The 56578-nt window shown below is 72.1% G+C and carries 50 protein-coding genes and 2 pseudogenes (2 of these 52 only partly in view); 23 read left to right on the plus strand and 29 right to left on the minus strand.

The annotated features are described in order from the left end of the window. Positions 1–2409 carry the 3' portion of a hypothetical protein gene (locus K9S39_RS36840; RefSeq protein ID WP_406708076.1) on the plus strand. 30 nt of this gene lie to the left of the window's left edge, so 2409 of the gene's 2439 nt are visible here — the last part of the coding sequence; its start codon lies beyond the left edge, outside the window; its stop codon occupies positions 2407–2409. Here the strand turns inward: K9S39_RS36840 and K9S39_RS36845 are convergent. From K9S39_RS36845 to K9S39_RS36870, 6 genes are all read right to left on the minus strand, one after another. Further along, positions 2379–4814 (minus strand): right-handed parallel beta-helix repeat-containing protein, encoded by a 2436-nt coding sequence (locus K9S39_RS36845; protein ID WP_248867650.1) that lies wholly within the window; start codon positions 4812–4814, stop codon positions 2379–2381. The two genes, K9S39_RS36840 and K9S39_RS36845, sit on opposite strands and share 31 nt — an antisense overlap. A 169-nt stretch (positions 4815–4983) precedes the next feature. Then, a complete protein-coding gene (locus K9S39_RS36850) occupies positions 4984–5586 on the minus strand; it encodes an Rv1733c family protein (protein WP_248867651.1) in 603 nt (200 codons plus the stop codon). Between the two features lie 297 nt (positions 5587–5883). After that, on the minus strand, positions 5884–6375 hold the full coding sequence (locus K9S39_RS36855) for an ATP-binding protein (protein ID WP_248867652.1): 492 nt from the start codon (positions 6373–6375) through the stop codon (positions 5884–5886). Then, the gene (locus tag K9S39_RS36860) at positions 6369–7262 is read right to left on the minus strand and encodes an MEDS domain-containing protein (protein WP_248867653.1); all 894 of its coding nucleotides are present in this window, start codon (positions 7260–7262) and stop codon (positions 6369–6371) included. Before K9S39_RS36860 ends, K9S39_RS36855 begins: the two co-directional genes overlap by 7 nt. 151 nt (positions 7263–7413) lie before the next feature. Further along, positions 7414–8238, minus strand: a complete 825-nt coding sequence (locus K9S39_RS36865) for an MOSC domain-containing protein (RefSeq protein WP_248867654.1) — start codon at positions 8236–8238, stop codon at positions 7414–7416. 88 nt (positions 8239–8326) lie between these two features. Further along, complete coding sequence (locus tag K9S39_RS36870) at positions 8327–8797, minus strand: DUF6643 family protein (protein WP_248867655.1); 471 nt, start codon at positions 8795–8797, stop codon at positions 8327–8329. Between the two features lie 243 nt (positions 8798–9040). On the opposite strand from K9S39_RS36870, the gene K9S39_RS36875 reads away from it, so the two are divergent. Next, positions 9041–10387, plus strand: a complete 1347-nt coding sequence (locus tag K9S39_RS36875; RefSeq protein ID WP_248867656.1) for a TerD family protein — start codon at positions 9041–9043, stop codon at positions 10385–10387. 18 nt (positions 10388–10405) lie between these two features. On the opposite strand, the gene K9S39_RS36880 is transcribed toward K9S39_RS36875, so the two are convergent. After that, positions 10406–11554 (minus strand): glycosyltransferase, encoded by a 1149-nt coding sequence (locus tag K9S39_RS36880; protein ID WP_248869122.1) that lies wholly within the window; start codon positions 11552–11554, stop codon positions 10406–10408. 162 nt (positions 11555–11716) lie between these two features. On the opposite strand from K9S39_RS36880, the gene K9S39_RS36885 reads away from it, so the two are divergent. From K9S39_RS36885 to K9S39_RS36895, 3 genes are all read left to right on the plus strand, one after another. Beyond that, positions 11717–12547 (plus strand): glutamate racemase, encoded by an 831-nt coding sequence (locus tag K9S39_RS36885; RefSeq protein WP_248867657.1) that lies wholly within the window; start codon positions 11717–11719, stop codon positions 12545–12547. 117 nt (positions 12548–12664) lie between these two features. Beyond that, positions 12665–13282, plus strand: coding sequence for a hypothetical protein (locus K9S39_RS36890; RefSeq protein WP_248867658.1), 618 nt, complete (start codon positions 12665–12667; stop codon positions 13280–13282). A gap of 115 nt (positions 13283–13397) precedes the next feature. Next, entirely contained in the window at positions 13398–13886 is a 489-nt protein-coding gene (locus K9S39_RS36895; protein WP_248867659.1) for an NUDIX hydrolase, read from the plus strand. A gap of 37 nt (positions 13887–13923) precedes the next feature. On the opposite strand, the gene K9S39_RS36900 is transcribed toward K9S39_RS36895, so the two are convergent. Beyond that, positions 13924–14499: a hypothetical protein gene (locus K9S39_RS36900; RefSeq protein WP_248867660.1), complete on the minus strand. Its 576-nt coding sequence runs from the start codon at positions 14497–14499 to the stop codon at positions 13924–13926. Positions 14500–14653: 154 nt separating this feature from the next. Here K9S39_RS36900 and K9S39_RS36905 point away from each other — a divergent pair, with 154 nt between their 5' ends. From K9S39_RS36905 to K9S39_RS42545, 3 genes and pseudogenes are all read left to right on the plus strand, one after another. After that, positions 14654–14791 carry a hypothetical protein gene (locus tag K9S39_RS36905; protein WP_248867661.1) on the plus strand — a complete coding sequence of 46 codons (138 nt, stop codon included), beginning with the start codon at positions 14654–14656 and terminating at the stop codon, positions 14789–14791. A gap of 69 nt (positions 14792–14860) precedes the next feature. Beyond that, positions 14861–15394 (plus strand): annotated as a pseudogene (locus K9S39_RS42540) (FAD-dependent monooxygenase); the annotation flags it as partial. 140 nt (positions 15395–15534) lie between these two features. After that, complete coding sequence (locus K9S39_RS42545; protein WP_319949608.1) at positions 15535–17781, plus strand: FAD-dependent monooxygenase; 2247 nt, start codon at positions 15535–15537, stop codon at positions 17779–17781. Positions 17782–17872: 91 nt separating this feature from the next. Here K9S39_RS42545 and K9S39_RS36920 read toward each other — a convergent pair whose 3' ends face one another. Both K9S39_RS36920 and K9S39_RS36925 read right to left on the minus strand, forming a co-directional pair. Continuing rightward, a complete protein-coding gene (locus K9S39_RS36920; protein ID WP_248867663.1) occupies positions 17873–19381 on the minus strand; it encodes a DEAD/DEAH box helicase in 1509 nt (502 codons plus the stop codon). Between the two features lie 302 nt (positions 19382–19683). Then, a complete protein-coding gene (locus K9S39_RS36925) occupies positions 19684–19887 on the minus strand; it encodes a cold-shock protein (RefSeq protein ID WP_248867664.1) in 204 nt (67 codons plus the stop codon). A 171-nt stretch (positions 19888–20058) separates the two neighbouring features. Between K9S39_RS36925 and K9S39_RS36930 the strand changes: the two genes are divergently transcribed. The 3 genes from K9S39_RS36930 to K9S39_RS36940 all read left to right on the plus strand — a co-directional run bounded on the left by K9S39_RS36930 (position 20059) and on the right by K9S39_RS36940 (position 23413). Then, positions 20059–21633: an ATP-dependent DNA ligase gene (locus K9S39_RS36930; RefSeq protein WP_248867665.1), complete on the plus strand. Its 1575-nt coding sequence runs from the start codon at positions 20059–20061 to the stop codon at positions 21631–21633. A 15-nt stretch (positions 21634–21648) separates the two neighbouring features. Further along, on the plus strand, positions 21649–22128 hold the full coding sequence (locus K9S39_RS36935) for an NUDIX domain-containing protein (RefSeq protein ID WP_248867666.1): 480 nt from the start codon (positions 21649–21651) through the stop codon (positions 22126–22128). A gap of 271 nt (positions 22129–22399) precedes the next feature. Continuing rightward, a complete protein-coding gene (locus K9S39_RS36940; protein WP_248867667.1) occupies positions 22400–23413 on the plus strand; it encodes a winged helix-turn-helix domain-containing protein in 1014 nt (337 codons plus the stop codon). A 28-nt stretch (positions 23414–23441) separates the two neighbouring features. Here K9S39_RS36940 and K9S39_RS36945 read toward each other — a convergent pair whose 3' ends face one another. The 5 genes from K9S39_RS36945 to K9S39_RS36965 form a co-directional block, all read right to left on the minus strand. Continuing rightward, entirely contained in the window at positions 23442–24434 is a 993-nt protein-coding gene (locus K9S39_RS36945; RefSeq protein ID WP_248867668.1) for a zinc-dependent alcohol dehydrogenase family protein, read from the minus strand. Beyond that, positions 24431–25315, minus strand: coding sequence for a carbohydrate ABC transporter permease (locus K9S39_RS36950; RefSeq protein ID WP_248867669.1), 885 nt, complete (start codon positions 25313–25315; stop codon positions 24431–24433). The genes K9S39_RS36945 and K9S39_RS36950 overlap by 4 nt, the downstream gene beginning before the upstream one ends. Further along, positions 25312–26292, minus strand: coding sequence for a carbohydrate ABC transporter permease (locus K9S39_RS36955; RefSeq protein WP_248867670.1), 981 nt, complete (start codon positions 26290–26292; stop codon positions 25312–25314). The genes K9S39_RS36950 and K9S39_RS36955 overlap by 4 nt, the downstream gene beginning before the upstream one ends. After that, on the minus strand, positions 26273–27610 hold the full coding sequence (locus K9S39_RS36960) for an ABC transporter substrate-binding protein (protein ID WP_248867671.1): 1338 nt from the start codon (positions 27608–27610) through the stop codon (positions 26273–26275). Before K9S39_RS36960 ends, K9S39_RS36955 begins: the two co-directional genes overlap by 20 nt. Positions 27611–27882: 272 nt before the next feature. Beyond that, the gene (locus K9S39_RS36965; RefSeq protein WP_248867672.1) at positions 27883–28644 is read right to left on the minus strand and encodes a DeoR/GlpR family DNA-binding transcription regulator; all 762 of its coding nucleotides are present in this window, start codon (positions 28642–28644) and stop codon (positions 27883–27885) included. 245 nt (positions 28645–28889) lie between these two features. On the opposite strand from K9S39_RS36965, the gene K9S39_RS36970 reads away from it, so the two are divergent. Next, the gene (locus K9S39_RS36970) at positions 28890–29297 is read left to right on the plus strand and encodes an STAS domain-containing protein (RefSeq protein WP_406708077.1); all 408 of its coding nucleotides are present in this window, start codon (positions 28890–28892) and stop codon (positions 29295–29297) included. Between the two features lie 9 nt (positions 29298–29306). Here the strand turns inward: K9S39_RS36970 and K9S39_RS36975 are convergent, their stop codons facing one another. The 3 genes from K9S39_RS36975 to K9S39_RS36985 all read right to left on the minus strand — a co-directional run bounded on the left by K9S39_RS36975 (position 29307) and on the right by K9S39_RS36985 (position 32412). Next, positions 29307–30485 (minus strand): sialidase family protein, encoded by a 1179-nt coding sequence (locus tag K9S39_RS36975; protein ID WP_248867673.1) that lies wholly within the window; start codon positions 30483–30485, stop codon positions 29307–29309. Between the two features lie 653 nt (positions 30486–31138). Next, on the minus strand, positions 31139–31888 hold the full coding sequence (locus K9S39_RS36980; RefSeq protein WP_248867674.1) for a hypothetical protein: 750 nt from the start codon (positions 31886–31888) through the stop codon (positions 31139–31141). After that, a complete protein-coding gene (locus K9S39_RS36985; protein WP_248867675.1) occupies positions 31885–32412 on the minus strand; it encodes an RNA polymerase sigma factor in 528 nt (175 codons plus the stop codon). The genes K9S39_RS36980 and K9S39_RS36985 overlap by 4 nt, the downstream gene beginning before the upstream one ends. 861 nt (positions 32413–33273) lie before the next feature. Here K9S39_RS36985 and K9S39_RS36990 point away from each other — a divergent pair. Further along, positions 33274–34092, plus strand: coding sequence for an SAM-dependent methyltransferase (locus K9S39_RS36990; RefSeq protein ID WP_248867676.1), 819 nt, complete (start codon positions 33274–33276; stop codon positions 34090–34092). A 24-nt stretch (positions 34093–34116) separates the two neighbouring features. Here K9S39_RS36990 and K9S39_RS36995 read toward each other — a convergent pair whose 3' ends face one another. The 3 genes from K9S39_RS36995 to dhaK all read right to left on the minus strand — a co-directional run bounded on the left by K9S39_RS36995 (position 34117) and on the right by dhaK (position 36221). After that, the gene (locus tag K9S39_RS36995; protein WP_406708078.1) at positions 34117–34551 is read right to left on the minus strand and encodes a PTS-dependent dihydroxyacetone kinase phosphotransferase subunit DhaM; all 435 of its coding nucleotides are present in this window, start codon (positions 34549–34551) and stop codon (positions 34117–34119) included. Further along, the gene (gene dhaL / locus K9S39_RS37000) at positions 34548–35156 is read right to left on the minus strand and encodes a dihydroxyacetone kinase subunit DhaL (RefSeq protein ID WP_248867677.1); all 609 of its coding nucleotides are present in this window, start codon (positions 35154–35156) and stop codon (positions 34548–34550) included. The genes K9S39_RS36995 and dhaL overlap by 4 nt, the downstream gene beginning before the upstream one ends. A gap of 72 nt (positions 35157–35228) precedes the next feature. After that, positions 35229–36221, minus strand: a complete 993-nt coding sequence (gene dhaK, locus K9S39_RS37005) for a dihydroxyacetone kinase subunit DhaK (protein WP_248867678.1) — start codon at positions 36219–36221, stop codon at positions 35229–35231. A 371-nt stretch (positions 36222–36592) separates the two neighbouring features. Here dhaK and K9S39_RS37010 point away from each other — a divergent pair, with 371 nt between their 5' ends. The 3 genes from K9S39_RS37010 (at position 36593) to K9S39_RS37020 (ending at position 38926) form a co-directional block, all read left to right on the plus strand. Continuing rightward, entirely contained in the window at positions 36593–37366 is a 774-nt protein-coding gene (locus K9S39_RS37010) for a DUF72 domain-containing protein (protein WP_248867679.1), read from the plus strand. Between the two features lie 61 nt (positions 37367–37427). Further along, on the plus strand, positions 37428–37724 hold the full coding sequence (locus K9S39_RS37015) for an acylphosphatase (protein WP_248867680.1): 297 nt from the start codon (positions 37428–37430) through the stop codon (positions 37722–37724). A gap of 215 nt (positions 37725–37939) precedes the next feature. Then, positions 37940–38926, plus strand: a complete 987-nt coding sequence (locus tag K9S39_RS37020; RefSeq protein WP_248867681.1) for a DUF3048 domain-containing protein — start codon at positions 37940–37942, stop codon at positions 38924–38926. Positions 38927–39134: 208 nt separating this feature from the next. Here K9S39_RS37020 and ku read toward each other — a convergent pair whose 3' ends face one another. Further along, the gene (ku, locus tag K9S39_RS37025) at positions 39135–40163 is read right to left on the minus strand and encodes a non-homologous end joining protein Ku (RefSeq protein WP_248867682.1); all 1029 of its coding nucleotides are present in this window, start codon (positions 40161–40163) and stop codon (positions 39135–39137) included. 94 nt (positions 40164–40257) lie between these two features. Beyond that, positions 40258–40773, minus strand: coding sequence for a hypothetical protein (locus tag K9S39_RS37030; protein ID WP_248867683.1), 516 nt, complete (start codon positions 40771–40773; stop codon positions 40258–40260). Between the two features lie 25 nt (positions 40774–40798). Here K9S39_RS37030 and ligD point away from each other — a divergent pair. Further along, positions 40799–41272, plus strand: a pseudogene (ligD, locus tag K9S39_RS43200) (non-homologous end-joining DNA ligase LigD); the annotation flags it as partial. A gap of 150 nt (positions 41273–41422) precedes the next feature. Further along, entirely contained in the window at positions 41423–42079 is a 657-nt protein-coding gene (locus tag K9S39_RS37035) for an endonuclease (RefSeq protein ID WP_248869125.1), read from the plus strand. 269 nt (positions 42080–42348) lie between these two features. Here the strand turns inward: K9S39_RS37035 and K9S39_RS37040 are convergent, their stop codons facing one another. The 6 genes from K9S39_RS37040 to K9S39_RS37065 all read right to left on the minus strand — a co-directional run bounded on the left by K9S39_RS37040 (position 42349) and on the right by K9S39_RS37065 (position 51761). Then, positions 42349–44733, minus strand: a complete 2385-nt coding sequence (locus tag K9S39_RS37040) for a phosphoketolase family protein (protein WP_248867684.1) — start codon at positions 44731–44733, stop codon at positions 42349–42351. Positions 44734–44788: 55 nt separating this feature from the next. After that, positions 44789–45031: a DUF5133 domain-containing protein gene (locus tag K9S39_RS37045; RefSeq protein ID WP_248867685.1), complete on the minus strand. Its 243-nt coding sequence runs from the start codon at positions 45029–45031 to the stop codon at positions 44789–44791. A 176-nt stretch (positions 45032–45207) separates the two neighbouring features. Then, the gene (locus tag K9S39_RS37050; protein WP_248867686.1) at positions 45208–45390 is read right to left on the minus strand and encodes a hypothetical protein; all 183 of its coding nucleotides are present in this window, start codon (positions 45388–45390) and stop codon (positions 45208–45210) included. Between the two features lie 101 nt (positions 45391–45491). Beyond that, on the minus strand, positions 45492–49802 hold the full coding sequence (locus K9S39_RS37055) for a bifunctional nitrate reductase/sulfite reductase flavoprotein subunit alpha (protein WP_248867687.1): 4311 nt from the start codon (positions 49800–49802) through the stop codon (positions 45492–45494). A 417-nt stretch (positions 49803–50219) separates the two neighbouring features. Beyond that, positions 50220–51455 (minus strand): NAD(P)/FAD-dependent oxidoreductase, encoded by a 1236-nt coding sequence (locus K9S39_RS37060; RefSeq protein WP_248867688.1) that lies wholly within the window; start codon positions 51453–51455, stop codon positions 50220–50222. A gap of 126 nt (positions 51456–51581) precedes the next feature. After that, complete coding sequence (locus tag K9S39_RS37065; RefSeq protein WP_248867689.1) at positions 51582–51761, minus strand: hypothetical protein; 180 nt, start codon at positions 51759–51761, stop codon at positions 51582–51584. Positions 51762–51969: 208 nt separating this feature from the next. On the opposite strand from K9S39_RS37065, the gene K9S39_RS37070 reads away from it, so the two are divergent. The 5 genes from K9S39_RS37070 to K9S39_RS37090 all read left to right on the plus strand — a co-directional run. Further along, complete coding sequence (locus K9S39_RS37070; protein ID WP_248867690.1) at positions 51970–53121, plus strand: FAD-dependent oxidoreductase; 1152 nt, start codon at positions 51970–51972, stop codon at positions 53119–53121. Positions 53122–53255: 134 nt separating this feature from the next. After that, entirely contained in the window at positions 53256–53900 is a 645-nt protein-coding gene (locus K9S39_RS37075) for a TetR/AcrR family transcriptional regulator (RefSeq protein ID WP_248867691.1), read from the plus strand. 191 nt (positions 53901–54091) lie between these two features. After that, positions 54092–54889 carry a VOC family protein gene (locus K9S39_RS37080; protein ID WP_248867692.1) on the plus strand — a complete coding sequence of 266 codons (798 nt, stop codon included), beginning with the start codon at positions 54092–54094 and terminating at the stop codon, positions 54887–54889. A 132-nt stretch (positions 54890–55021) separates the two neighbouring features. Next, on the plus strand, positions 55022–55453 hold the full coding sequence (locus tag K9S39_RS37085; RefSeq protein ID WP_248867693.1) for an SH3 domain-containing protein: 432 nt from the start codon (positions 55022–55024) through the stop codon (positions 55451–55453). A 275-nt stretch (positions 55454–55728) separates the two neighbouring features. Further along, a protein-coding gene (locus K9S39_RS37090) for an acyl-CoA dehydrogenase family protein (RefSeq protein ID WP_248867694.1) crosses the window boundary here: on the plus strand, positions 55729–56578 show its 5' portion. Its footprint extends 350 nt past the window's final position; only the first 850 of its 1200 coding nucleotides appear in the window; the start codon lies at positions 55729–55731; its stop codon lies off the right edge, out of view.

Raw genomic sequence — 56578 nt, forward strand, 5'->3', positions numbered from 1 at the left:
TCGGCAGTCGACCCGCCGGCAGCCGAGTCACCGCCGGCCGACCCGCCGACCGCCCGGCCGCAGCTCGCCCTGGAGCTCCTGGTGCACGGCGTCGGCGGCACCACACCGCACGAGATGCTCGGTGACCCACGCGTTCAGCGGATCACCGGCGACGACACCGCCGCCTGCTACCGCCGCACCGAGGACGCGGACGCCGAGGCGCGCCCCGGCGACTACCGCGGCCGCGCGGTCCGCGAGGCGTACTGCTGGTCCAACCTCACCTCGGGCAACGGCGCCCGCGCCCTCTGGCTGCTCCTGGTGCCCTTCATGGTCGCCAACCTCGCGCACTGGATGCGCCCGGCCGCACCGCCCGACCACAAGGCGCACCGGATCTACGACGTGCTCGTCCGTGTCCTCGCGCTCACCCTCACGGTCCTGCTGGCCGCCGCGGCCTGTGAGGTCGCCCTCGACCTCACGGCCTGGCAGTGCGCCGGCACCCCGGCCTGCGTCGCCGGCCGGTCCTGGATGGGCTTCCTCAGCCCCGCCGAATCCGGCTGGTGGAGCGCCCCCGGCCGGCGTCTCGTGCTGGCCTCCGCGGTGCCCCTGCTGGTCATCGGCTTCCTGTGGTGGCTTTCGCACCGCACCTGGAGCGCGTACGAATCCGCCTCCCCGCCGCCGCGCACCCCCGGCACCTCCCGCGACACCCCGGCCGACGAACGCACCGCGCTCAGCATGCACGGCTTCTGGTACGGCCGCCGCCTCGTCGCCCGGCTGCGCGCCGCGCACACCACGACGGGCGTGCTGACCATCGCCGTGGCCCTGCGCGTCGCCACCGCGAAGCTCGACGAGCGCAGCGGCGCGGGCACCGCCCTCACCGCCATCGGCCAGGTGCTGACCGCCCTGGTCGTGGTGTTCGTCGCCACCACGCTGGTCGTCGTCTGGCGCACCGTCCGCAGCGAGGCCGTCCCGGACGACCAGTCCGACCGTCTGGTGGTGCGGGCGCTGCCGTACGCCTCGCTCGGCGCGCTTGCGCTCGTTGCCGTACACGCCGCCTGGGAGCGTGCCGGAGCGCAGAGTTACGGCCCGCTGCCCGGTGCCGCGGCCTTCGGCGGGATCGCCGTCCTCCAGGGCGTTCTGGTGCTCGCACTGGCCGTGACCGCCTGGCTCCTGCAGCGCGCTGCCCGTGACGAGCAGCGCACCGCCCTGCGCGGCATGGGCGGCCCTGCCGTCGCCCTGCTGGCCTGCGCGGTCGGGGGCGTGCTGTCCGGGGGAGTGGCCCAGCGGTTCGGGGACTGGATCGATGGCGGCGCCACCTCCTACCGGCCGCACGGCCCGATCGTCGGCCCGCCCGTCCTGCTGTCCTGGCAGGCGTCCGTGCTGCCCGTCCTGCTCGTCGTCGTCGCCGTCGTCGCGGTGCTCGCCGCCGTCCGCGTGGTGCTCGTCCGCGGCCAGGTCTCCGGGAACATCGCCGGCTTCTACGACCCGCGCGAGCGCCACGACGAGCGCCGCACGAAGCGCATCGCCGGCACCATCGCCCGCGCCGGACTGACCGACGAGGCACCCGTCCTGGTCGCGGCCACCTCTGCCGTCACGCTCGTCCTGGGAACCGGCGCGGTGATCGGCGCCTGGCTCACCGGCCTCGCGCCCGGCCGCGCCGCGGAGGGCGCGCCGCCCGTCGTGCACGCCGCCGCCGAGACCGCCGAGTCCCTCGGCTCCTGGCTGATGGGCGCCGGCGTCATCCTCCTCATCACCATGGGCCGGCGCGCCTACCGCGACCACTCCGCCCGCCGCACCATCGGCATCCTCTGGGACGTCGGCACCTTCTGGCCGCGCGCCGCCCACCCCTTCGCGCCGCCCTGCTACGCCGAGCGCGCCGTTCCCGACCTCACCTGGCGGATCGCGACCTGGACCGAGCGGTTCGACGGGCGCGTGGTGATCTCCGGGCACTCCCAGGGCAGCGTGCTGGCGTCGGCCGCCGTCTGGCAGCTGGACCTGGTCACCCGCAGCCGGGTCGCCCTGCTCACCTACGGCAGCCCGCTGGAGCGCCTCTACGGACGCTGGTTCCCCGCCTTCTTCGGCCCGCCCGCGCTCACCGGCCTGCACCGTGAGACGGACGACTGGCGCAACCTGTGGCGCTTCACCGACCCGATCGGCGGCCCGATCCGGCTGGACGGCGAGGACGGCCGCACGATCGACCTGGGCCCGCTGTGCGACCCGCTCGCCTACGGCCGCACACTGCAGAACCCGCTGCCCGCCCAGATCCTGGGCCACGGCGACTACCAGGCCGACCCGGCCTTCGCCAGGGTACGCACCGAACTGATCGCCCGGCTCGGCCCGGCCGTACCCGCCCAGCGCCCGGAGACGGAACCCGCGCCGGACAGCCCGGGTCCGCCGCCTCCTCAGGGCAGTCCGGGCAGATCCTCCGCGTAGAGCAGGGTGAGGTCGTCGGTGCTCGGGTCGGTCAGCTGCGCGACCCGGCCCGCGTGCCGCTCGACCATCGCCTCGAACGTCTGCCGCGCGGTACGGCCGTTGCCGAAGGAGGGCCCCTTGGGGAGCGCGGTGAAGTACTTCAGCACCGCCTCGCCGGTTCCCTCGGCGAGCCGGTACTCATGCTCCTCGCCCTGCTGCTCGACGATCCGCAGCAGTTCCTCGGGGGAGTAGTCGCCGAAGGTGATGGTCCGTGAGAAACGGGATGCCACACCCGGGTTGACGGACAGAAAGCGCTCCATCTCGGCGGTGTAGCCCGCCACGATCACCACCACCGCGTCCCGGTGGTCCTCCATCAGCTTCACCAGCGTGTCGATGGCCTCCTTGCCGAAGTCCCGGCCGGAGTCCTCGGGGGAGAGGGCGTACGCCTCGTCGATGAAGAGCACCCCGCCGCGCGCCCGGTCGAACGCCTCCTGGGTACGGATCGCCGTCGACCCGATGTGCTCGCCCACCAGGTCGACCCGCGCCACCTCGACCAGATGACCGCGCTGCAGCACCCCCAGGGAGGCCAGGATCTCGCCGTACAACCGGGCCACCGTCGTTTTGCCGGTACCGGGGGAGCCGGTGAACACCAGATGGCGGCGCACCGACGCGGCCTTCAGGCCCGCCTGCTGCCGCCTGCGCCCCACCTCGATCATGTTGATCAGGCTGCGCACCTCACGCTTGACGCTGTCCAGCCCGACGAGGGTGTCCAGTTCGCCCAGCACCTCGTCGGAGGGGCGGCTGTCGACGGCCGGCTCGGCGGCCACCACGTCCTGCGGTGTGCGCTGGGCGGGAATCACCGGAACGTTGCCCAGCAGCCCGGTGGTCTGCGTCGCCGTCTGCACGGCGGGCGCCGCCCCGACGGGGGGTGCCGGTGCCGTCCGGCTCTCGTCGCTGGTGCAGTCCGTGACCACCGGCCCGTCGCCCTTCCCGGCGCCGCCTTCGGCGAACTCGTAGCCGCCGCGCGCACAGCGCTCCGTACGGCAGCGCGTGAGCGTGGTACGGCAGCCGTCGATCACATGGAAGCCGAAGCCCGAACTCCCAGTGACCCGGCAGCCGTTGAAGGTGCCACGGCCCTCGGCGGAGACATAGAAACCGGCCTCGGCCGGTGCACTGACGGTGCAGCCCTCGATGGTGGGATCGGCGCCCTTGGTGACGATCACGCCGGTCTGCGCGCCGTCGATGGAGCAGTTGGCGAGCGTGCCGCCGCTGCCGTGATCGCGGAACCACGCACCGGTCGCCGCCTCCCGGATCCGGCAGTCGTCCAGCTGCACCGTCGCCCCGTCGCTCACCGACACCGCGGTGTTGCGCACCTGGGAGATGTCGCAGTCCACCACATCCGCGCGCGAGCCCCGGTCCAGCACGAACAGCGCGTCCGGTACGTCGTGCACCCGCGTCGAGTCCAGCACGGCCGTCGCGCCGTCGCTCACCCATACCGCCGGATAGTCGCCCGTACTGTCGTGGATCTCGCACTGGTTGGCGTCCACCCGGGTGCCCGGGTCCCACACGGACAGACCGTTGCGGCCGAAGTGCCGCACCGTGCCGCGGGTCAGCGTCAGCACCGAACGGGACCGCAGATCGACCGCGTTCTCCGGGACGTCGTGGATATCGCAGTCGGCGAGCGTGAGGACCGCGTCGGTGTCCAGCGTGACGCCGTCCGCCGAGGTGCGGTGCACCGTGCAGTCGGTGAGATGGCCGGTGGCCCGCGCCGCCACCTGGATCCCGGCGCCCTTGATCTCGTACAGCTCGCAGCCCACCGCCTCGACCGCGCTGCCCTCGCCGTTGACCGACAGTCCGGCGCCGGACGCGTGGTGGATCCGGCAGTTCTCCAGCCGCGGATGGCCCCCGCCGCGCACCGCCACACCGGCCTGCCCGGCGGCCATCACCTCGCACTCCTCGAAGACCCCGCCGGCCCCGTCCAGGACGCTGATGCCCACCCCGCTCGCATTGTCGACCGTGCAGCGGCGCACCGTCGGACGGGCGCCGCCGCGGACCTCGATGCCGGACGCGGAGCGGGTCACCACCCGCAGATCGGCCAGCTCCGGGGAGCCGTGCTCCACCAGCAGCGCGGGCGAGGCCGAGTCCGTCGCCTCCAGATGCAGATCGTGGACGGTCGCCGAGGCACGTATGGTCAGTGCCACGCCGTCGGCCGGGGCGATCCGCACCGAACCGCGCGCACCCTCGGGGCCGCGCACCGTCACCGCACGCACCAGCACCAGATTCTCCCGGTACGTACCGGCCGGCACGGTCAGCACATCACCGTCCCCGGCGGCCTCCAGGGCGGCGGCGAGCGAGCTGTACTCCCCTGTACGGCGCCGCCAACGCGACGTTCCGGAGTGCGTCACCTGGACCGAGCCCTGTGCCATGGCGCTGTCGTGCCCCCACCTCGTACGGCTGTTGTCGGCCCGGCAGTCACATCCGTCCGTGGATGTCCGCATTCGGTCTGCGAGGCCCCAGCCGAGCGGCTGGCTGCACCACCGTAGCGCGCCCGGCGAGCGGCAGTTGACATGGTCAGCCGCCGCGGACGGCGCCCCGTCAGCTGCCCGCCCCGGCCCGTCCCCAGTCCTCGTCCGCGCGCTCCCACGCCGCGTCCCAGGCATGGAAGCGACGCACCATCAGCCGCCAGACGAAGAGCCGCCGGCCGCCCTCGATCAGTGCCCCGGTGGCGGCCGCGGCGCCCAGACCGGCCAGCACCGCGTGCGTACCGGCGGTGCCGGCGTCCATCGGGCGGGGCCGCACCCGGCCACGGTCGTCGGTCCAGATCCGGAAGCGCTCTCCGGCCTCCACGGGGCGCGGTGTGGAGATCTGCCCGATGTGCTCGCTGCCGTCCCGCGCCGTCCACCGGGCGATGACCCGGCGGTGCGCGTCACGCTGCGAGGAGGTCTCCGGATCGGGGTCCAGCGGGGCCTGGGAGAGCAGCCGGTCGACCGTGACCCACACCAGATGCCGCTGCTCGTGCTGGAACCGTACGGTCTTCGTGAGCGCGCCGTGCGCGGCCTGGCCGGTGAACCACCCGACGGAGACCGCCCCGAGAGCGATCAGAAGGGCGGCGATCAGCGCCGCCCATGCCTCGATCCGGTCGGTCCGGCGCCGAAGCGGATTGTGCCGCCAGTGCCACACCCCTCGCATCGCCCGCATCGCCGCGCCCCCTCTCCGTGTCCGTGAATACCGCATCGCGCGGCGGTTACGCGCGAGTTCGGTGAAGAGAGAGCAACATCACGCCATACGGGGCCGGCCGGTGGGAACGCCGGTGCGATAGGGCTGCCCGATATGAGCACCGGTGGCGCTTCGACACCGTTGTGTGCAGGGGCAGTTATCCGCCATCGGCGGACCGTGGAGCCGCTGCCGGCGAGCGGTGGGGGTGTGTCCTTGGCCCTGCCGCCCTGCCGCCCTGCCGCCCTGCCGCCCTGCCGTCGACGGGACCGCGCCGGGCGGTCAGCGCAGCTGTACGGCCACCGTCACCACGGCACCCGACACGTCGGCGCCGCCGGATGCGCCGCCGCCGGTGCCCGCCGTCCCCGCCGCGTCCGGCGCCGCGGCGACCGCGAACCGGTCCGACACCAGCCGCGCCAGCCACAGCCCGCGCCCCTTCGGCGCCCCGTCAAGACCAGGCAGCAGCTCGGGAATCACCGCCTCGCTGAAGCCGGGCCCCGCGTCGCTGATCCGGCACTCCAGCTCATCGCCCACCCGGCGCAGTACCAGCCGCCCGGAGCCGCCCGCGTGCTCCACGGCGTTCCCGGCGATCTCGTCCACCGCCAGCACGAACTCGCCGCGCCGTGGTTCGCGCAGCCCCTCGCGGGCCGCGCACTCCTCCACCAGCAGCCGCAGCTGCGGCAGCAGCCGGGCGGTGAAGCGACGCTGCAGCAGCCGGCGGCCGGACTCCTCCGCCGGCGCACCGGCCGCGCCGGCTGGTTCGGGATTCACCACGGCCGTACCACCTCCATCGGCGCCAGCCGGGGCACCGCCCCGGCGCCCAGCCGCCGCAGTATCCGGGCCTGCCCCCGGTCACAGCGCACCTCGACCCTTTCATGTGCCACGGCTCCGCTGACCTGGGCGAGCAGGCTGGTGGCGCAGCCGACGGACAGAAAGTGCAGCCCGGTCAGATCGACGGTCAGCCGCCGGGCCGACGCAGTACGGGCCAGCGCGATCTCCAGCGAACGGGTGAACGCGGCCCGGTTCGCGGTGTCCGCCTCGCCGATGAACCGCAGCGCGTCCTCCGCGTCGCGCACCGCGCGCAGACTGCCCAGCCGCTCCAGGAGGGCACGCGGATGCGCCCGTTCCATGGCGCCGAGCAGCCCGCGGTCGAAGCGGCGGCGGTCGTAGGCGCAGACCTCGGTGTACGACCCGCCGGTGAAGAGCGCGTCCGCATGGGTCTCGCGGTGGGCCACCGCGCCGGTGTCCATGCCGAGCGCGGCCAACCAGCCCATGTCGATGAACGCCCGCAGGCCGGTGTACCCCTCGGCCGTCGCCCGGTCCGTCTCCGTGCGCAGCCGGGCCAGCTGCCGTGCGACGGTGAACTCCCTGTCCGGCTCGATCACCTCCCGCATGCTGCTCATCACCAACTGGCCGCGCTCGCGGGCCAGCGCCGTGCTGCGGCTGGGGAAGTCGATCCTGGCCAGCACCTCTTCCCCGGGGACCCTGGGGCAGGGGAGGACCAGCACTTTTTCGCCGCGGGCGAGCCCGAGGCGCACGAAGGCCGTGACCACGTCCCAGCGCACCTCGTCATCGCCGTAGCTCACAAAGGCGTGATCCCCGGGCTCCAGACGCTGGACGGGGATGAGATGGCCGCTGCTGTCCCTCGCCGGTTTCGACACGCAGTTTTCTGTCTCCCCCCGTCGGTCTCTCCCGTCGGCGGCGCCGTGCTCACTGTAGGCAGCCGGCGACCGGCCCGCAATGAGTCCCGTCGGCCGCCGCGGGCCTCCGTGACGCGGTCCGGGCCGGGGTCCGGCGCCCCGCTCCGGCCCGTCAGCCGAGTATCTCGAAACGGTCGCCGATACGGATCGTGCCGACCTCCCGAGGCACCAGATTCTGGCCGAAGATCAACCGGTCTCCGAAGCGCCGGTGACGCGCGAGCGTGCGCAGCGGCTCCTTGCCGCGCTCGGCGGTGCGCTGGTCGGTGGTGGTCACCACGCAACGGGAGCAGGGCTTCGCGACCTCGAAGACCACCTCGCCGATACGGACCGTGCGCCACTCGTCCTCCTCCCAGGGCGCGGTGCCGTCCACCACCACATTGGGCCGGAAACGGTTCATCGGAAGGGGGCCCTCATCGGCGTGGTCGCCCTGGGCGATGAGGGAATTGAGGGCGTCCAGCGAGGAGGTGGTCGTCAGCAGCAGCGGAAAACCGTCGGCGAAGCTGACCGTGTCATCGGGGCGGGAGTACACCGGGTCGACGGGCCGGCGCCGCTCCGGGGCGTCGAGATGCACCAGCTCGGCCTCGACGCCCAGATACGCGCCGAACCACTCGGCGGCGGCCCGGTCCGCGGGCACCGCCTCGACCTTGTCCCGCCAGACCTCGACCGGGACCGTCTCCCCGGGCGCGGGCACCTCGACCGTCAGTGGCCGCATCCCGGGCGCGGTCAGCCGGAGGGCACCGCCCGGGAGCGCCTCGGCAGCCGCCAACGCCAGCTTCGGCTGGGGGCGTTGGGTCAGCAGTCCGCGCTCGGCGTCCACCACCATCCAGCGTCGGTCCCCGGCGAGCCCCCACGGCTCCACGACCGCCTCGCCGGGACCGGACCCCGTCAGGGATTTGACCGGGTAGAGATGGATCGATCGCAGCGCGGGCATGAGCATGGAGCCATCCTGCCAGCCCCCTCGGACAGTCGGCCGACGGGCCGGTGACCGCGGTGCCGCGACCGTCGGACCGGATCAGTCCCCCCGATCAGTACCCCCGCGGGTACTGCCGGCCGTACGGGTCGTCGTAGGGCGCGGCGGGCCGGGGTGCGGCGGGACGCGGTGCCATCGGAGCGGCCGGACGCATTGCCTCGTACCCCGTGCCGGTCGGCGCGGCGGGACGCTGCGGCTGCTGCGGTTGCTGGGCGGGATAGCCGCGGGCGCCCGCCTGCTGCGGGATGTACGGCGCCGGGGCGTGCTGCAGCGGGGCGGCCGGATGCCCGGCGGCGCCGGGATGGCCCTGGCCCGCCGACGGATAGGAGGGGGCGGAGGGGCGTGCGGGCAGTGCCGCGGGGAGCGCCGGCAGATACGAGCCGGTGTCATAGGGAGGGGGAGAGACCCGGATCGGGGCGATCTGGGGCGTACCACGCTCTGCGACAAGGCTGTCGTAGATCGGGGTGTCCGGGAAGGAGGGCGAAGCGTAGTAGCCGCCGCCGTAGGTAGAGCGGGGGGAGGTCATGCCTCTTAAGTTAAGCCCACGATGTGCCGATTGGGGAGACTGAAAAGAGGGTTGTTTTGCGAGTTGGGAGTGGCCGGGGAACCCCAATGTGAGCGAACTTGTGGAAATCGGTCGCGATCGCCCGTAGGGATCGTGTAAAGACCTCGCTTCTCGCAGGTGAACAGGGGGCGTTAGGGACGGTCCCGGCCAAGTAGGTTGGGAGGTGCCACCGCTGAGGGGGCACGGTCGAGAGGAAGGCGCGCGATGTCGATGCTCAAGGGCGGCAATGTTCCGGTCACGGCACCGGCGGTCAGGGTGGAAGTGGGCTGGCACGCCGCTCCCGGGGTCCCGGACGTGGATGCCTCCGCCCTGCTCCTGGTGTCCGGAAAGGTCCGTGACGACGCGGACTTCGTCTTCTACAACCAGGCGGCGCATGCGTCGGGCGCGGTACGCCACGAGGGCAAGCGGCCGGCCGGCGGCACCGCGATGACCGACACCCTCGCCGTCGACCTCGCCGCCGTCGAGCCCGCCGTCGACACGGTGGTGCTGGCCGCCTCCGCCGACGGCGGCGCCTTCGGGAGCGTCCCCGGTCTGCACATCCGGGTGCTGGACGCGGCGAGCGGCGCCGAAACGGCCCGCTTCGACAGCCAGGACGCCACCGCCGAGACCGCCTTCGTGCTCGGGGAGCTCTACCGCCGCCAAGGCGCCTGGAAGTTCCGGGCGGTGGGGCAGGGGTACGACACCGGGCTCACGGGCCTGGCCACCGACTTCGGCATCAGCGTGGACGGGGAGCCGGCCGCCGCACCGCCCCCTGCGGCCATGCCCGCCGCGCCTCCCGTGGCGCCGTCGGCCCCCGCGCCCCCGTTGCCGGCCGGTCAACCGGCGGCGTCAATTCCGTCTCCGCCGGGACCGCCCGCCCAGGCCCCCGCACCCGCTCCCGTTCGTCTGACAAAAGTCACCCTCACGAAGGAAGCGCCCGCCGTCTCCTTGACGAAGCAGGGCGGCACCTCCGGAGCGATGCGGGTGAACCTCAACTGGAACAGCGGCGCCACCGGAAAGCGCCTGACGAAGAAACTCGGCCGCAAGGCGATGGAGGCCATCGGCGCCCGAGGCGCGCTGCTGCCCCCGTCTGGCGATCTCGACCTCGATCTGTGCGCGCTGTACGAGCTGACCGACGGCGGCGCCGGGGTGGTGCACCCCATCGGCGGCAACTTCGGCGCTTTGCACGCCCCGCCGTTCATCCAGCTCGACGGCGACGACCGCACCGGTGCCGTCGCGTCCGGCGAGAACCTGACCATCAACCTCGACCACCAGGCGCGCATCAAACGCATCCTGATCTTCGTCACCGTGTACGCGGGCGCCCGGAGCTTCGAGGGCCTGCAGGCGACGGTCACCCTCCAGCCGCAGCACGGCGCCCCCGTCGACTTCACGCTCGACGCCTGCACGGTGCCCTCCAACGTCTGCGCGCTGGCCCTGATCACCAACACCGGCGGTGAACTCGTCGTCCGGCGCGAGGCCCGCTATCTGGTCCCCGAGCCCGGCGTCAGCCCGCAGCGCACCGTCGACCACGCCTACGGCTGGGGTCTGGACTGGTCCCCCGCCAGGAAGTGACGGCGGCGGGGGCGGCGCTCAGAGCGCTCCGTACGTCCGGCCCTTCCAGGCCGCCCCGCGCCCCCGGTAGTGCTGGACGGCCGAGTCCAGCGTCATCAACAGATAGAGCAGCGCGGTGAACGGCAGCAGCGGCGCCGTCCACGGCGCCTGCCGGTAGTAGCGCAGCATCGGCAGATACGTCCCGCACATCACCACCCAGGCTGCCCCGCCCAGCGTGGCGACCGCCCTGTCGCCGCCGGCCAGCCCGGCCACCAGCACCACCGGCGGTGCGAGATACACCAGCGCGAGACCGGCGACCGTCGCCGCCAGCAGCAGCGGACGGTGCAGCAGCTGGGCGTACGCGCTGCGCGAGACCATCCGCCACAGCTCCGCCAGCCGGGGATACGGGCGCACGCTGTTGACCCGCTCGGCGAGCCCCAGCCAGATCGTGCCGCCGTTCCGCTGCACCGCGCGCGCCAGCGTCACATCGTCGATCACCGCATGCCGGATCGACTCCGGGATGCCCGCGCGCTCCGCCGCGTCCAGCCGCAGCAGCACACAGCCGCCGGCCGCGGCCGCGGTCCGCGCCCCGGGACGGTTCACCCAGCGGAAGGGGTAGAGCTGCCCGAAGAAGTACACGAACGCCGGCACGATCAGCCGCTCCCAGAACGTCACGACCCGCAGCCGCGCCATCTGCGACACCAGGTCCAGATCCGCCGACCGCGCCGCCGCCACCAACTCCCGCAGACTGTCCGGTTCATGGGCGATGTCCGCGTCCGTCAGCAGCAGATACTCCGGCGCGACCCGGAACCGCGCCAGCGCGATCCCCTGCCGTACGGCCCACAGCTTCCCCGTCCACCCCGCCTCCGGCTCACCGGGCGAGGAGACCGTCAGCGGCAGCCCGCCCCGCTCGGCCGCCAGCGTACGGGCCAGTGCGCCGGTCCCGTCCGTACTGCCGTCGTCGACGAGGAAGACCTCCGCCCGGCCCGGATATTTCTGCGCGAGCAGGGACGGCAGGCTCTCCGGCAGCACCGCGGCCTCGTCCCGCGCCGGGACGACCACGGCGACCGAAGGCCAGCGCTCCGGATCCCGGCGCGGCGGAAGCCGTACGTCCGTCCGCCAGAAGAAGCCCTGCCCCAGCAACAGCCACACCCAGGCCAGCAGCGACCCGGCGCCGATCCACTCCATCGCTCCCACGGCCGCAGTCTGCCGCACCACACCTACGGCACACCGGCGAACGACAGGGTGTACCCGGTATGGCTGAACCTGAGTTGCGCCGGTGCCGGCGGGGCGTGCGCGCGCCGGGGCGGCGTCGATAGGAAAAGATGGACGGCCGGGTAAGGTGTCCGGGTGAAGATCGCGCTCATGGACTCCGGGACCGGGCTGCTGCCGGCGGCCGCCGCGATGCGACGACTGCGGCCGGACGCCGATCTCGTCCTCTCCAACGACCCCGACGGCATGCCCTGGGGCCCGCGCACGCCCGACGACGTCGCCGCGCACGCGCTGGCCGTGGCACGGGCCGCCGCCGCGCACCGTCCCGACGCCCTGATCGTCGCCTGCAACACCGCCTCCGTGCACGCGCTGCCGGTGCTCCGCGCCGAACTGGAACCCGCCGTGCCGGTCGTCGGCACCGTCCCGGCCATCAAGCCCGCCGCGGCCGGCGGCGGCCCTGTCGCGATCTGGGCCACCCCCGCCACCACCGGCAGCCCCTACCAGCGGGATCTGATCGAACGGTTCGCGAGCGGGGTGAGCGTCACCGGTGTGCCGTGCCCCGGCCTCGCCGACGCCGTCGAGCAGGCGGACGAGAGCGCCATCGACGCCGCCGTCGCGGCCGCCGCGCAGCGCACCCCCCAGGACATCCGGGCCGTCGTCCTCGGCTGCACCCACTACGAGCTGGTCGCCGAACGCATCCGGACCGCCCTCCAGCGGCCCGGCGCCCCCGCTCTCGTCCTGCACGGCTCGGCCGAGGCCGTCGCCGCCCAGGCGCTGCGCCGCATCGGCGCCGAGCCGGCCCCCGCCGCCGCGCCGACCGGCGGTCTGCGCGTGCTGGAGTCCGGCCGTCCGGCGGGACTGCCGGCCGTGGCGCTCGCCTACGCGGCGGGCCGGCTGCTCGCCGGTGGTACGGAACCGGCGGACGCTCCGGCGGCCGACGAGCTCGCCGCCACCGCGCCGCGCCCGTGACGACGTCACCCCTCGCCCGCGACGTGCGGTGACACCCCGACCGCGGAGCGCCTCCCGGCCGTGAACGACCCGGCCGAGGCGGTGCCACCGCATACGAAGGCGCGTACGCTGCGTGTCATGAGGGACCACCCCCACGAGGGGGCAGCAGCCCCCGGGAACCACGGCGGCAGCGAAGGCGCCGGCGGCCGCGCGCGCTCCGTCGGCCGTGCGCGTACGGACATCCCCGAGGTCTGGCAGGGCAGCGCCACCAACCGCGTCCAGTGGCTGCTGGCCTCCATGGGTGCGGCCTGCCTGGCGCTCGGTATCCAGCTGGCCGTCGAGAGCCCCTGGCCCTCCGGGCTCACGGCGCTGGTGATGGCGGTGGTCGGCTGTGTCGCGGTCGGCCTGCTGGTGCTCTTCGGCACGCTCGCCTACGTCCGTGTGTCGGTACGGGTCGACCGGGAGTGCCTGGAAGTGCGGTGCGGCCATATAGGGGTGCCGCGTCGCCGGATCCCTCTCGACAACGTGGTCGGCGCCGACTTCGCGCCACGGGTCACCCCCCGGCACTGGGGTGGCTGGGGCTACCGCTGGCGCCCCGAACAGGGCACCGCCGTCGTCGTACGCCGGGGCGAGGGCATGGTGCTCCGGCTCGCCGACGGGCGCACCTTCACCGTCACCGTCGATGACGCGGAGGCCGCGGTGCGGTACATCCGCGCCCGGCTGGGCACGCGCGGCGGGACACCGGCGGGCGCCTGAGGGCCGGACCCGGTCGCGGATCCGGGCCTTGCGGATCGGGGACGCGTGCCCGTGTGCCGGTGCCATGTGCCTGTGCGGCGTGGCGATGTCCGCGCTTTCCCTTAAGGTTCACAGCATGGCGACCCCCGACTTCATCCGTGAGATCCGGACGTCCATCGGCAGCCAGCTCCTGTGGCTGCCGGGGGTGACCGCGGTCGTCTTCGACGACGCGGGACGTGTCCTGCTGGGCAAGCGGGTGGACACCGGCGGCTGGGCGGTGATCGGCGGAATCCCCGAGCCCGGCGAACAGCCCGCCGAGACCGCGGTACGCGAGGTGTACGAGGAGACCGCGGTACAGGTCGTCCCCGAGCGCGTCGTCCTGGTGGAGACGGTGCCGCCGATCCGGTACCCGAACGGTGATGTCTGCCAGTTCATGGATGTGACGCTGCGCTGCCGGGCGATCGGCGGCGAGGCCAGGGTCAACGACGACGAGTCGCTGGAGGTGGGCTGGTTCGCCCTGGACGCCCTGCCGGAGCTGGCGGACTACGCCCTGACCCGCATCAAGCGGGCGGTCGAGGCCGGGCCGACGTGGTTCCACGGGATGGGGGAAGTGCCCCAGGGGTAGCCAGGCGGAGACGAAGCAGGAGCCCCCGGGCCGACGCCTACAGCTCCTCCGTGGACGGTTCGTCCATCGGGTCGCCGGTCTCCTCGGGCAGCGGAGGGAGCTCGGACTCGTCCGGGGCACCGGGCTCCTCGGACGGCGCGGGCCCGGGCTGCTCCCCGGAGGCCTCCTCGGTGTGCATCTCCAGCCGGTCCTTGCGGCAGGTGGTGATCCACGTACCGGTGGGGCCGCTCTCGAACTGGCAGAACCAGCCCCGCACGGCCAGCGATCCCACCTCGCCGCCGCCTTCCTGCGGGGCCCGCTGAAAGAACTCGGTCATCACGTCATGGGCCTCTTCGCAGCCCACCGTGCCGTCGGCTCCCGGGTCGGCGAACAGGGCGACGTTCCTGGCCCGGCCGAGCGCGTCGGGAATCTCGCCGCAGTTCACGGGCTGCCCAGGGACGCCGGGCGAGGAGTTCCCGGGCGACGGGGAGTCCGGGTCCGGTGTGCCGCCCTGGCCGGTGGGGGCGGCCTCGGTGCCGGTGTGGTGGGTGACCTCCGGGCCCTCGTGCTCGCTCCCGCATCCCGCGGCGGCGAGCGCGAACAGCACGGTCGGCACGGCGATGAGCCTACGCATGTCGGACTCCCTTGTGGCGACGGTGCGCTGCGTCGTCTGACGCTAGGGCCGGTCCGATGGGGCATGGCCGGGCCCGCGGCCCTGTCCCATCGGACAGACCCTAGGAGGCCGACGGGGCGAGCGGCGATCCGGGAACGACTGTTCGGGTGAGATCGTGCTGGGGCGGGAGGGCCGGACGGCGATGCCGTTCCCGATGGACGGCGTCCCGGTCGCCGAGCGTGTCCGCCCGTCCGGCGCCGTGTTCGTCAGGTACACCGCCTCCGGTCCGTCCTACCTGGTCGTCTCCGGTTGAGCGCCCGCGACCGAGCCACGTATCGTGTAGGGATATCGCTACGCTGGGTGACGGCGGAGGGTGTGGCACATGACTGCTGAAGTCCCGCTGGACGGCACTGGTGCCGACGCCACCGAGGTCCTGATCGTCGGCGCCGGTCCGACCGGGCTCACCCTTGCCTGCGATCTGGCCAGGTGCGGGGTGCGCGCTCAGCTGATCGAGCGGTCCAACCGGCTGTTCCCAGGATCGCGCGGCAAGGGGCTGCAGCCCCGTACCCAGGAGGTCTTCGACGACCTCGGTGTGATCGACGCGATCCGCGCGGGCGGTGCCCCCTTCCCCCCGATGCAGACCTGGGAGGGCGATGAGCGCCGCGGCGAATGGGACCTGATCGACAAGGCGCCCGGCCGCACGTACTCGGCCTACCCGAGCGTGTGGATGGTCCCGCAGTGGCGCACCCAGCGGATCCTGTACGACCGGCTGCGCCGGCTGGGCGGCGGCGTCGAGTTCGGGACCGGTCTGCTCGACCTGGAGCAGACCGACGACCACGTCATCGCCGAAGTCGCGCGTCCCGACGGGACGAGCCGGACGGTCGCCGCCCGGTACCTCGTCGGCACCGACGGCGGTCACAGCACGGTGCGGCACGCCCTGGGGCTGCGGATGACGGTCGCGGACACCCGTCTGCGCCCTCCCTGGTCGCCGATGTCCGCATACGCGGCCTCGATCGCGACAACTGGCATGTCTGGCCCAAGGCCCCCGGCGGCCCGATGCTCCTGTGTCCGCTGCCCGGCACCGAAGACTTCCAGTTCTGCGCGCAGTTCGACATCGACCGGCCGCACGCCTCCCATGACGTCCGCACCATCATCAGCTCCCGCAGCCATCTGCCCGCGAGCGCGGTCACCCACGTCCGGTGCGCGTCGTACTACCAGCCCCACGCCGCGCTCGCCCAACGCTTCACCCACGGCCGGGTGTTCCTCGCCGGCGACGCCGCGCACGTCCACCCGCCGGGCGGCGGACAGGGGCTGAACACCAGCGTCCAGGACGCCTACAACCTGGGCTGGAAGCTGGGACAGGTGCTGCGGCACGGAGCGGATCCGGAGCTGCTGGAGAGCTATGCGGTGGAGCGGCTGCCGGTCGCCGTCGGGGTTCTGCAGCTGAGCACCCGGCTGTACCGCGTCGGCCGCACCCCGGAGGTGGGCAGCGCCGCACAGGCCGCGCGCCGCGGCCGGATGACCAATCAGCTGGATGTGGGCTATCGGGAGAGCCCCTTGTCGAGGGAGGCCCGGAAGGGGCTGAATCCGGCCGCCCTCAGCGCCGGCGACCGCGCTCCCGACCTGCCGTTCTCGGCCGGCCTGCGGTCCCCGGACGACGGCATGCCGGTCACGCGGCTCTTCGACCTGCTGCGCGGGCCGCAGTTCACGCTGCTCGCCGTCGCGATGAACCTGCCCGTCGCGCCCAGTGGCGTGCGTGCGTACCGTCTGGACGACAGCGCGGTCCGGGCGCTTTACGGGAGGGGCTGTTCCTGGTCCGTCCGGACGGGTACGTCGGCTTGGCCACCCACGATCCGGCGGATGTACCCGCGTATCTGGCGACGGTCGGGCTCTCCTGACCGGACGGCCGAAGCCGGTACCGGGGCCCTGTCGAAGGCCGGAGTACCCACCGCAGGCCAACACGCTCCGTCGAAGGCCGCGGCCCACACCGAGGTCGACCCGACGTCGCGGAGCCCCGAAGCCCGTCGAGGTCGGCACCGAAGCCTCATCGAAGTCCTGCGGGAGTCCGGACGATTCCCGGACCGCGTGGCCGGGCAGTCTGCCGAACATGCCGGGCACTCGTGTGAGGTGACCACATGTGGTGTGGTGCCCCGGCATCGCGGAATGACAGTTCTGGAGATCTTCGCGGCGGGGGCGAGGGACGGAGGCAAGGTGGCGGGCGAGGCGGGCAGGGCCGGGAACGGACCGCCGTTCCCGGGGGCGAGCCGCCGGGAGATGCTCGCGGCCACGGCAGCGGCGGGTCTGGGCCTGTTCACCGGGTGCGGCAAACCGTCCGATCGCACCGACGCCGCCCCCAGGGAGTCGCCGCGGGGCGGACGGCAGCCGTCCGCCCCGTCTTCCGAGCCCGGTTCCGCCGGTGCGTCAAGCTCGTCCGGGTCGGCGGGACCGCGAGCCCCCGCCGACCCGCCCGCCACCTCAAGCCCGTCGGCCGGACCGGCGAAACGGCGGCTGGAACTGCCGCGCGGCGGGCGGGAGCTGTTCCCCCGTCACCGTCTGGTGGGCTTCTGCGGCCTGCCCGGTGCCGCGGCGCTCGGCAGGCTCGGCGTCGGTGCCCCCGCCAGAAGGGCCGCCGAGCTGGCGAAGCTGGCGGACGTGCACGCCGCCGGGCGTGAGCCGCTGCCCGTCCTCGAACTCCTGGCGGTGGTCACCGTCGCCGAGGCCGGCCACGACGGCACGTACCGCACGCGCACGCCTGCCGCCACCGTCCGCCGCTTCCACGCCCTCGCACGCGAGCACCGGGCGCTCCTGCTGCTGAACATCCAGCCGGGGCGCGCGGCGGTCCTCGACGAGGTGGCGGCGCTGCGCGAGTGGCTGGTCCATCCCGATGTGGGGCTCGCCCTCGACCCGGAGTGGGAGATGGGCCCGCACGACGTGCCCGGCCGCACCTTCGGCCGTACCAGCGGTGACGAACTGACCCGTGTCGCCCGCTATCTGTCGGAGCTGGTCGACGCGTACGGTCTGCCGCAGAAGCCGCTCGTCTTCCATCAGGTCGCCACGTCCGTGGTGCGCGACGAGTCCGCGCTGCGGACGCAGCCCGGCGTGGCCCTGATCAAGAGCGTCGACGGCATCGGCTCGCCCGCCATGAAGCGGCGCACCTGGCGGCACCTCGTCGCCGGGCTGCCCGACGGTCTCCACACCGGCTTCAAGCTGTTCTACGAGGAGGACGCGAAAGCCGGCCGCTTGATGACACCGGAGGAGGTGCTGAGCCTCGGCCCGGAGCCGGAGTATGTGATGTACGAGTGAGCGGGCGGCAGTGAGCCGGAGTGCCGCAGCCCCCGAGGCCGGGGCGCCGGGGCGCACGACGATCGGGGGCTGCGGCCGCGGAGTCGCTCGCTCAGGAGGCGGAGTTCCGTCGTGGTGCCGAACGCTCCGCGTTCGCGGTGCGGCGTGCCTGGGACGGGCGGCCGCGCCGGCCACGGGACGAGGACGAGCTGCGCTTGGGGCGGTCGGCGGGCGGTGCGCTGATGGTGACCGGGGTGCCGGAGGGAGCCTGGGCGCCCGTGATGCGGGTGAGCTCGGCATCGCCGGAGCGGACCTGGGTGATCTGCGGAATTATACCGGCGGTGGCCATGAGACGGGTCATCTCGCGGCGCTGAGTGGGCAGCACCAGCGTCACCACGCTGCCGGACTCACCGGCCCGCGCGGTGCGCCCGCCGCGGTGGAGATAGTCCTTGTGGTCGGTCGGCGGGTCGACGTTGACCACCAGGTCGAGATTGTCGACATGGATGCCACGGGCCGCGACATTGGTCGCGATCAGCGCGGTGACCTGGCCGGACTTGAACTGCTGGAGGGTGCGGTTGCGCTGCGGCTGGGACTTGCCGCCGTGCAGCGCGGACGCCCGTACCCCGCTGGCGAGCAGGTCCTTGGCCAGCCGGTCCACCGCGTGCTTGGTGTCCAGGAACATGATCACCCGGCCGTCGCGCGCCGCGATCTCCACGGTGGTGGCGTGCTTGTCCGCGCCGTGCACATGCAGGATGTGGTGCTCCATGGTGGTCACCGCGCCCGCCGACGGGTCGACGGAGTGCACGACCGGATCGCTGAGGAACCGGCGGACCAGCTTGTCGACATTGCGGTCCAGCGTGGCCGAGAAGAGCAGGCGCTGGCCGTCCGCGCGCACCTGGTTCAGCAGCTCGGTGACCTGCGGCATAAAGCCCATGTCGGCCATCTGGTCGGCCTCGTCCAGAACGGTGGTCCGCACCTCGTCCAGGCGGCAGTCGCCGCGCTCGATGAGGTCCTTGAGCCGCCCGGGAGTGGCCACGACGACCTCGGCGCCGGTGCGCAGCGCCCCGGCCTGCCGGCCGATGGACATCCCGCCGACGACGGTGGCCATCCGCAGGTTCAGGGCCTGGGCGTACGGGGTGAGCGCGTCGGTGACCTGCTGGGCCAGTTCACGGGTGGGGACGAGGACCAGCGCGAGCGGGGCGCGCGACGCGGCACGCTGCCCGGCTGTACGGGACAGGAGCGCGAGGCCGAAGGCGAGGGTCTTGCCCGATCCGGTGCGCCCGCGGCCGAGCACATCGCGTCCGGCGAGGGAGTTGGGCAGCGTGGCGGCCTGGATGGGGAACGGCTCGGCCACCCCGAGCCGGGTGAGCGTCGCGAGCAGCGGCGCGGGCATGTCCAGCTCGGCGAATGTCTCGACGGCGGGCAGCGGCGGGGTGGTGCTCACGGGAAGCGCGAACTCGCCCTGTGGGGCGGCGGGTTTGGCGCGGCGCGGGCCCTGCGAGCGGAAGCGGCCGCCGGAGCCTTGGCTGCGGCCGCCGGAGCGGGAGCCATTGCCTCCGGAGCGGCCTCCGGCGCCGCCGGAGCGGCCGTAGCGGTCATGGGAGCGGGTGCTGCGGTTCAAGCGGAACCTTCCTCGATGCGGCGCGTATCGAGGGAGACCCGGCGGGATGAATGCCGCGCGGGGAATCGCAAGAACGAGCCGGAAAATGGAGACCGGGGCGGACGGAAACTCCGTTGCCCCGGATCCTCGGAAACGGCCGGCGCCCGCCGGAAGAGCGTGGCACAGGCGGATCACGTGGTCCGCTGTGCCGGAACGGGCGAACGCCGGCTGCCGAGTGGCCGGTGGTGCCGGCCGGTACTACCGGGGGCCTGTGCTGGACGCCGCGGGGCAGGCGACTTCCGACACAGGCCCTGGCGTCCGGGTCAGGCCGGGACGATGTTCTCCGCCTGCGGGCCCTTCTGGCCCTGGGTGACGTCGAAGGTGACCTTCTGGCCTTCCTGAAGCTCGCGGAAGCCCTGGGCGTTGATGTTGGAGTAGTGGGCGAAGACGTCAGCGCCGCCGCCGTCCTGCTCGATGAAGCCGAAGCCCTTTTCCGCGTTGAACCACTTCACGGTGCCAGTCGCCATGTGCGTCTCTTTTCGTTATTTGACAATAAAAATGCGCCTGCGGGTCACTGCCCGTCAGGCGCACACCATGTCATGGGTACCAAAACTGCAATTGCCAAGAAGTTAGCACGAATGTTGCTCCGGTGGGGGCGTTGGTGAGCGGGGACACCGTCCCGGAGGCAGGATGTCCGTATGTTGCTGGCCGAGCTCGCGCGGGTGTCGGCGGACGTCGCCGCGACCTCGGCGCGGTCGCGGAAGACCGCGCTGCTGGCCGGGCTGTTCCGGGCCGCCGCCCCGGAGGACGTCCCGGTGGTCATCCCGTACCTGGCGGGACGGCTGCCGCAGGGGCGGATCGGGGTCGGCTGGAGCGTGCTGCGGGAGCCCGTGCCACCGGCCGGTCACGCCACGCTGACCGTGCGCGACGTCGACGCGGCGCTGACCGGCCTGGCCCGTGTCGCCGGGCCCGGCGCGCAGGGCGAGCGCCGGCGACTGGTCCGGCAGCTGATGGCCGCGGCGACCGGACCGGAGCAGCGGTTCCTGGTCGGACTGCTGACCGGGGAGGTACGGCAGGGCGCGCTGGACGCCCTGGCCGTCGAGGGGCTCGCGGCGGCGACGGAGGTGCCCGCGGCGGAGCTGCGACGGGCTGTGATGCTGGCCGGTTCGCTGCAGGACGTCGCGCGGGCCGTACTGTCCGAGGGCCCGTCCGCGCTGGCGGAATTCCGGCTCACCGTCGGGCGGCCCGTCGGACCGATGCTCGCGCACAGCGCCGCCTCGCTGGACGCGGCCATCGACAGGCTCGGCGCCTGCGCCGTCGAGCAGAAACTCGACGGCATCCGGGTGCAGGTGCACCGGGACGGGCCGGACGTGTGGATCTACACCCGCACCCTGGACGAGGTCACCGACCGGCTGCCCGAGGTCACCGGCCTCGCCCGGGGCCTTCCCGCGGCGCGCTTCATCCTGGACGGCGAGGTGATCGCCCTGGGCGGCGACGGCCGGCCGGTGCCGTTCCAGCGGGTCGCGGGCCGGTTCGGTTCGCGGGTGGACGTCTCCGCCGCGCGGGCCGCGCTGCCGCTGTCCCCGGTCTTCTTCGACGCGCTGTCGGTCGAGGACCGCGACCTGCTGGAACAGCCCTGCGAACGGCGTTACGCGGAGCTGGCCAGGCTGGTTCCCGAGGAGGCGCGGGTGGGCCGCTGCGTCATCCGCGACCCGGGGGACGCGGCCGCCCGCGCCGCCGCCGAGGACTTCTGGCGGCGGACGTTGCGGCAGGGCCACGAGGGCGTCGTGATCAAGTCCCTGGAGGCGCCGTACAGCGCGGGCCGCCGGGGCGCCTCGTGGCTGAAGGTGAAGCCGGTGCACACGCTCGATCTGGTGGTGCTGGCGGCGGAGTGGGGGCACGGCCGGCGCACCGGCAAGCTGTCCAACCTCCACCTCGGGGCGCGTGGACCGGACGGCGGGTTCGTCATGCTGGGCAAGACCTTCAAGGGACTCACCGACGCCACGCTCACCTGGCAGACCGAGCGGCTGCGGGAACTCGCCGTCGACGACAACGGCCATGTCGTGACGGTGCGTCCGGAACTCGTCGTGGAGATCGCCTACGACGGACTCCAGACGTCCTCGCGCTACCCGGCGGGTGTGACGCTGCGCTTCGCCAGGGTGGTGCGCTACCGGGAGGACAAGACGGCGGCCGAGGCGGACACGGTGGAGACCGTTCTCGCGGACCGTGCCGGTGACGCGGGCGGTGCGTCCGGCGTACCGGATGAGCGGTAGGAGGGCGGCGGGCTCATGGCGGGGAAGCGGAGCGCCGGGCTGCTGCTGTTCCGTGGCGGGGGTGACGGGTTCGAAGTGATGCTGGCCCATATGGGCGGGCCGTTGTGGGCCCGGCGGGATGCCGGTGCCTGGTCGGTGCCCAAGGGCGAGTATGTGCCCCCGGAGGAGGCGAGGGACGCCGCCCGCCGGGAGTTCGAGGAGGAGCTGGGGCTGCCGCCGCCGGACGGCCGGTACGTTCCGCTGGGCGAGAGCCGGCAGTCCGGTGGCAAGGTCGTGACGGTCTGGGCCGTGGAGGGCGACCTCGATCCGGACCGGATCGTGCCCGGGACCTTCGAGATGGAGTGGCCGAGAGGATCCGGAGTGACCCGTGCTTTTCCTGAGATCGACCGGGTGGCGTGGTTCGCCCCGGAAGCGGCCGGCACACGGATCGTCACGGGCCAGCGTGTGTTCCTGGAGCGGCTGGCCGCTCATCTTCGGAGCGAGACGCCCGAGTGAGCCGTTCGGTTGCCCTGATTCCTCGCTTTCCCCCTTTCCCGTGAACTTTCCCGTGAACGGCCCGACGGGCGTCAGAAGCAGGAACCCGGAAAGAACGGCGAACGTCGAGGAGAGGAGGGGGAACGAAAGGCCGGTGGGCGGAAGGGGAGCGAAGCTCACACGCGCCGCTCCGGACTCGCGCTGGACACCCATTTGTCCACCGGGCAGTCTGAGCGGGGGTTTTCTTACGGGGCCCCGGGGACGGGGTCATGAGCATGCCGCGGGGGGCCGCATGTTGCGTATCCATTTCGATGACCGGGACGTCGCGCGCGTACAGATCGCCGCCGAACCGGATCCGCTCTGGGAAACGGTGCTCGCCATGCACCAACTGGCGGCCACGGACCGCGAGGTGCCGGTCTACGCCGCCTGGCGTGCCCGCGCCCGCGCCGAACTGGCCGAGCGCGGACTGACCCGTCAGGCCCGGCTGATCACCGCGCTCGCCCCGCCCAACGCCCGCTATTTTCCCGACTTCCTGACCCCCGACGCGTCCCGCGACGGTCTGGCGGCCGGGCTGGAGGCGCTGCGGGACACCCCGGCGGAGCGGCTGACCGCCGAAGCGGACCGGGCCGCGTTGTCGTCCCGGCTGCCGCGCTGGGCCGGCGCGCTGGCCGGGGGCAGCCGGAAACCGCTCGACGAACTGGCCGCCGCGTTCCGGGAGGTGCACCGTGCGGTGATCGCCCCCGACTGGACGGAGGCGACCGCGGCGGTCGACGCCGACCGGGCCGCGCGCGCCCGCACCCTGTGCCGGGGCGGCGTCGACGTTCTGCTCAACACCCTGCGGCCCACGGTGCGTTGGGAGCCACCGGTGCTGCAGGTGGACTACCCCGCCGACCGTGACCTGTGGCTGCGGGGCCGCGGACTGCGGCTGATCCCGTCGCACTTCTGCTGGCGCCGGCCCATCGCGCTCGCCGACCCCGGCCTCCCGCCGGTCCTGGTCCATCCCGTCGAGCACAGCACGTCCTGGGCCCCGGCCACCTCCCGTACCTGTCACCCGCAGGCGCTCTCCGCCCTGCTCGGCCGGACCCGGGCGCGGATCCTCGCCGCCCTGGACGACCCGACCACCACCGGTGAACTGGCCCGCCGGCTACGGGTCTCCGCCCCCTCGGCCAGTGAGCATGTGAGCGCGCTGCGCGAGGCGAATCTGGCCCGCAGCCGACGCGACGGCGGATGCGTCGTACATGCCCTCACCCCGCTGGGCACGGCACTGCTGCACGGCGAGCTGGCACCGGTACGGCAGCCCCACTGAGGCGACGCGCGGCCGCGGACCGCGGCTCTCACGGCCGGACCAGGATCTTCCTCCCCTGCCCCGCCTGGAAGCGGCCCATCGCCTCCGCGTACTGCTCCAGCGGCAGCCGGTCGCTGATGAAGACCTCCGGGTCCAGGACGCCGGCCGCGAAGAGTTCGGCGGCGCGTTCATAGCTGTGCAGCACCGCCATGGAGCCGGTGATGGTGATCTCCTGGTTGTAGATCCGGTACGGCTCGACGACGGCGCGCGCGGCGTAGTCGGCGACGCCGAACTGGAGGAAGGTGCCGCCCTTGCCGACCCGCCCCAGGGCGTCCTGGATGGCGCGTTCGTTGCCGGTGGCGTCGATGACCACGTCCCAGCCGCGCGGCCGGTCGAGTTCGTCGGCGGACCCGGCTGCGTGGGTGCAGCCGAGGGTACGGGCGGTCGCCAGCCGTTCCGGGTTGATGTCGACGACATCGACGCCCGCGGCCCCGGTGCGCTTGGCCAGTTCGAGCATCATCAGGCCCATCGTCCCGGAGCCGTAGATCAGGACCTGGGTGCCCAGCTGCTGGGAGCGCAGGATGTCATAGCCGCGTACGGCACAGGACAGCGGTTCGATCAGCGCCGCGTCCTCGGTGCGTACATGGTCGGGCAGCTTGACGCAGTTCGCGACGGGGGCGACCGCGAACTCGGCGGCCCCGCCGGCCGTGGACACCCCGATCGCCTCCCAGCGCTCGCACAGGTTGTTGCGGCCGATGCGGCAGTAGTGGCATTCGTGGCAGTACAGGGACGGATCGACGGCGACCCGGTCGCCCTCGGCCAGTTCGGTGACCGCGCTGCCGGTCGCGACGACCGTACCGGCGAACTCATGCCCGGGAACGACGGGCAGGCTGGGCGCGAACTCGCCCTGGAGGATGTGCAGATCGGTGCCGCACAGCCCGCAGGCGGCGACGGACACCACGACCTCGCGGGGCCCCGGCGCCGGATCCTCGACGGTGGTGACCTCGACCTTTCCGGGGGCGCTGATCACTGCGGCTTTCATTTCACGGCTCCGAGGGAGAGGCCCTGGACGAGCTTGTCCTGGGCGGCGAATCCGGCGATGAGCACCGGGAGGGAGATGACGGTGGCGGCGGCGCACACCTTGGCCAGGAACAGTCCCTGGCTGGTGACGAAGCTGGTGAGGAACACCGGCGACGTCCCGGCCACGATGCCGGTCAGGACCCGGGCGAACAGCAGCTCGTTCCAGCTGAAGATGAAGGAGATGAGCGCCGTCGCGGCGATCCCCGGCATGGCGACCGGTGCGACGATCCGCGTCAGGGTGGTGTGCAGTCCCGCGCCGTCGGTCGACGCGGCCTCCAGCATCTCCACCGGGACCTCGGCGAGGAACGAGCGCATCATCCACACCGCGATCGGCAGATTCATCGAGGTGTAGAGGATGACCAGCAGCCAGATGCTGTCCAGCATGCCGGTGTTCTGCGCGATGAGATAGACCGGCAGCAGACCGGCCACCAGCGGCAGCATCTTCGTGGAGAGGAAGAAGAACAGCACATCGCTCCACTTGCGCACCGGCTTGATCGACAGCGCGTACGCCGCCGGTACGGCCAGCGCCAGGACCAGGAGGGTGGAGGCGACGGAGGCGGTGAGCGAGTTGATCAGCGGCGGCCAGGGGCTGATGCCGCTGCCCGCGCCGAAGAACTCGCGGTAGCCGTCCAGGGTGAGACCGGCACCGACGCTGGGCGGGTTGGTCGCCGCGTCCGTCTCGCTGTGGAAGGACGTCAGCACCATCCAGGCGACGGGCAGGAAGAAGGCGATACCGCACAGCCAGGCCACCAGGACCAGCATCCCGCCGGTACGCCGCCGGCGCCGCGCGGTGGAGCCGGCCGGGCGCCGGGGCCGGCGCAGGGTGAGGGGCACGCTGGTCATCGGGTGACCTCCTCGCGCAGCAGGGACGAGACGGTGCGCAGCGCGAAGGTCGCCACCAGCAGCGAACACAGCACGACGATGACGCCCTGCGCGGAGGCCCGTCCGTAGTCATGGGCCTGGTAGAAGGTCTGGTAGATGGTGTACGGCAGGTTCGCCGTGCCGAGTCCGCCCGAGGTGATGGTGAACACCGCGTCGAAGTTCTGGACGACGTAGATGGTCCCCAGCAGCGCGGCCAGTTCGAGGTAGCGGCGCAGATGCGGCAGGGTCAGACAGCGGAAGATGTCGAACGGGGAGGCGCCGTCCATCCGGGCCGCCTCGACGGCGTCCGTGGGCCGGCTCTGCAGCCCGGCCAGCAGGATCAGCATCATGAACGGTGTCCACTGCCAGATCAGCGACACCTCCACGGCGGCGAGCGGGGAGTCGGTCATCCAGTCCGGCTGCGGCGGGTTGTCGCTGCCGAACAGCCCCCAGATCCACGTCAGCACGCCGTTGAGCAGCCCGTACGAGGTGTTGTAAAGGGCGTGCTTCCACAGCAGCGCGGAAGCGACGGGCACCACGAGGAAAGGGGTGATCAGCAGGGTGCGGACGATGCCGCGGCCGCGGAAACCACGGTCGAGCAGCAGCGCCAGACCCAGCCCCAGCAGCAGGCTGACCAGCACCACGGTCACCGTCAGCAGCACCGTCGTCAGCACCGAGGAACGCATCGCGTGGTCGGTGAAGACCGCCTTGTAGTTGTCGAAGGCGGCGAAGCCGCGGTTGTCGGGGGCCAGCGCGTTCCACCGGATGAAGGAGATCACCACGGTCGCCAGGAACGGCAGTTGGGTCACGATGATCAGGAAGACCAGCGCGGGCAGCAGGGGAGCGCGCCGGGCCCAGTCCTTCGTCCGCTGTGCGCGCCGGGCGCGGGCCGCCTGTCTGCCGGACGCCGGGACGACGGCCTCGACGGGCCGGGTCCGCTCAGCGGTCTGCGTAGGCATCGGCCACCTCCTGCGCCAGCCGCTGGCTCTTCTTGAGGGCCTCGGAGACGCTCTGCTTCCCGGCGATCGCCGAGCTCACCTCGTGCGAGACCTTGGTGCCCAGATCGGCGAACTCGGGGACACCGACGAACTGGATACCGGGCGCCGGACGCGGCTGCACACCCGCATCATCGGGCCGGGCCGAGCTGATCGCCTGCTTGGTCGCCTGGGCGAACGCCCCGGAATTCTCCAGGTACTGCTGGTTCCGGTAGAGAGACGCCCGCTTCCCTCCGGGCACGCTGGCCCAGCCCAGCGTGCGGCCCACCAGCTGCTCGTACTCCTTGCCGGAGGCCCAGCGGACGAACTTCCACGCCGCGTCCTGGTGCGTACTGGCCTTCTGCACGCCCCAGGCCCAGGTGTAGAGCCAGCCGGAGCTCGGCGTCTTCTCGACCGGCGCCGGCGCGTAGCCGACCTTGCCGGCGACCTTGGAATCCTTGCCCTCCAGCGAGCCGGCGCCGGCGGTCGCGTCGTACCACATGGCGACCTTGCCCTGCTGCATGTTGTTGAGGCACTCGGTGTAGCCGGCCTGCGGGGCGCCCGCCTCGCCGTGCTGACGCACCAGATCGACGTAGAACTGGGTGGCCCTGGTGAATTCCGGGCTGTCGAGCTTCGCTTTCCAGTCCTTGGTGAACCAGGTGCCGCCGAAGGTGTTGACGACCGTGGACAGCGGGGCGATCACCTGGCCCCAGCCGGGTTGGCCGCGCAGGCAGATGCCCTTCAGGCCCTTGCGGTATCCGTCCAGCTTGGCGGCCATCTTGGCGACCTCGCGCCACGTCGGCTGCTTGGGCATGCTCAGTCCGGCGGCCTTGAGTAGGTCCTTGCGGTACATCAGGAAGGACGATTCGCCGTAGAAGGGCTCCGCGTAGATCTTGCCGTCGGCGGCGGTGAGGGACTTGCGCAGCGGCGCGAGAATGTCCTTCTGGTCGAACTGCGGGTCCTTGGCCGCCCGTTCGCCGAGCGGCGCGAGCCATCCGTTGCGGGCGTAGATCGGCGTCTCGTAGTTGCTGAGACTGGCCACATCGTACTGTCCGGCCTGGCTGGAGAAGTCCTGGCTCATCTTGTCCCGCAGGTCGTCCTCCGGCAGTACGGTGAACTTCACCTTGATGCCGGTCTTCTTGGTGAAGTGCTCGGCGGTGAGCTTCTGCAGATCCACCATCTGCGGGTTGTTGACCATCAGCACGTTGATGCTGTCGGAACCGCCCTTGCTCGCGGCACCGAAGCCGCCGGAGCAGCCGGCGACGGTCAGCGACAGGGCCAGGGCGACCGAGGTCACCCCCATGGTGCGGCGGGTACGGCTTCGCAAGGGGGATCGTGCTCTCACGGCTCTCGCCTTTCTGCGGACGTCCGGGGACGTCGGGGGATATGGGGACATCGGGTGGGTGCGGTGGTGCGGTGGTGGCCGGCGGATGGGGGATGGTGCGGCTCCTGCGGCTGTCGCGGTGTGTGCGGGCAGGCCGGGGAGACCGTCCGAGGGCCGGGGTGTGGCCTTCGGCGGTGCGTTGTCGGTCGTGTGTCCACGGGGCCGGTCGTCCGGGTGGCCCGCGTTCCCGGTCAGACCCGGAGCACCTGCGGCCCCAGGAGGGAGTAGCGGTGGGCCTCCGGTGCGGAGAGCCCGGCGTCGGTGACGATCGTGTTCATGTCGCTCACCTCGGCGAACCGGCAGAAGCTGCTGGCCCCGAACTTGCTGTGCACGCCGACCAGCACCCGCCGCCGCGACGAGCGGACGGCCTGTGCCTTCACATCGGCGACGGCCGGATCGGGGGTGGTCAGCCCGTGATCCCGGGAGATGCCGTTGGCCCCCAGGAACGCCAGGTCGATCACGAACCGCGCGAGCATGTCCCGGGCCCAGGAGCCCACCGTCGCCTGCGTCCGGGAACGGACCCGGCCGCCGGCCAGCAGCACGGTGGTGGACTCGGACGCGGAGACCAGGGACGCGGTCCGCAGCGAGGCGGTGATCACGGTCAGCGGACGGTCGGTGGGCAGCTGCGTCGCGACCAGCTCGGGCGTGTACCCCTCGTCCACGAACACCGTCTCCGCCTCGCCGATCAGCTGGGCCGCGGATGCGGCGATCCGCCGCTTCTCCGCCACCAGCTGGGTCTCACGCCGGGCCAGCGTGGTCTCGAAACCGGCGCTCTCGACGGGGTACGCCGCGCCGTGCGTCCGCCGGACCAGGCCACGGCGCTCCAGCTCGCTCAGATCGCGCCGCACGGTCTCCCGGGAGACGTCGAACTCCACCGCGGCATCGGCGACCTCGACCCGGCCGGACTGCCGGACGAGCGCGAGGATGCGGTGCTGGCGTTCCTCGGCCCTCATAGCTGCCTCCTGCCCATGCCTCGATGTTCGTTCGGTCACGGGCCTGCCCGTTTCTGCCCGCCTGAGGTTTATAGCAACCGTACGAGCGCGGACCACTGCCCGTAAGAGCAAAAAAGACGACCGCTTCTGCCCGCTTCGGAACCCGCTCGACCAGGCCGAAGCCTCCCAGCGGTGCCCGTACCACCCTCCGCAACGGCCCGACCGCCTGCCCGCCCCGATGGAAAAGGGCGCTTACTCTGGACGCCATGAGCTCGGAAATGCGGTCGTTGGCGGTCACTGCGATCGTGCAGGAGGAAGAGTGCGCGGTCCTGCGGGTCAGCGGGGAACTGGACCTCCGCACCGAGCAGACGTTCCTCGACGAGGCCCGGTCGGTCGTCTCGGCCGGCCATCGCTTCCTCGTGCTCGACCTGACCGCACTGCGCTTCTGCGACTCCCGGGGCCTGAGCTGTCTGCTCGCCCTCGAATGGCTCTGCCGGCGCCTGGAGGGCCGGCTGCTGCTGGCCTCGCTCGGCGTACGGATGCTGCGCCTGCTGGTCGGCACCCAGTCCCTCGGCGTCTTCGCGTGCTTCCCCACCGTCGGCCACGCCCTCGCCGCCGTCCCCGACGCCGTCCGCCCGGCCTGGCCGCCGAAGGCGGAGGGGCCGTCCGTGTGACAGGGTTCGTCATCGGGGTGACGACGGCGCGACCGGGCAGCGCATCGCTCCCAGCCACTCACCATCGAACCGAACAAAAGTGATCTTCTTGTACGGGCCGGACTCGTAGAGCAGCCCGAAGGTCCCGTCCTTCAGCCGGGTCAGCGTCGAGTAGGCCGACGGACCCGGAGCGACGACCCGGGAGACCGGCCAGCTCCGCCCGTCGTCGCAGGACAACCGGACGGTGAGGTTCTCGCGTGCCGTCGTGCTCGCCGTATTGCTGAACAGCAGCCAGTGGGCCCGCGCGCGGTCCGGCCGCGCCGTCGGGTCGTAGCGCAGGATCGCCGCGTTGTTGACCGGGTCGATCAGCGTGCCGTCCGCGACCGGTGTGCCGTAGCTCAGCCCGCCGTCCCGCGAAAAGGCCACCAGCCGCTTCTTGGTGCTGGACGTGCGGCTGTTGAGCATCACCCGGCCATCGGCCAGCTCCACCGTCTTGTTCTCGTCCATCAGCGGCCCGACCGGCTCCCCCAGACGCCAGCTCTCGCCGTGGTCGTCGCTGTACGCGCTGGCCGCCCACATACTGCCGTCGGCCTTCCGGAACGCGTACTGCTGCAGCAGCCGGCCGGTGGACAGCTGGATACCGGTGCCGGACGACGCGAAGATGCCGTGCCAGGACGGGTCCTTGAGGTCCTTCGTGATGCGCCGGTTCCGCCAGCTGCGGCCACCGTCGTCCGAATAGCTGTAGTCGGTGTGCAGGATGCTGGTGCTGTCATGCGCATTGCCCGCACCCGCGTTGGCGAAGCCGATGCCGTTGGGAGCGTACGCGTGAAAGAGGAAGACCCGGCCGGTGCCCCTGTCGACCACCAGGCTCGGGTCACCCGCGCCCGCACCCCCGTCGTAGTCGACCACCGCCCGGGGGGCGCTCCAGGTCCGTCCGTTGTCGGTACTGCGCCGCACCATCACATCCACATCGCCGGGCAGATCGGCCGCGCTGTCATTGCGCCGGTCGTAGGCCGCGAGGAGGGCGCCGTCGGGGAGGGTGGTGAGGGCTGGGATCCGATAGGTGTGCGCGCCCTGGCCGGAGAGCGCCAGGGCGCGCGATTCGAACAGGGGGTGCGCTGCGCGCGGCTCGACGGCGGGTGCGGCGGGCAGGCTGGCGCCTGAGGCCACGAGCAGGGCCGCCAGTGCAAGGGGGTGGACGGGATTCACCTGTACCTCCATGCCCCCACGCGTCTGTGGCTGCATCTTTCCTGAGGGCGGGGGTGACCGCACGCGGGAGGGGCTGCGCTGCGCGTGGCCTTGCCGCCTGGTTGCTCGTCGTCGTCGGCCGTCCGGCCGTAGGGGTCGCCTGCGGCCGGCTGCGCCCCACGTTGTCGGCCGTCCCGCCGTGGGGGTTCGCCTGCGGCGGGCTTGCGCCGACGTTTCGGCTGTCCCGCCGTGGAGGTTTGTCGCCGTTGCGCCTGCGGCGGGCGTGGGTCTTCCGGGTGCGGTGACGGGCCTCCGGACTCCGTCCTGCGGCCCGTCCCCTCCCGACGGTGGAGGGAAGAGGGGTAGTGGGGCACAAGTGGTCCGCCAGACGTCTGTGATCACGTCCACAAGATGGACATGACCGACTACGTGTACCCCCACCGTCTATTCCCCACCCCCTCGGGAGGTGCCGGACCGCAGGGCGGAGTCCGGAGGTCCGGCACCGCTGCCGAACAGCCCCGCGTAGCGGCAACCAGCTCGCCGCAGGCGCAACGGCGGGACGGCCAAAGCGTCGGCTCAGGCCAAGCGCAGCGGACGCCCGCCGCAGGCGCAACGGCGGGACGGCCGACAACGTGGGGCGCAGGCAACGCGCAGCGGACAGCCGAAAACGGCGCTCAGCCAAGGTCGAGGCCAAGATCCCGCACCAATGTGGGGGACGGCCGCGGAATCTCCCCGAAGTCCTCGTCGTCGCTGTCCACCACCAGCCGGTTGATCACGTTCTCCAGGGCGGCGGGCAGCGTCGGGGCGAGTCCGCTGTGCCACTGGACGAGGAGGTTGTGCCGGGCGGCGTCCGGCAGCAGCTGCTTCTCGTCGAACGCGTTCACCGCCCGGTGCTCCTCATCGGGCGCGTGTGCGGCCTGCTCGCGCCAGTAGGCGGCGTCACGGTGCTCGCTGTTGCGGCGGTGCGCGAGATACAGGCAGTAGGCGGCGGTCCGGCTGTCGGCGCCCGCGCCGAAGTGCCACCAGAACTGTGCCGCGTCGTACCGCCCGGTGATGTGCAGCAGACATGCGAAGACCAGGGCGCCCTCGGGGTCGATGTGGTGGTCGTCGACCAGCCGTTCGAGGCTCGCGGCGGCGGCCGCGGCATTGACGACCAGCGCGCAGGCGAGTTCGAGTTCGTGGGTCGCCTCGTCGCGGGCGCTCGGGTAGGAGCTGGGCGCGCCGTGGTCCGCGCGGACCGCCGTCGGGCCGTCCGCTCCCCACCCCGCGCCGGGGGGATCGTCGAAGCAGCCGAGGCCGTCGAGCGCTCCTTCGTCGTCGAGGTCGCCGAAGGCGGCGAGGCCGTCGATGCCGGCGACGTCGGCAGCGGCGCTGAGCAGCGTCTCGACCGTGTCCCGGCGGTCCGTGTGATGGGCGTACGTCATGGTCTGTTCCCCCTAGTGGTTCCTTGATCGATACCGAGCGCGGCGGCGAGCTTGCGCTTGCCCCGGCTGGCATGGGAGCGGACGGTGGCTTCGTCCACGCCGAGAAGTGCCGCTATCTGCCCGTCGCCGTATCCGATGACATGCCGCAGCACGATCACATCGCACTGCCGCTCCGGGAGCCGCGAGATGGCCGCGTAGAGCCCCAACTGGCTTTCCAGCAGGGCGAATTGCTGCTGGCATTCCCGCAGCAGGGCCTGGGTGACGACGGCGAAGGCGGCGGTTTCGGTGAGGGCGGTGGGCTGTTGGTGGTCGTACAGCCACTCCACCACGCACTCCTTGAGCACCGACCAGGCGAACGCCTCGACCGAGGCCTGGCGCAGCGCGTGCGGCCAGAGGTGGTACAGCCGGCGGTAGGCGGCGCGGGTGACCTCGCGGGCCGACGCCTTGCTGCCGGTGTGCAGATAGGCGTAGGTCAGCCACTTCCGGGAGTGCGTCGTGTGGAAAGCCTCGAAGGTTATCCACAAGTGATGGCTCGACGGGTGGTGAGGTGACGCGTGGTCGGGTGACGCGTGGTGAGGTGACGGATGGTGACTGGATGGGTAGTGGGATGACGGGTGGTGACCGGGCGGGGCGTGCGACGACGCGTGGTGACGGGGTGAGGGGCGACCGGGTGGGCCGGACCGCTCCGATCCCGTACGGTCGGGCTGCGACGGCGGTGCCTGGGCCGCGCGGGAGGTGCCGTACCGCGTCATGCCGGTCCCTCACCACCGCGGAGGCCGCGGGGCCGGGGCTGGGACGCGCTGCCAGGAGTGTCACGTGGAGAGGGGAGCCGCCGTGGGCGGGGAATGCACAGCCGCCGTGGATCGGCGCCGCCACGACATGGGCCCGGGTGGATCCGCCGGACCGGACCTAAGTCCTTGGGGATGACGCGCGCCTCCGCGCACGTCGGCAGGATGCGGTCCCGGTCTGTGCTCACGAGCCGTCCTCGTTCCGTTCGCCGTGCACCGCCGCCGGGCGTCGGGAGCACCGGCGGCAGGAGGACGGTTTGTCCTCCCTACCAATGAACCGGAAAGAGAGCCTCTTTGTGGCACCCGGCCGCAAGAAATCTTCCTCTGCGTATTCATATGACTACCCGTGACCCGGGCATAGTCAGGACTTTCGGCTGTGGGCCCCGGTACCGACCGGCGTATGCGCCCGCCTTGCGCGCCGTCCGGCACGCGCCGGGGCGCCGGGTGTTGTTCCGCATGATCCGCACCGCAGGGGGAAGTGCACCAACAGCCCGGCGGGCGACGGCGTACGGCGTGCCGCGGGGCGCACGCGGAACGCCGGCGGCAGCCGGAACGGCGGCCGGCGGGCGGCACGCGCTACTGGGGAGGCAGAGCACGATGAGCGACACCGAGCCCGTGGTGGACCTGCGGCTCGACCGGGCCCACTCGTCCCGGATCTATGACTACATGCTCGGCGGCAAGACCAACTTCCTCGCCGACCGGATGGCCGCCGGAAGCGTGCTGAGCGTCTTCCCGGCCGCCCTGGCCGCCGCCCGCATCAACCGGGAGTTCATGCACCGCGCCACCCGCTTCCTCGCGGAGTCCGGGATGCGGCAGTACCTCGACATCGGCACCGGCATCCCCACCCCGCCGAATCTCCACGACATCGCTCAGGGAATCGTCCCCGACGCCCGGGTGCTCTACACCGACAACGACCCGATCGTCCTCGCGCATGCGGCCGCCCTGCTGCGCGGCACTCCCGAGGGCCGCACCGCGTACCTCCAGGCCGATGTCAACGACCCCGCGAGCATCCTTGAGTCGCCCCGGCTCCTCGACACCCTCGACCTCGGCCGGCCGGTCGTTCTGAGTCTGAACGCCCTGATGCACTTCGTCACCGACGACGGCCGGGACCACGCCCACACCATCGTCGAGACCCTCAAGGACGCGCTGCCCAGTGGCAGTGTCCTGGCCATGACGCATGCCACGCCGGACGTCGATCCGGAGGTGATGCGCAAGATCATCAACATCTACCGTGACGCCGGCACCGCCCTCCAGTTCCGCTCCCGCGCGGAGTTCCTCCGCTTCTTCGACGGCTGGGAACTGCTGGAGCCGGGCATCACCCTCTCCCACCAGTGGCGCCCCGACCACCCGGAGGACGCCACCCACGTCACGGACGCCGAGGCCGGCTGCTACGCGGGGGTGGCCCGTAAGCCGTGACGCTGGGGGCGGCTCGCTCCGGGCTCACTCCTTGCGGTAGCCGTACGCCTCCTCGGCCGCCGCCGCGACCGCGGTCAGGTCCGCGCCGGCCGAGGCGGTGACGACGGCGGCCACCGCGCCCTCCACGAACGGTGCGTCCACCAGCTGTGCGCTCCCGGGGAGTTCATCCCCCTCGGCGATCAGGGCCTTGACGGTCAGCACGGCGCTGCCGAGGTCGGCCAGCAGCGCCACGCCCGCACCGCGGTCGACCCTCCGCGCCGCCTCCGCGATCAGCTCCGCGCTCGTGCCGAACCCCCCGTCCGGCGTACCGCCCGCGGCGGCGATCGGTGCCTCCGCGCCGCCGCCGGCCAGCCCGACGGCCAGCTCCGCGACCGACTCGGCGACCGGCCCGCTGTGCGATACCAGTACGATCCCGACCAGGCCCGCCCCGCCGGCCACCGGCTCGTTCGCCGCGCTCACTTCGCCACCTCCGCCAGGGCCGCGAACAGCAGCGCCGAGGACGTCGCCCCCGGATCCTGATGCCCGATACTGCGTTCTCCCAGATAGCTTGCCCGGCCCTTCCTCGCCAGCATCGGTACGGTCGCCAGCGCGCCCCGCTCGGCGGCCTCGGCCGCGGCGTCGAAGGACACCGCCAGCGCCTCGACGCCCGGAGCCAGGGCGTCGAGCATCGTCTTGTCGCCGGGTGCCGCGCCGCCGAGCCGGGCCACCGCCTCCACCCCCGCCTGCAGACCCGCCCGCAGCTCCTCGGCGGTCACCTGCGGGGCCTCGCCGAGCCCCTTGCCGCTGCGCCGCAGCAGCGTCCCGTACAGCGGCCCGGACGCGCCGCCCACGGTCGAGATCAACTGCCGTCCGGCGGTGATCAGCACGGCACCGGGCGTGGCCGGCGGCTCCGTTTCCAGGGCCTTGACGACGGCGGTGAATCCGCGCTGCATATTGCTGCCGTGGTCGGCGTCGCCGATGGCCGCGTCCAGCTCGGTGAGCCGGCCGGCCTCCCGGTCGACGGCCGCGGCCGACACCGTCATCCAGCGGACGATCAACGCGGCATCAAAGGCCGTTTTGGACATGGGCTGCTCCTCTGGTTCGTTCACGATCGGGGAGGGAAAGGGGTCGAAGCGGGCGCGGGGACCCGTCCGGGATCAGCGCCCCCAGCGCAGTGCGGGCGTCTCCACCGGCGCGTCCCACAGCCGCAGCAGCTCCCCGTCCACCTGGCACAGCGTCACCGAGCAGCCCGCCATGTCCAGGGAGGTCACATAGTTGCCGACGAGCGTACGGGCCACCGCCGCCCGCCGCTCGTCGAGCACCCGGCGCACCTCCGCGGCGAAGCCGTACAGCTCCAGCAGCGGTGTCGCACCCATCCCGTTGACCAGCACCAGCACCGGCAGCCTCGGATCGAGGTCCTCCAGGATCGCGTGCACCGCGAAGTCCGCGATCTCGTGCGAGGTCATCATCGCCCGGCGTTCCCGCCCCGGCTCGCCATGGATACCGATCCCCAACTCCAGCTCACCGGCGGGCAGGTCGAAGGTCGGGCTGCCCTTGGCCGGTGTCGTACAGGCACTCAGTGCCACACCGAAGCTGCGCGAGTTCCCGACGACCTGCCGGGCCAGCGCCTCGATGCGCTCCAGCGGCGCCCCCTCCTCGGCCGCGGCCCCCGCGATCTTCTCGACGAACAGCGTCGCGCCGGTGCCGCGCCGCCCGGCCGTGAACGTCGAGTCGATCACCGCCACATCGTCATTGACCAGCACACTGGCGACCTGCACGCCCTCGTCCTCCGCCAGCTCGGCCGCCATCTGGAAGTTGAGCACATCGCCGGTGTAGTTCTTCACGACGAACAGCACCCCCTTGCCGCTGTCCACGGCCGCCGCGGCACGCACCATCTGATCCGGCACGGGAGAGGTGAAGACCTCACCGGGGCAGGCGCCGTCCAGCATTCCGGGCCCGACGAACCCACCGTGCAGCGGCTCGTGCCCGCTGCCACCGCCGGACACCAGCCCCACTTTGCCGGCAACCGGCGCGTCCCGCCGCACGATCACCCGGTTCTCCGTGTCCACCACCAGATCGGGGTGCGCCGCCGCCATTCCGCGCAGCGCGTCCGTCACGACCGTCTCGGGGACGTTGATCAGCATCTTCATCGGTACCTCCTGGCGAGATTGGCTGTTGGCTCCCTGACACGTGGTGTCCCGGGTCAGGTTGGCGCGATGACGGGCGGTGGGTGGTGGATGACGCGTGGCGGGTGACAAGTGGTGGTTGGCGGGTGGTGGACGGGGAGGGCGGATGACTATTGATCTTGGCGTTTTCCGGTGGTCCGAAACGGGGTTGGCGGGTCCAGTATCGGCCGTGAGGGCACCGGCGGGATCGCTCGTGCTGGCTGTCGTCGCGCGGGGCCCAGTGGCGCGGCACCCGCCGTCCCACCACCCGCGCGGCCCAGCGAGAACGACGTCCGAACGGTACGTCGAAAACGATGGCCGATAGGGCTCGCCCCGGAGCGGGCAGGGATGCGGGCATGACCGTCCTCGTCGGAACCTCCGGCTGGCAGTACAAAGACTGGCGCGAGGTCCTCTACCCCCCGGACCGGCCGCAGCGGCTGTGGCTGGAGGAGTACGCACGGCAGTTCGCCACCGTCGAGAGCAACGCCGCCTTCTACCGGCTGCCCGAGGAGAAGACCTTCGCCGACTGGCGGGCCAGGACTCCCGACGGGTTTGTGATGGCGGTCAAGGCGAGCCGCTATCTGACGCACATCAAGCGGCTGCGCACCCCGGAGGAACCGGTCGCGCGGCTGATGTCGCGCGCCGCCGCCCTCGGCCCCCGGCTCGGGCCCGTCCTGCTCCAGCTGCCGCCCAATCTGCACGCGGACGCCGGGCTGCTGGACGCCTGCCTCGGCTGCTTCCCCGCCGGTACACGGGTGGCCGTCGAGCCGCGCCACCCGTCGTGGTGGACCGCCGAGGTCCGTAACGTCCTGGAGCGCCGGGGCGCCGCGCTGTGCTGGGCGGACCGGGATTCCCGGCCCGTGACGCCCCTCTGGCGGACCGCCGACTGGGGGTACCTGCGCCTCCACGGAGGCCGTGCCGAACCCTTTCCGCGCTATGGCCGACAGGCACTCACCGGTTGGGTACGGCGGATCGCCGACGCCTGGCCGGACCGGGCCGATGTCCATACGTACTTCAACAACGACCTGGGCGGGGCGGCCGTCCTCGATGCCATCGGCTTCGCCCGCGCCGCCTCGGCCGCCGGCCGTTCGGTGAGCCGTACGCCGTCCGGGCATGGCTCCGCCCACTGACCGCGGGGCCGGGTATGTCTGCGCTCGTACCGCCCCGGCGAGCGAACGAGGTGAGGCACGGATGATCCGCAGACGCGTCGTGGTCTCCGGAGACGTGCACGGTGTGTTCTTCCGCGACACCTGCCGGCGTACGGCCGGTGAGCACGGTTTGGCCGGCTGGGTGCGGAATCTTCCGGACGGGACGGTGGAGGCCGTGTTCGAGGGCGAGCCCGAGCCGGTGGCCGACCTGGTGGAGTGGGCGCACAAGGGCCCGCCCACGGCGATCGTCGATGCCGTGTACGTACGGGAGGAAGCCCCGGAAGGGCTGCGGGGCTTCGAGATCCGGGCGACGCCGGGAGGGGGATGGGGAAGTGGATGAGGATGAGGAGGGGATGAGCAGGGGGATGACGGGGGAGTCGGGCGGCATGGGTGGAGTTGGACGGGACGGGGTGACGGCACGGGGAGGTTGAGGGCGCCGGGAGGCTGATGAGCCCTGGCGTCTCGGGCAGTCGGGGGCCGGGCTGGCCCGGGGGGTCCGCGACCGGACCCAATTCCGGGCCGCGGTGGCATCCTGGACCTGTGTACGAATCGGCGGTGCGCCTTCGTTTCCCTGCTGAGCCGCGGCACAGGGCGTGGTGGCCGGTGCTGATCGCGGCGGTGCTGGCGCTCGTACTCGCCGGATGCTTGGGTTCCGGTTCCGAGGGGGAGAACGGCTTCCCGCCCGGAGGCGCGACGGTCTCGCCGTTCACGGGACTGCCGGCGGAGGCCGGACCGGTGCTCGCCGCCAAGATCGACAATGTCGGCCCGGCGCGGCCGCACACCGGACTCGGCGCGGCGGACATCTGTTACGTCGAGCAGGTGGAGGGCGGCCAGACCCGGATACTCGCCGTCCTCTCCTCCCAACTGCCTCCGAAGCTGGGGCCGATCCGCAGCGCGCGCGAGTCGGACATCGAGCTGCTGAGGCAGTTCGGCGAACCCGCGCTCGCCTACTCCGGAGCGCAGTCCGGCCTCAATCCGCTGATCGCGGCCGCGCCGCTGTACGCGCTGCCGCCGGGCAAGGCCCCCGACGCGTACTTCCGCGACAGCGGCCGGTCCGCGCCGCACAATCTCTATCTGCGTCCCGAACGGCTCCTGGGCCACGCGCCGGAGGCGTCCGAGGCGGCGGACATCGGGTTCCGGTTCGGGGCGGCGCCGACGGGCGGGCGGCAGGAGACGGAGTACACCGTCCGGTACCCGGACTCCCGGTTCGACTTCCGTTGGTCGCCCGCCGACAAGAAGTGGCTGGTGGCGATGGACGGCGTGGCGGCGCGTACCACCGACGGCGGGCGGATCACCGTCTCGACCGTCGTCGTCCAGCGGGTGGCGGTGCGCGACTCCGAGTTCCGCGACCGGTGGGGCAGCGTCTCGCCGTTCACGGAGACGGTGGGCTCCGGCACGGCCCTGGTGCTGCGCGACGGCAAGGCCTACGACGCGCGCTGGAGCCGGGACGGGGAGCGGGACGGCACGACGTTCACCACGCCGTCCGGGGAACCGCTGAACTTCGCCCCGGGGCAGATCTGGGTCATGCTCACCGGCCGGTGAGGGACGTCGGCCGGCGGCGGTGACACCGGCGAGCGCAGTACGTTGCACGGGTTGCGCATGCGAGTGCCGCATACACGGTGAGCGATGAGCGTCGTGCCGGCGGTCCGGCCGGTGCAGCGTCCCACACGACGGGGAAACGGCCGCCGAACACTCCGCGATCAGGGGGAATTTGTGTTGCCGGCGCCCCGGAGCTACCGGCCCACCGGGTTCAACCGGCCCGGCGCGTCCTGCCGGGGGCGGTCTTCTTCGCGGCCGCCTTCTTCGCGGCCGCCTTCTTGGCCGTGGCCTTAGCGCCCGCCTTATCCGCCGATTTTTCCGCCGCCTTTTCCGTGGTCTTCCCGGCCGTCTTCTTCGCCGCACTGGTGGACTTCCTTCCACCGGCAACTTTAGGCGTACGCACCGTTTTCTTCGCCCCGCCACCGGTCGTTTTCCTCCCCTCCGCTTCACCGGTTTCGCCGCGCGACCGCTGGGCCGCGCGGACGCTGTCCTGCAGGGCCGCCATCAGGTCCATCACCTCACCGGCAGGCTGCACCTCACCGGCTTCGAATTCCGGCTCGCGGTCCGCCAGCTTCGCCGCCACGATCTCTTCGAGCGCCTCACGGTAATGGTCGTGCACATCATCCTCCGACAGTTCACCGAAGGAATCCATCAACGCTTCGGCCGCCGCCACCTCATTGGAGGCGACCGTCACCTCCCGTTCGGGAAGCACCCCCTCCATCGGCCGGATCTGGTGCGGCCACAGCAGCACATGCATCACGAGGGTGTCCCCGACCGGGCGGAGCATCGCCAGCGTCTCCCGCCCGTGCAGCGCGACCTTGCCGAGTCCGACGCGCTGGTGCCGCTCCATCGCATCACGCAGCAGGGCGTACGGCTTCGCCGCGGCCGGGCCGTCAGTGCCCAGGTAGTAGCCCTTGCCGAACTGCAACGGGTCGATGTCGCCACCGGGAACGAACGCGAGAATCGTCAGCGTCTTCGCGGTCGGCAGCGGTAGCGCCTCAAGATCCTCGTCCGTCAGCGGTACGACGGTGCCCCCGCCGGCCGGGTAGCCCCGGCCGATCTCATCCTGCGCGACCTCGACCCCTTCGAGCGAGCAGACGGCCTGATTCCGTACCCGGCCGCCGTCCGCCGTGTGGATCCGCACAAAGCTCACCGACGCGGAGCTGTCCGTCGCGGCATAGGCGGCCACGGGGATCGTGACCAGACCGAAGCTGATGGAGAACTTCGCCGTGGGGCGCATGAGGGGCCGCCTTCATCGTGCGAACCGGCGTAGGCGAATGACGAAAACCATGCTAAATGGGCCGCCCGAATTCCGCGATCGGACCGCCCGGCCGCTACTCCTGGCCCGCGACCACGTCATACACCTCGAAGAGCTGGTCGAAATCGCCTTCCACCCCGGTCACATCCTCGATCACGGACCACAGAAAACTCTCGTCCGGCCCCCAGCTGGGCAGCGCGATCCGCGCCTCTACGGATAACGGCGCTCCGTGAGCGGCCACCGTTTCCCGGCCGCTGAAAGCGACGTGCCGGATCAGTTCACCGTCGTCATAAAGCGAGAAGGCGACTTCGGAGAAAGTGACGGCAAGCGCCTGGGTTTCCTTCAGCGGCCCCGGCCCGTCCGTCGCGATCAGATGTTCCAGACGCGGCACGAAGCGGCATTCCGGATCCCACAACTGGGCCCAGCCGCCTCTCTCCGTGCAATAGAGCCGGTCCCCGGAATCGCACCCCCAGGCCCCGTCGCCATTCGCCCGCTCGGACGAGGGTTCGTAGCCAAACGTGTCCGGGAGATAACCCACGACATCGTCGATCGAGCGGTTCCGTACGAAGAGAGCCGAGGTGTGCCATCCCATGGGGGGAGAGGATCGCGTGCCGTCGATGTGTTGTCAATTGCCCTGGTCATACGGGGAGTTACAAGAGTGCTCGGAGGTTTGGACGGCGACACGGGAGCGTGCGGCGGGGCGCCAGCCGTACGCAGGAGCCTGCAGGCACGCCGAACGGGTACCCGCGCCGACCAGCCGCGTTCATGGTGCCGCAGCTCCGGGGCCGGCCCCTGATGCCGGAACGGCTCCCGTACGGGAAGCGGCCTTGCGGCTCCGGGAACTGCTCGACGAGCTCCGGCTCCCGGCCGTCCTGATGACCACGGTGTCGAGGGGCCTGCACGTCCTCGTCCCGCTCGACGGCGAGAGCGATTTCGACGCCTGCCGGAGCTTCGCCCAGCAGGTGACGGAGGTGCTCGCGGAGCGGCACCCGGACCGCTTCACCACCGCCGTACGCAAGGAGGCACGCGGCGACCGGCTGTACCCCGACGTGCAGCGCACCGCATACGCCCGGACGGCCGTCGCCCCGTGCGTCCTGCGGGTCCCACTGCGCCGCAAGGAGCAGCATCCGTTGCGGTGTCCCCGGGCCGGGGACGACTGTGTGACGGAAGGGACCGCGTACGACGGACGGAGGAGCCATGGTGATCGGAACTGCATCCATCGCGGCGCACCGGGGCGCGCGATGAGTCCGCGGGCCGGGCAAGGGGCCATCGTCCGGACCCTGCTGGACCGGCACGGCGAGACCTATGCCGCGCAGGCCGGCATCCGGGTACGGAACACCCCGCAGCCGCTGTACCAGGTACTGGTGCTGGCCGACCTGCTCAGCACCCGTATCCGCGCCTCGGTGGCGGTCGCGGCGGCGCGCGCCCTCTTCGACGCGGGGATGGACACCCCGCGCCGGATGGCGGACGCGACCTGGCAGCAGCGCGTCGACGCCCTCGGCGAGGGTGGTTACCGCCGCTACGACGAGAGCACCGCCACCCGGCTCGGCGAGGGCGCCGTACTCCTGCTGGACAAGTACGGCGGCGATCTGCGACGGCTGCGGGACGCGGCCGACGGCGACGCCGCCGCGCTGCGCCGGTCGCTGCAGGAGTTGCCCGGGGTCGGTCCCACGGGCTCCGCCATCTTTCTGCGCGAGGTGCAGGGAGTGTGGCCGGAGTACGCGCCGTATCTCGACGCCAAGGCCGTACAGGGAGCGGAGCGGCTGGGCCTGCCGGGCGACAGCGGCAAGCTGGCCCGTCTGGTCGGCCAGGACGAGACGGCCGCTTTCGCATCGGCCCTCGTACGCGCCGCACTCGACCGCTCCGTCGTCGACGAGGTACGGCAAGCCGCAGCGTGACACGCCGGCCAGCCCACGACTCACCCGTCATTCTTCCCACCCCCGCCGAACAGCCCCGCGCAGCGGCAACAGCCCACCGCGTGGGGGTATACCTCCCACGCCGTTCAGGCAGTGGGGGAGCAACGGCGGGACAGCCCGAACAGCGACGCCCGCCGCAGGCGCACCTCACGTCGGGTCAGCCGGAGACGCGCCCAAGGCGCAGCGGACGCACGCAAAAGCGAGACACCCCACGGCGGGACAGCCGGAAATGGCGAGCAACCAAGCGGGACCTACGCCCAACCCCACTCCGCCACCTCGGGCAAATCCGTCCCATGCTCCCGAACCCACTCCTGATGCCGCGCCCGCACATCCGCCATCGCCTGGCGCAGGGCGACCGCGCGGACCGCGAGGCCGGGTACCCGGTCCACGACATCCGTCACCAGCCGGAACCGGTCGAGATCGTTGCGGACGACCATGTCGAAGGGCGTGGTGGTGGTGCCTTCGTCCTTGTAGCCGCGGACGTGCAGGTTCGGGTGGCCCGCGCGGCGGTAGCTGAGGCGGTGGATCAGCCAGGGGTAACCGTGGTAGGCGAAGATGACCGGCTTGTCGCGGGTGAACAGGGCGTCGTACTCGAAGTCCGGCATGCCGTGCGGGTGTTCACCGGGCGGCAGCAGCCGGGCCAGGTCCACGACGTTGACGACCCGTACCGCCAGTTCCGGCAGATGCCGCCGCAGCAGATCTGCGGCGGCCAGCGTCTCCAGCGTGGGGACGTCGCCGGCGCAGGCCAGGACGACATCCGGGTCGCGGCTGCTGACCTCGGTGCCCGCCCAGCTCCAGACGCCCGCGCCGCGTGCACAGTGGGCGCGGGCGTCGTCGAGCGAGAGCCAGTCGAAGCACGGCTGCTTGCCCGCCACGATCACATTGACGTGGTCGCGGCTGCGCAGCGCCTGACCGGCCACCGCGAGCAGCGTGTTGGCGTCCGGCGGCAGATAGACCCGGACGACTTCGGGGCTCTTGTTGAGGACGTGGTCGATGAAGCCGGGGTCCTGATGGGAGAAGCCGTTGTGGTCCTGCCGCCAGACGTGTGACGTGAGGAGATAGTTGAGGGAGGCGAGGGAGCGGCGCCAGGGCAGTCGGCGGGTGGTGCGCAGCCATTTGATGTGCTGGCCGGCCATGGAGTCGACGATGTGCGCGAAGGCCTCGTAGGAGGAGAACACCCCGTGCCGCCCGGTGAGGAGGTAGCCCTCCAGCCACCCCTGGCACAGATGCTCGGAGAGCACTTCCATGACCCGGCCGTGCCGCGCCAGATGCTCGTCGCCGGCGGTCGTCTCGGCCTGCCAGGCCCGGCCGGTCGCTTCGTAGAGGGCGTCCAGGCGGTTGGAGTCGGTTTCGTCCGGGCCGAAGACCCGGAAGTCGCGGCGCTCCGCGGTGGCCTCCATGACGGACTCCAGAAAACCGCCGAGCACCCGGGTGGGCTCGTGCGGACCGCCGCCCGGTTTGTCGATGTGCACCGCGTGCGGCTCCAGGGGCGGGACGGGCAGGTCCCGCAGCAGCAGACCGCCGTTGGCGTGCGGTGAGGCGCCCAGCCGTCGCGTCCCCTTCGGGATGCAGGCGAGGACCTCGGGGCGGGGCCTGCCCGCGTCGTCGAACAGCTCGTCCGGCCGGTACGAGCGGAGCCAGTCCTCCAGCTGGTGGAGGTGGTCGCGGTCCTCGCGGACGGCGGACAGCGGCACCTGATGGGCGCGCCAGGTCCCCTCGACGGTCTGCCCGTCCACGTCGTGCGGACCGGTCCAGCCCTTGGGGGTGCGCAGCACGATCACGGGCCAGCGCGGCCGGTCCGCCTCGCCCTCGGCGCGGGCCCGGCGCTGGATGTCGGCGATCCGGTCCAGCGACCGGTCCATGGCGGCGGCCAGCGCCTGGTGCACGGTCTCCGGGTCGTCGCCGCCGACGTGGATCGGGTTGTGGCCGTAGCCGCGCAGCAGGGCGTCCAGCTCGTCCTGGGGAATCCGGGCGAGCACCGTCGGGTTGGCGATCTTGTAGCCGTTGAGATGCAGGATCGGCAGCACGGCACCGTCGTACACGGGGTCGAGGAACTTGGTGGAGTGCCAGGACGCGGCGAGTGGCCCGGTCTCCGCCTCGCCGTCGCCGACGACACAGGCGACGAGCAGCCCCGGGTTGTCGAACGCCGCGCCGTAGGCGTGCGCGAGGGAGTAGCCCAGCTCGCCGCCCTCGTGGATGGAGCCCGGAACCTCCGGCGCGATATGGCTGGGCACCCCGCCGGGGAACGAGAACTGCCGGAACAGTTTCGCCATGCCCGCATGGTCCCGGCCCACCTCCGGGCGGATGTCGCTGTACGTCCCTTCCAGCCAGGTGTTGGCCAGCACGGCGGGACCGCCGTGGCCCGGGCCCCACACGCACAGCGCGTCCAGGTCACGGGCCTTGATGACGCGGTTGAGGTGCGTATACACCAGGTTCAGACCGGGCGTGGTGCCCCAGTGGCCCAGCAGCCGCGGCTTGATGTGCTCGGGCCGCAGCGGCTCGGTGAGCAGCGGGTTGGCCATCAGATAGATCTGCCCGACGGAGAGGTAGTTGGCGGCCCGCCAGTGCGCGTCCAGCGTCCGGAGCTCCGTGGCGTCGAGGTGGCCCGGCACGGCCGGTGTGTCCGCGTCGCGCATGCGCACCTCCTCAGCAGCTTCGACCCGGGCCCGGTCCGGCGGCGCGGCACCGGATTCAGGCTCCCCCGGATCTCTCGGCGGGGGGCCAGGGGGCCACCTGAGCCGTCTCGAGATAGCTTTCCGCCGCGATCACCGCCTCGCGGACGGTGCGGCGTCCCATCAGCACGCACAGGGTGTACGCGTCGTCCTCCAGCCCGCGGCGCCGGGCCGGGTCATGGGGCTGGGCGCGGACCAGGTGTTCCCACACCCGGTACCGCCGGAGTATGGCAGCGAGCTCATTCTTGTCCGGTAGCAGCATCCGTCATCTCCCGACGTCAGCCCGGGTGACCGGGGAGCTACGACGGCGCGTGGCAGACGCGCCCGTACCGCGTGGCTCCCACCTTGCGACGGTCACACGGTGTCCGCAACCGGACACGGACGGCCTACGTCGCGGACGGCTCCCCGGGGCCGTGCGCCGCCCGCGCCCCGCCCGGGTCAGTCGGGCGGCTCCGGGGCGGGATGCTCGCCCGGTTCGGAGCCGGGCGGTTCCTCCGGGGACGGCTCGGGCTCCTCCGGTTCCGGCTCCCGTTCCGGTTCGGTCGGACGGGGGTCGTGCGGTACGGGCTCCGGCTTGCTCGGTACGGGCCCCGGTCCGTTGGGCTTCGGTCTGCCGGCCACAGGATGTCCCTCCTCTCGTCCTCCTCCGGGCTAACCGATCGCCTCGCGCGGTAAACGCCGCTGTTCCGGTCACCTGGTCCCGTCAGCCGCCCTGATCCGTGTCAGTACACATCACGCATATACCGCTTGTCGGCGGCGAGTTGTTTGACGTAGACGGCGGCCGCCTCCTCCTCCAGGCCGCCGTGCGCGACGGCGATGTCGCGCAGCGCGCGGTCGACGTCCTTCGCCATACGGGACGCGTCCCCGCAGACGTAGAAGTGGGCGCCGTCCTGGAGCCACGACCACAACTGGGCGCCGTGCTCGCGCATCCGGTCCTGGACATAGACCTTGGCGCGCCGGTCGCGGGAGAAGGCCGTGTCCAGCCTGGTGAGCAGCCCCGTACGGCGCATCTCGTCGAGCTCGTCCGCGTAGTAGAAGTCCGTGGCGCGGCGCTGCTCGCCGAAGAAGAGCCAGTTGGGGGCGTGGTGGCCGAGCGCGCGGCGTTCCTGGAGGAAGCCGATGAAGGGGGCGACTCCGGTTCCCGGGCCGACCATCACCATCGGGGTGGCCGGGTCGGACGGCGGACGGAAGTGCGGGGCACGCTGCACGAACACCGGCACCGGGCGGCCCGCCTCCGCGTCGGCCAGGTATGTCGAGGCCACGCCCTTGCGCGGACGGCCGTGGCGATTCTCGAAACGGACCACGGAGACGGTCAGGGCGATCACGTGGGGGTCGATGAGGGGACTGGACGCTATGGAGTACAGACGGGGCTGCAAGCGGGGCAGGACGCCCGCCCACTCCGCGGCACGCGCCCTTACGGGATGCTCCGCGATCACGTCGACGGCCTGCCGGCCCCATGTCCACTGGGCCAGTTCGCCCTTGTTGTCCGGGCGCAGCAGCTTCTTCACGGTGCGGTCGTGGGTGCGTTCGGCGACGAGCCGCAGCAGGCCGGGGGTGATCCTGGTGATGTCCAGATGGCGGTGCAGGGCCTCCCCGAGCGGGACCGTCCCGACGCCCGTGATCTCGACGGCGGCGCCTGCGGCGAGCCCGGTGACGGCCAGCCACTCCGCCACGAGATCCGGGCGGTTCCGCGGCCATATGCCGAGCGCGTCGCCGGCCTCGTAGGCGAGCGGCGCACGGGGTCCTGTCGATGGTGTGTCCCAGGCGCCCGGCGCACCGGCTGCCGTCGGCGGTGTGTCCCAGGCGCCCGGGGCGCCCTCGCCGTCACGGGTGTCGAAGGTGAACCGCCGTACCTCCTTCGTGGCCCCCGGCAGGCTGAGCAGCTGGTTGCCCACCAGACGGGCGGTGGCGGGCGCCGCCTTGGAAGGGCGGGCGGTGGGCGCCGCGCCCGGGTGCGCCGTGGTGGCGGCGGCCGGGGCCGCGGTGACCGGATCCGCCACGGCGCCCAGCGCCGTGAGCACCCGGTCGAGCCACTGCCCCGCGGGCTGCTCGTAGTCCGGCTCGCAGTCGGTACGCGGGACCAGCCGGACCGCGCCCAGCTCGTCGAGCCGCTGGTCGAGACGGCGGCCGTGGCCGCAGAAGTCGTCGTACGAGGAGTCGCCGAGCGCGAGGACGGCATACCGCACGCCGTCCAGACGCGGGGTGTCGGGGGCGCTGAGGGTCTCCCAGAATCCCGAGCCGTTGTCGGGGGCGTCACCGTCACCGAAGGTGCTGGTGACGATGAGCAGATCGGCGGTGCGCGGCAGCTCGGCCGGTGAACTGTCGTGCATGCCGAGGAGCTTCGCGGCCCGTCCGGTGGCGGCCAGCCGCCGGGCCGCCGCCGCGGCGACCTCCTCCGCGTTGCCGGTCTGAGAGGCCCACAGGACGATGACCTCGCGTCCGGGGGAGCGCTCGGTGGCGGTACGGGTACCTCCGGGCGCCGCCACCATGTCGCCCAGGTCCACCGTGGTTGCCGTGGATGCCGCCGCGCCGCCCGGGGTGCGGGAGAACATCCCGGCCAGCACCCCGTTGACCCACAGGGCGCTGTCGGCGCCGAAGGGTGCGTGGGGCGGCAGGACGGGGGTGCCCGCCGTCCCGGAGCCGAGCCCGCTGAGGAACCCGGCGAGATAGCGGCGCTCGTGGTCGGTCAGCCGCGGCGGGGCGACCGGGCCGGTCCGGAACAGCTCGGCCAGCACCGTCACCGTATCGGCCACCGCGGATTCCGCCGCCCCGCCGCCGTCCCCGGAAACGGCATCGGCGTCCGCGCCCCGCCCGTCGCCACCGGCCCCCGCCGCCACCTTGGCCAGCGACACCGCGCACACCTTGAACTCGGGCTGGAACGAGACCGGATCGACCGCGTCGTTGGTGACCGCGTTCACGCTGAGGTATTCGCCGAACAGATCGTTCCAGTGAAAGGGCGCGAAGCAGCCCCCGGGCCGCACCCGGTCGGTCACCACGGCCGGCAGCACCGCCCGGCCGCGCCGGGAGGCGACCTCCACCGCGTCGCCCTCCGCGAGGCCCAGACGCTCCGCGTCCCGCGGATGGATCTCCACGAAGGGGCCGGGGTTGAGCCGGTTGAGCTTGGTGACCTTGCCGGTCTTGGTGAGGGTGTGCCACTGATGCTGCAGCCGGCCGGTGTTCAGGACGAACGGGTAGTCGTCGTCGGGCATCTCGGCCGCGGGCATGTGCGGACGGGCGAAGAACACGGCGCGGCCGGTGGCCGTCGGGAAGGCCAGCCGGGGCCGGGAGCCGTCCGGCCGCTCGGCCGGTGCCTGGCTGACCCCGTCGTTGAGATAGCGGACCGGATTGCGGTCGGGTCCGTCGGCGGACGCGCTGGGCCACTGCACGGGGGTGCGCCGCAGCCGCTCGTAGGTCACCCCGCGCAGGTCGTAGCCGGTCTGCGGATTCCAGGCGCGCTTGATCTCCTCGAAGATCTCCTCGGCACTGGTGTAGCCGAAGGCGTCCTCGTACCCCATCTCGCAGGCGATCCGCGCGATGATCCGCCAGTCCGGCCACGCCTCGCCCGGTGGGTCGGCGGCCTGCTGGGCGAGCGTCAGATTGCGTTCCGAGTTGACCATCACGCCCTCGGTCTCCGCCCACATGGCGGCCGGCAGCACGACATCGGCGTACGCATGGGTCTCGGTGTCGGCGAAGACGTCCTGCGAGACGACGAACTCCGCCGCCTCCAGGCCCTCGATGACGGTCTTGCGGTTGGCGACCGAGGCGACGGGATTGGTGCAGATGATCCAGCAGGCTCTGATGTCCCCGTCGGCCATCCGCCGGAACATCTCGACGGTGCCCCGGCCGACGCCGTCCGCCCGCAGCGTCCCGGGGGCGACACCCCACAGCTCCTCGACGAACTCCCGGTCCTCGGCCACCAGCGTCGACCGCTGTCCGGGCAGACCCGGCCCCATGTAGCCCATCTCGCGGCCGCCCATCGCGTTGGGCTGGCCGGTGAGCGAGAACGGGCCGCTGCCGGGACGGCAGATCGCGCCGGTCGCCAGATGCAGATTGACCAGGGCGTTGGTGTTCCAGGTGCCGTGCGTGCTCTGGTTCAGGCCCATCGTCCAGCAGCTCATCCACGCACCGGCCTCGCCGATCAGCCGGGCGGCCGCGCGGAGGTCCGCCTCCGGAATCCCGGTGACCTCCGCGACCGCCGCCGGCGGATAGTCCCGGAGGAAGTCCGGCATCCCCTCCCAGCCCTCGGTGTACTCCTCGATGAACGCCGGATCGGTGTGGCCGCCGGCCACCAGCAGATGCAGCAGGCCGTTCAGCAGCGCCAGGTCCGTACCCGGTCTGATCTGCAGGAACAGATCGGCCTTGGCAGCGGTCGCGGTCCGCCGTGGATCGACCACGATCAGCTTGGCGCCCGCCTTGACCCGTTCCATCAGCCGCAGGAAGAGGATCGGGTGACAGTCGGCCATGTTGGAGCCGATGACGAAGAAGACGTCCGCGTGCTCCATGTCCTGGTACGAACCGGGCGGGCCGTCCGCGCCGAGCGACAGCTTGTAGCCGGCGCCCGCGCTCGCCATGCACAACCGCGAATTGGACTCGATCTGGTTGGTGCGCACAAAGCCCTTGGCGAGCTTGTTCGCCAGATACTGCGCCTCCAGTGTCAGCTGCCCGGACACATAGAAGGCGAGTGCGTCCGGACCGTGCTCATCGACGATCGCGCGCAGCCGCCGGGCGGTCTCCCTGACCGCCGCTTCCATCCCCAGGGGCGCCGGCTCGTCGCCCCGGTCGTCCCGGACCAGCGCGGTCTCCAGCCGCCCCGTGGCGGCGAGCAGCTCGGCGCCGGTCGCGCCCTTGGTGCACAGCCGGCCGGCGTTCGCCGGGTGCGCCTTGTCGCCGGACGCCTTGCGGACCGTACGCCGGCCGTCCGGGCCCGTCGCGACATCCAGGACGATGCCGCAGCCGACACCGCAGTACGAGCAGACCGTCCGCACCTGGGTGGTGCCGGCTGCGCTGTCGTTCTGCGGTTCCGGTGCGGTCACGGACGGCCCCTTCGTGTCGGATGCTCCGCACACGACGGTACGAATCGCCCGTTTCCCGTGTGTCACACCGAGCGATCACCAGCCGTTACGTCGGTCACACAGCGGCGCGCGGCGCGACGTGAGGCCCGCGGGTCCGTCCTCCGGTTCCGTCCTTGAGGATCCGCCCTGCCGATCAAGTGGCCGGCCGCGGGAACATCCGCCGGGGAACACACCCTGCCGCCCGGAACACCGCCCCGCGCCCGCCCCGTTCGCCGCCGGGTATACCGCACCGGGCAGACCGCACCGGGGATACCGCCCTGCGCCGGGAATACGGCCCTGCGCCCGCCACGTTCCGGCCTGCAAGGGGCCCACGCACCCCTTAGGGGATCCGCTCGCATCCCCCTTAAGGGTTTACCCCCACCTTCCTCAGGGCCCGCCTTACTCCCGCACCAGACTGTCCAGCGGCACCTCCGGGTCCGCCAGCGCCCTCTCGTCGACCGTCTGCCCGGAGGCCACGAGCGCGCGGATCGGGACGGTGGCATCCCAGATGTTGACGTTCATCCCGGCCAGGACCCGGCGTCCGGCGAGCCAGAAGGCGATGAACTCCCGGTCCTCGGTGCTGCCGCGGAAGACGATCCGGTCGTAGGCGTCGGGGTCGACATACCCGGTGTACTCCATGCCCAGGTCGTACTGGTCGGTGAAGAAGTACGGCAGCCCGTCGTAGACCACGTCCTGGCCCAGCATCGCCCTGGCCGCGGTCTTCGGCTGGTTGCGGGCGTTCGCCCAGTGCTCGACGCGGATGTGCTTGCCCAGCAGCGGGTGGAAGGCGCTGGCGACGTCGCCGGCGGCGTAGATGTCCGGATGGGAGGTGCACAGCCGCGCGTCGACGCGCACACCGTTGCCGACATCGAGCCCGGCGGCCGCGGCCAGCCCGCTGTTGGGGGTGACACCGACACCGACGATCACCGCGTCCGCCTCGATCCGCGTCCCGTCGGCCAGCAGCACACCGTCCACGCGGCCGTCGCCGCCGGTGATCCGCGCGATCTGGGCGCCGCAGCGGAGATCGACGCCGTGGTCGGTGTGCAGCTCCGCGAAGATCCTGCCGACCTCGCGGCCCAGCACCCGCTGAAGCGGCACCTGGGCCGACTCCAGCACGGTCACCTCGACCCCGGCGGCACGGGCGGCGGCCGTCGTCTCCAGACCGATCCAGCCGGCACCGATCACCACCACCCGGGACGCGGCGCGAAAGGTCTCCTTGAGCCGGTCGCTGTCCTCCAGACGCCGCAGACAGAGCACCCCGTCGAGGTCCGCGCCCGGCACCGGCAGCGGGCGCGGTGTGGCACCGGTGGTGAGCAGCAGCTTCGCGTAGTCGTGCCGGCTGCCGTCGGCGAGCGTCAGATGATGGCCGTCCGGGTCGATCCCGGTGACCGCGGTGCCCAGCCGCAGATCGACCCCGTGCCGCGCGTACCAGTCGGGTGGATGGACGAAGGTCTGCTCCTTCCCGGACGTCCCCAGGAGATAGCTCTTCGACAGCGGCGGCCGCTCGTACGGGCGCTCGCGCTCGTCACCCAGCAGCACGACCGGGCCGTCGAAGCCTTCCGCCCGCAGCGTTTCCGCGGCCTTCGCACCGGCCAGGCCCGCTCCGACGATCATGAATGCTGTGTTCCCGGCCATGCCCGCTCAGCTCCCTGTCTGCCCAGCCCGGGGCCCGCACGGAGCACACCGCCGTATTCGGCCCCGAGCGCGTCCAGATCATCACGTACCCAGCCACCCGCGGGGCAGGTACCGCCGATGGTGTGGTCACCCGGGGCCGCCGGATCCGCGCTGATCGTCCGAGGCCGCTGAAGGGCCGGTCAGCCCCGCTCGGCCGTCGTCGCCGTCCCCGCTGTCGCCCCCGGCACCGTCGAGGTCCCGGCCGTCGAGGAAGTGGAAGCCGCGGGTCGACGCATGGGAATTGCAGCTGCTGCGCGTCCGGGTCACCCCATCCGCGGTGCCGTGACGGACGGTCGAGTGCCGGCGGGATCGGGGGACGACGGCGGCCGGCGGGTGCGGGGCGAGAGTGGGCTGAGCTTGGGTTGAGTGAAGCAAAAAGTGCAGTCACTGCACTTTCTTAGTGGCCGTGCTCTTCTGGAGATGCCGGGAGAGGCTCACAGGGGAGCCTGGAGGAGAGGCCGACCCGAGGAGAGTCATGCAGCCCACCACCCCGCGTATCGCGATCATCGGTGCCGGCCCCGGCGGGCTGACTTGTGCCCGCGTCCTCCAGCGGCACGGCATCCCGGTCACCGTCTTCGACCGGGACGCCTCCGCCGACGCCCGCCCCCGAGGCGGCACGCTCGATATGCAGCCGGACTCCGGGCAGTTGGCTCTGCGAGAGACGGGTCTCGACGAGGGGTTCCGCGCCCTTGCACGCCCCGAGGGTCAGGAAATGCGTCTCCTGGACCACACCGGCGCGCTGCTTCTCCAGCGCACCCCGGCCGCCGGTGAAGAGCCGAGCCCCGAAATCGACCGGGGAGAGCTGCGCCGCCTGCTGCTGGACTCCCTCGCCCCCGGCACCATGCGCTGGGGCCACTATCTCCGCACCCTCCACCCGATCGGCGACGGCACCCACGAAGCCGAGTTCGACGACGGCCACATCGAGACCTTCGACCTGGTCATCGGGGCCGACGGGGCCTGGTCCAGGGTGCGGCCCCTACTGTCGGACGCCACGCCCCATTACTCCGGCGTCACCTTCGTGGAAGCCGGATTCGGCGACGTCGACACCCGCCATCCGGCCGTCGCCCGCCTGGTCGGCGACGGCACCATGATGGCGCTGTTCGGCAACAAGGGGCTGATCGCCCAGCGCAACAGCCGCGGCCGCATCCTCGTCTACGCCGCGTTCCGGGGCTCCCAGGACTGGGCGGCGGAGCGCGGCCTGAGCCTCGACGACACCGAGGCCGTCCGTACCGCGCTGCTCGACATGTTCACCGGCTGGGACGCCCATCTGCTGGCGCTGCTACGGGACAACGACGGCGGGTTCGTCAACCGGCCGCTGTTCGCCCTGCCGGTGCCCCATGCCTGGCCCCACACCCCCGGCCTGACCCTGCTCGGCGACGCCGCGCATCTGATGACGCCGTTCTCCGGGATGGGCGCCAACCTCGCCATGCTCGACGGCTCCGACCTCGCCCGCGCGCTCGCCGGCCACGCCGACCTGGAGGCGGCGGTGCGCGCGTATGAGGCGACGATGCTGCCGCGCTCCGCCAAGGCCGCCGAGGGAGCCGCCCGGGGCCTGGACAACGCCCTCGCCCACGACGCACCGCGCGGCACCCTCCACCACCTGCGGCGCCGACTCCGCCGCCACTGACCTGCCCGCCTCCCCAGCCGACTTGCTTCTGCTGTGTGTTGAGGGGAGCGACAACGACAACGGCCGGACGGCCCCGCAGCCCGGCGCGGCACGGTGCCCACCCGCCGTTCACACACGAAAGCAATGAAGACGCCATGCCCCATCCGACGACTCCGACTCCGACAAGTCCTCCGACTCCGGCTCCGGCTCCGGCAAGCCCTACGACTCCGGCAACCGGCCGCCGCGGACGCAAGAAGGCCCGGACCCGCCACGCGCTGGCCGACGCCGCGCTCCGGTTGTTCCTGGAGCGCGGCTACGACCAGGTCAGTGTCAAGGACGTCGCCGACGCCGCCGATGTGTCGGTGACCACGCTGTTCAAGCACTTCCCCGGCAAGGAGGCGCTGGTTTTCGACCGCGAGGCCGAGCGCGGCGCGGAGCTGGTAGCGGCCGTACGCGACCGCGCACCGGGCCGGACGGTTCTGGACGCGCTGCACACCCACCTCCGGGAGCTGCTGCTCGCCGCCCATGTGTCGCCCGGGTTCCGGACGTTCCGCGAACTGGTCGACGGCACACCGGCGCTCAGCGAGTACGCGCACCGGATGTGGATGCGGCATGAAACCGCTCTGGCCGCGGCGCTCGCCGAGGAGACCGGCACCACCGTGGACGATGTGACGGTGCGCGCGCTGGCCCACTACGTACTGGCCGCCCCGCGGCCGGCCGGCCGCGGCGACGACCCCGGGCCCGCGGTGGACCGGATCTTCGCCCTCCTGAAGAACGGCTGGGACGACATCGGGGCCTGACGCCCCGGCAGCGCATCCCCCCTTCGGACTCCGGTCGCGGGCCCGTGGCGCCCGTTGCGCGCCCGCCGCTCCGGTTGCAGGACCCATGCGCCCGTCGGACGATCGGCACCGTACGGAAACGATCAACCGGCGCTGCACGGAAACGGTCAACGGCGTACGCAGGCGGTCCGGCGCGGAGGGACGGAACAGACGTGAAGATCACTGAGCCCACGCCCGGAGCGCCGTGCTGGGTGGAGCTGGGCACCTCGGACGTGGCGGCCGCCACGGTGTACTACCGGGAGGTCTTCGGCTGGCGCGCCGAGACCGACCCGCGCCCGGAAGCCGGCGGCTACACCGTCATGTCCCTGGGCGCCGCCCCGGTCGCCGCGGTGACACCGCTCCATGAGCCGGGGCAGCCGACCGCCTGGACGGTGTCGTTCGCGACCCGTGACGTCGACGCGCGGGCCGCCGCGGTCACCGAAGCCGGCGGGAAGGTGCTGGCGGACCCCAAGGACGTCTTCGACCTGGGCCGCTTCGCCGTCGCCGCCGACCCGGAGGGGGCCGTCTTCTCCCTCTGGCAGGCCCGTTCCTTTCCCGGTGCCGCGCTGTTCAACGCCCCGGGCTCGCTCGGCTGGGTGGAACTGGCCACCCCGGACCCCGAACGCGCCGCCTCCTTCTACCCACGGGTTTTCGGCTGGTCGGTCGCCGCGCACGGGCCGTACACGCAGTGGGGCATCGACGGCGCCGACTTCGGCGGTATGCGCCTCCTGGACGAGCGCAACCCGGACGATGTCCCCGCGCATTGGCTGCCGTATTTCGCGGTCGCCGACGTCGGCGATGGGGGTACTTCCCATGCCCTCAAGGCTATGGGGGAGGCCGCCCGCGCCGTGGAGTCCGGCGGCATGCTGCTGGGGCCCCCGACGGATGTCCCCGACGGGCCGCGGATCGCCATGATCCGCGATCCCCAGGGCGCCGTCTTCGGTATCCACAGCGCCGGAGGCGAGGGCTGACCCTCCGGGCTGACCGCCCGTCACACGAACGGCTCGCCAATCATCGTTTCTCCACACTTATTGACGGATATGCGTGTAATGTCCATTTCGCGCCGATGGGTGGCCATTGCGCGTCAAGAACAGGAGACCCCTATGTCCACGACCGACAACCTCGTGGTCCGCGGCACACGGCTCGCAGTCGGAGCGGGCGCGCTGACCACGGCTGTCGCTCTGGGGGCGTCGCTGCTCGCCGCGGCGCCCGCCCAGGCGACGACCCCCTCGAAGCCGAAGCCGTACGGCACCGTCGTCTCCAAGGGCGGCATGCATGAGCGTGTGCACCCCAGCACGGACTCCTCCGTGGCGGGGTATCTGCCGCACCGTGCGCAGATCGGCCTGGTGTGCAAGATCCGTGCCCAGGACGTCATGGGCAACACCGTCTGGTATCTGACCGGTGGTACGAACCGTGGTCAGCGCAAGAGCTGGGTCTCGGCGAAGTTCGTGGCCAACACCGGCGTCGTCAAGTACTGCAAGGATGTGTCGGGCAAGCAGGGTCCCGGCCATACGGCGAAGCACGCCGTGGGCTGACCCCCGGGCCCCGCTCGGTGGACCGGGCGGTAGTTGGCGCGCCGGTGGAGTGTTCGCACGGCCCGGCCCCGATACCTCTGGGTACCGGGGCCGGGCCGTGTTGCGCCCGGACGCCGTCGGCGTCCACGGCACCGGCCTGCCGTCCGGCGCACCGCGCCCTTCCGTATTAGTGGAACGCGTTCTACTGTGCCCCTCGGCCCGACATCCGACGGACCGTCAGTAATCCGGACGGCCCGCGGCGGCCGGGCGACCGGACCGGACGAACTGGAGGGGCCGTGCACCTCGAATACACCCCCGGACAGCAGCGGTTGCGTGCCGAACTGCGAACGTACTTCGCCGGACTGGTGCCGGACAACGCCTACGCCAGGCATACCGACCCCGCCTCCCGCAAGCGCTTCTACCGCGAGACCGTGCGCCGCCTGGGCGGCGATGGCTGGCTCGGGGTCGGCTGGCCCAAGGAGTTCGGCGGGCGGGGCATGAGCCCGATGGAACAGTTCATCTTCTTCGACGAGGCGGCGCAGGCGGGGGTGCCGCTGCCGCTGATGGCGCTGAACACCGTCGGTCCGACGCTCATGCGGTTCGGCACCGAGGAACAGAAGGCGTACTTCCTGCCCGGGATCCTCTCCGGCGAGATCGACTTCGCCATCGGCTACAGCGAGCCGGACGCCGGTACCGACCTCGCCGCCCTCAAGACCCGCGCCGTACGGGAGGGCGACGAGGAGAGCGGCCACTACGTCGTCAACGGCCAGAAGATCTGGACGACCAACGGGGACACGGCGGACTGGGTGTGGCTCGCGGTCCGTACCCGCCCCGTCGACGACGGCACCCCGCCTCACAAGGGCATCACCATGCTCCTCGTCCCCACCAGCGACCCCGGCTACTCCTGCACCCTGATCAACACCCTCGCCTCGCACGACACCACCGCCAGCTACTACGAGAACATCACCGTCCCCGCCTCCCGCCGCGTCGGCAAGGAGAACCAGGGCTGGCGGATCATCACCAACCAGCTCAACCACGAGCGGGTCACCCTCGCCGCGCACGGCACGATGGCCATCCGCGCGCTGCACGACGTCCAGCGCTGGGCGGCCGGAACCAAACTCGCCGACGGCCGCCGGGTCATCGACC

Origin of the sequence: Streptomyces halobius (assembly GCF_023277745.1) — a bacterium.
In the GTDB taxonomy this organism is placed as follows: Bacteria; Actinomycetota; Actinomycetes; order Streptomycetales; family Streptomycetaceae; genus Streptomyces; species Streptomyces halobius.

What these genes read in the sequence shown, in the direction of transcription:
- K9S39_RS36990 (WP_248867676.1), top strand. Translation starts at nt 33,274, where the DNA reads ATGAGCGACACCGAGCCCGTGGTGGACCTGCGGCTCGACCGGGCCCAC.
- K9S39_RS36865 (WP_248867654.1), bottom strand. Translation starts at nt 8,238, where the DNA reads ATGCTCATGCCCGCGCTGCGATCGATCCATCTCTACCCGGTCAAATCC.
- K9S39_RS36875 (WP_248867656.1), top strand. Translation starts at nt 9,041, where the DNA reads ATGTCGATGCTCAAGGGCGGCAATGTTCCGGTCACGGCACCGGCGGTC.
- K9S39_RS36980 (WP_248867674.1), bottom strand. Translation starts at nt 31,888, where the DNA reads ATGACGTACGCCCATCACACGGACCGCCGGGACACGGTCGAGACGCTG.
- dhaL (WP_248867677.1), bottom strand. Translation starts at nt 35,156, where the DNA reads ATGTCCAAAACGGCCTTTGATGCCGCGTTGATCGTCCGCTGGATGACG.
- K9S39_RS36890 (WP_248867658.1), top strand. Translation starts at nt 12,665, where the DNA reads ATGAGGGACCACCCCCACGAGGGGGCAGCAGCCCCCGGGAACCACGGC.
- K9S39_RS36965 (WP_248867672.1), bottom strand. Translation starts at nt 28,644, where the DNA reads ATGAGGGCCGAGGAACGCCAGCACCGCATCCTCGCGCTCGTCCGGCAG.
- K9S39_RS36895 (WP_248867659.1), top strand. Translation starts at nt 13,398, where the DNA reads ATGGCGACCCCCGACTTCATCCGTGAGATCCGGACGTCCATCGGCAGC.
- K9S39_RS37070 (WP_248867690.1), top strand. Translation starts at nt 51,970, where the DNA reads ATGCAGCCCACCACCCCGCGTATCGCGATCATCGGTGCCGGCCCCGGC.
- K9S39_RS36870 (WP_248867655.1), bottom strand. Translation starts at nt 8,797, where the DNA reads ATGACCTCCCCCCGCTCTACCTACGGCGGCGGCTACTACGCTTCGCCC.
- K9S39_RS36930 (WP_248867665.1), top strand. Translation starts at nt 20,059, where the DNA reads ATGTTGCTGGCCGAGCTCGCGCGGGTGTCGGCGGACGTCGCCGCGACC.
- K9S39_RS36950 (WP_248867669.1), bottom strand. Translation starts at nt 25,315, where the DNA reads ATGACCAGCGTGCCCCTCACCCTGCGCCGGCCCCGGCGCCCGGCCGGC.
- ku (WP_248867682.1), bottom strand. Translation starts at nt 40,163, where the DNA reads ATGCGCCCCACGGCGAAGTTCTCCATCAGCTTCGGTCTGGTCACGATC.
- K9S39_RS37075 (WP_248867691.1), top strand. Translation starts at nt 53,256, where the DNA reads ATGCCCCATCCGACGACTCCGACTCCGACAAGTCCTCCGACTCCGGCT.
- K9S39_RS37045 (WP_248867685.1), bottom strand. Translation starts at nt 45,031, where the DNA reads ATGCTGCTACCGGACAAGAATGAGCTCGCTGCCATACTCCGGCGGTAC.
- K9S39_RS36850 (WP_248867651.1), bottom strand. Translation starts at nt 5,586, where the DNA reads ATGCGGGCGATGCGAGGGGTGTGGCACTGGCGGCACAATCCGCTTCGG.
- K9S39_RS36940 (WP_248867667.1), top strand. Translation starts at nt 22,400, where the DNA reads ATGTTGCGTATCCATTTCGATGACCGGGACGTCGCGCGCGTACAGATC.
- K9S39_RS42545 (WP_319949608.1), top strand. Translation starts at nt 15,535, where the DNA reads ATGCTCCTGTGTCCGCTGCCCGGCACCGAAGACTTCCAGTTCTGCGCG.
- K9S39_RS36880 (WP_248869122.1), bottom strand. Translation starts at nt 11,554, where the DNA reads ATGGAGTGGATCGGCGCCGGGTCGCTGCTGGCCTGGGTGTGGCTGTTG.
- K9S39_RS37010 (WP_248867679.1), top strand. Translation starts at nt 36,593, where the DNA reads ATGACCGTCCTCGTCGGAACCTCCGGCTGGCAGTACAAAGACTGGCGC.
- K9S39_RS36845 (WP_248867650.1), bottom strand. Translation starts at nt 4,814, where the DNA reads ATGGCACAGGGCTCGGTCCAGGTGACGCACTCCGGAACGTCGCGTTGG.
- K9S39_RS36935 (WP_248867666.1), top strand. Translation starts at nt 21,649, where the DNA reads ATGGCGGGGAAGCGGAGCGCCGGGCTGCTGCTGTTCCGTGGCGGGGGT.
- K9S39_RS36960 (WP_248867671.1), bottom strand. Translation starts at nt 27,610, where the DNA reads ATGGGGGTGACCTCGGTCGCCCTGGCCCTGTCGCTGACCGTCGCCGGC.
- K9S39_RS36955 (WP_248867670.1), bottom strand. Translation starts at nt 26,292, where the DNA reads ATGCCTACGCAGACCGCTGAGCGGACCCGGCCCGTCGAGGCCGTCGTC.
- K9S39_RS37030 (WP_248867683.1), bottom strand. Translation starts at nt 40,773, where the DNA reads ATGGGATGGCACACCTCGGCTCTCTTCGTACGGAACCGCTCGATCGAC.
- K9S39_RS36945 (WP_248867668.1), bottom strand. Translation starts at nt 24,434, where the DNA reads ATGAAAGCCGCAGTGATCAGCGCCCCCGGAAAGGTCGAGGTCACCACC.
- K9S39_RS36970 (WP_406708077.1), top strand. Translation starts at nt 28,890, where the DNA reads ATGAGCTCGGAAATGCGGTCGTTGGCGGTCACTGCGATCGTGCAGGAG.
- K9S39_RS37015 (WP_248867680.1), top strand. Translation starts at nt 37,428, where the DNA reads ATGATCCGCAGACGCGTCGTGGTCTCCGGAGACGTGCACGGTGTGTTC.
- K9S39_RS37060 (WP_248867688.1), bottom strand. Translation starts at nt 51,455, where the DNA reads ATGGCCGGGAACACAGCATTCATGATCGTCGGAGCGGGCCTGGCCGGT.
- K9S39_RS37085 (WP_248867693.1), top strand. Translation starts at nt 55,022, where the DNA reads ATGTCCACGACCGACAACCTCGTGGTCCGCGGCACACGGCTCGCAGTC.
- K9S39_RS36900 (WP_248867660.1), bottom strand. Translation starts at nt 14,499, where the DNA reads ATGCGTAGGCTCATCGCCGTGCCGACCGTGCTGTTCGCGCTCGCCGCC.
- K9S39_RS36925 (WP_248867664.1), bottom strand. Translation starts at nt 19,887, where the DNA reads ATGGCGACTGGCACCGTGAAGTGGTTCAACGCGGAAAAGGGCTTCGGC.
- dhaK (WP_248867678.1), bottom strand. Translation starts at nt 36,221, where the DNA reads ATGAAGATGCTGATCAACGTCCCCGAGACGGTCGTGACGGACGCGCTG.
- K9S39_RS37035 (WP_248869125.1), top strand. Translation starts at nt 41,423, where the DNA reads ATGAGTCCGCGGGCCGGGCAAGGGGCCATCGTCCGGACCCTGCTGGAC.
- K9S39_RS37040 (WP_248867684.1), bottom strand. Translation starts at nt 44,733, where the DNA reads ATGCGCGACGCGGACACACCGGCCGTGCCGGGCCACCTCGACGCCACG.